General features: G+C 68.9%; 53 protein-coding genes (1 of these 53 cut by a window edge). 27 read left to right on the forward strand and 26 right to left on the reverse strand.

Features of this window, described 5'->3' with window-relative positions; all coding sequences use genetic code 11:
• Positions 1 to 696, forward strand: the 3' portion of a protein-coding gene (locus ACFPMG_RS02795; RefSeq protein ID WP_376993709.1) for a hypothetical protein. Its footprint begins 594 nt before the window's first position; 696 of the gene's 1,290 nt are visible here — the last part of the coding sequence; the start codon falls outside the window, past its left edge; it ends in the stop codon at positions 694 to 696.
• Between the two features lie 51 nt (positions 697 to 747).
• Here the strand turns inward: ACFPMG_RS02795 and ACFPMG_RS02800 are convergent, their stop codons facing one another.
• Positions 748 to 2,301 carry a Ppx/GppA phosphatase family protein gene (locus ACFPMG_RS02800; protein WP_376993710.1) on the reverse strand — a complete coding sequence of 518 codons (1,554 nt, stop codon included), beginning with the start codon at positions 2,299 to 2,301 and terminating at the stop codon, positions 748 to 750.
• Positions 2,302 to 2,320: 19 nt separating this feature from the next.
• Positions 2,321 to 4,468, reverse strand: coding sequence for an RNA degradosome polyphosphate kinase (locus ACFPMG_RS02805; RefSeq protein ID WP_376993711.1), 2,148 nt, complete (start codon positions 4,466 to 4,468; stop codon positions 2,321 to 2,323).
• Between the two features lie 216 nt (positions 4,469 to 4,684).
• Between ACFPMG_RS02805 and ACFPMG_RS02810 the strand changes: the two genes are divergently transcribed.
• Positions 4,685 to 5,203 carry a SixA phosphatase family protein gene (locus ACFPMG_RS02810; RefSeq protein WP_376993712.1) on the forward strand — a complete coding sequence of 173 codons (519 nt, stop codon included), beginning with the start codon at positions 4,685 to 4,687 and terminating at the stop codon, positions 5,201 to 5,203.
• A gap of 71 nt (positions 5,204 to 5,274) precedes the next feature.
• Positions 5,275 to 6,873: a CYTH and CHAD domain-containing protein gene (locus ACFPMG_RS02815; RefSeq protein WP_376993713.1), complete on the forward strand. Its 1,599-nt coding sequence runs from the start codon at positions 5,275 to 5,277 to the stop codon at positions 6,871 to 6,873.
• 131 nt (positions 6,874 to 7,004) lie between these two features.
• On the opposite strand, the gene ACFPMG_RS02820 is transcribed toward ACFPMG_RS02815, so the two are convergent.
• The 5 genes from ACFPMG_RS02820 to ACFPMG_RS02840 form a co-directional block, all read right to left on the reverse strand.
• A complete protein-coding gene (locus ACFPMG_RS02820; RefSeq protein WP_376993714.1) occupies positions 7,005 to 7,784 on the reverse strand; it encodes an SDR family oxidoreductase in 780 nt (259 codons plus the stop codon).
• Entirely contained in the window at positions 7,723 to 8,487 is a 765-nt protein-coding gene (locus ACFPMG_RS02825; protein WP_376993715.1) for an HdaA/DnaA family protein, read from the reverse strand. Before ACFPMG_RS02825 ends, ACFPMG_RS02820 begins: the two co-directional genes overlap by 62 nt.
• A 10-nt stretch (positions 8,488 to 8,497) precedes the next feature.
• A complete protein-coding gene (locus ACFPMG_RS02830) occupies positions 8,498 to 9,562 on the reverse strand; it encodes an AI-2E family transporter (protein WP_376993716.1) in 1,065 nt (354 codons plus the stop codon).
• Positions 9,559 to 10,119 (reverse strand): CDP-alcohol phosphatidyltransferase family protein, encoded by a 561-nt coding sequence (locus tag ACFPMG_RS02835; RefSeq protein WP_376993717.1) that lies wholly within the window; start codon positions 10,117 to 10,119, stop codon positions 9,559 to 9,561. Before ACFPMG_RS02835 ends, ACFPMG_RS02830 begins: the two co-directional genes overlap by 4 nt.
• Before the next feature lie 103 nt (positions 10,120 to 10,222).
• A complete protein-coding gene (locus tag ACFPMG_RS02840) occupies positions 10,223 to 11,677 on the reverse strand; it encodes a DUF2066 domain-containing protein (RefSeq protein ID WP_376993718.1) in 1,455 nt (484 codons plus the stop codon).
• Between the two features lie 156 nt (positions 11,678 to 11,833).
• Between ACFPMG_RS02840 and purM the strand changes: the two genes are divergently transcribed.
• The 3 genes from purM (at position 11,834) to ACFPMG_RS02855 (ending at position 13,757) form a co-directional block, all read left to right on the forward strand.
• Positions 11,834 to 12,868 carry a phosphoribosylformylglycinamidine cyclo-ligase gene (purM, locus tag ACFPMG_RS02845; RefSeq protein ID WP_376993719.1) on the forward strand — a complete coding sequence of 345 codons (1,035 nt, stop codon included), beginning with the start codon at positions 11,834 to 11,836 and terminating at the stop codon, positions 12,866 to 12,868.
• Positions 12,856 to 13,524, forward strand: coding sequence for a phosphoribosylglycinamide formyltransferase (gene purN / locus ACFPMG_RS02850; protein WP_376993720.1), 669 nt, complete (start codon positions 12,856 to 12,858; stop codon positions 13,522 to 13,524). Before purM ends, purN begins: the two co-directional genes overlap by 13 nt.
• Before the next feature lie 83 nt (positions 13,525 to 13,607).
• Entirely contained in the window at positions 13,608 to 13,757 is a 150-nt protein-coding gene (locus ACFPMG_RS02855) for an aa3-type cytochrome c oxidase subunit IV (RefSeq protein ID WP_353860510.1), read from the forward strand.
• 42 nt (positions 13,758 to 13,799) lie between these two features.
• Here the strand turns inward: ACFPMG_RS02855 and ACFPMG_RS02860 are convergent, their stop codons facing one another.
• Entirely contained in the window at positions 13,800 to 14,279 is a 480-nt protein-coding gene (locus tag ACFPMG_RS02860) for a hypothetical protein (protein ID WP_376993721.1), read from the reverse strand.
• Positions 14,280 to 14,451: 172 nt separating this feature from the next.
• Positions 14,452 to 14,874 carry a nucleoside-diphosphate kinase gene (gene ndk, locus ACFPMG_RS02865; RefSeq protein WP_376993722.1) on the reverse strand — a complete coding sequence of 141 codons (423 nt, stop codon included), beginning with the start codon at positions 14,872 to 14,874 and terminating at the stop codon, positions 14,452 to 14,454.
• 202 nt (positions 14,875 to 15,076) lie between these two features.
• Here ndk and ACFPMG_RS02870 point away from each other — a divergent pair, with 202 nt between their 5' ends.
• From ACFPMG_RS02870 to ACFPMG_RS02880, 3 genes are all read left to right on the forward strand, one after another.
• Positions 15,077 to 16,972, forward strand: coding sequence for an ABC-F family ATP-binding cassette domain-containing protein (locus ACFPMG_RS02870; RefSeq protein WP_174437500.1), 1,896 nt, complete (start codon positions 15,077 to 15,079; stop codon positions 16,970 to 16,972).
• Positions 16,969 to 17,670, forward strand: a complete 702-nt coding sequence (locus ACFPMG_RS02875; protein ID WP_376993723.1) for an exopolysaccharide biosynthesis protein — start codon at positions 16,969 to 16,971, stop codon at positions 17,668 to 17,670. Before ACFPMG_RS02870 ends, ACFPMG_RS02875 begins: the two co-directional genes overlap by 4 nt.
• A gap of 143 nt (positions 17,671 to 17,813) precedes the next feature.
• Positions 17,814 to 18,428, forward strand: coding sequence for a class I SAM-dependent methyltransferase (locus ACFPMG_RS02880; protein WP_014197477.1), 615 nt, complete (start codon positions 17,814 to 17,816; stop codon positions 18,426 to 18,428).
• Between the two features lie 9 nt (positions 18,429 to 18,437).
• On the opposite strand, the gene ACFPMG_RS02885 is transcribed toward ACFPMG_RS02880, so the two are convergent.
• Positions 18,438 to 19,199 carry an SDR family NAD(P)-dependent oxidoreductase gene (locus ACFPMG_RS02885; protein ID WP_376993724.1) on the reverse strand — a complete coding sequence of 254 codons (762 nt, stop codon included), beginning with the start codon at positions 19,197 to 19,199 and terminating at the stop codon, positions 18,438 to 18,440.
• Between the two features lie 124 nt (positions 19,200 to 19,323).
• Here ACFPMG_RS02885 and ACFPMG_RS02890 point away from each other — a divergent pair, with 124 nt between their 5' ends.
• Together ACFPMG_RS02890 and gmk are read left to right on the forward strand one after the other, a co-directional pair.
• Positions 19,324 to 20,190 carry a YicC/YloC family endoribonuclease gene (locus ACFPMG_RS02890; protein WP_376993726.1) on the forward strand — a complete coding sequence of 289 codons (867 nt, stop codon included), beginning with the start codon at positions 19,324 to 19,326 and terminating at the stop codon, positions 20,188 to 20,190.
• Complete coding sequence (gene gmk / locus ACFPMG_RS02895; RefSeq protein ID WP_376993727.1) at positions 20,190 to 20,837, forward strand: guanylate kinase; 648 nt, start codon at positions 20,190 to 20,192, stop codon at positions 20,835 to 20,837. The genes ACFPMG_RS02890 and gmk overlap by 1 nt, the downstream gene beginning before the upstream one ends.
• 132 nt (positions 20,838 to 20,969) lie before the next feature.
• Here the strand turns inward: gmk and rsmA are convergent, their stop codons facing one another.
• The 5 genes from rsmA to ACFPMG_RS02920 form a co-directional block, all read right to left on the reverse strand.
• The gene (rsmA, locus tag ACFPMG_RS02900; RefSeq protein ID WP_376993829.1) at positions 20,970 to 21,818 is read right to left on the reverse strand and encodes a 16S rRNA (adenine(1518)-N(6)/adenine(1519)-N(6))-dimethyltransferase RsmA; all 849 of its coding nucleotides are present in this window, start codon (positions 21,816 to 21,818) and stop codon (positions 20,970 to 20,972) included.
• Positions 21,819 to 21,900: 82 nt separating this feature from the next.
• Positions 21,901 to 22,467: a hypothetical protein gene (locus ACFPMG_RS02905; RefSeq protein ID WP_376993728.1), complete on the reverse strand. Its 567-nt coding sequence runs from the start codon at positions 22,465 to 22,467 to the stop codon at positions 21,901 to 21,903.
• Positions 22,468 to 22,586: 119 nt separating this feature from the next.
• Positions 22,587 to 23,438: an alpha/beta fold hydrolase gene (locus ACFPMG_RS02910; RefSeq protein ID WP_376993729.1), complete on the reverse strand. Its 852-nt coding sequence runs from the start codon at positions 23,436 to 23,438 to the stop codon at positions 22,587 to 22,589.
• Positions 23,439 to 23,466: 28 nt separating this feature from the next.
• Positions 23,467 to 24,261 carry a lytic transglycosylase domain-containing protein gene (locus ACFPMG_RS02915; RefSeq protein ID WP_376993730.1) on the reverse strand — a complete coding sequence of 265 codons (795 nt, stop codon included), beginning with the start codon at positions 24,259 to 24,261 and terminating at the stop codon, positions 23,467 to 23,469.
• A gap of 91 nt (positions 24,262 to 24,352) precedes the next feature.
• A complete protein-coding gene (locus tag ACFPMG_RS02920) occupies positions 24,353 to 24,898 on the reverse strand; it encodes a hypothetical protein (protein WP_376993731.1) in 546 nt (181 codons plus the stop codon).
• 168 nt (positions 24,899 to 25,066) lie between these two features.
• Between ACFPMG_RS02920 and ACFPMG_RS02925 the strand changes: the two genes are divergently transcribed.
• Both ACFPMG_RS02925 and ACFPMG_RS02930 read left to right on the forward strand, forming a co-directional pair.
• Entirely contained in the window at positions 25,067 to 27,373 is a 2,307-nt protein-coding gene (locus ACFPMG_RS02925; RefSeq protein WP_376993732.1) for a hybrid sensor histidine kinase/response regulator, read from the forward strand.
• A 125-nt stretch (positions 27,374 to 27,498) separates the two neighbouring features.
• The gene (locus ACFPMG_RS02930; RefSeq protein WP_376993733.1) at positions 27,499 to 27,621 is read left to right on the forward strand and encodes a hypothetical protein; all 123 of its coding nucleotides are present in this window, start codon (positions 27,499 to 27,501) and stop codon (positions 27,619 to 27,621) included.
• A 3-nt stretch (positions 27,622 to 27,624) separates the two neighbouring features.
• Here the strand turns inward: ACFPMG_RS02930 and pdxA are convergent, their stop codons facing one another.
• The 3 genes from pdxA to lptG all read right to left on the reverse strand — a co-directional run bounded on the left by pdxA (position 27,625) and on the right by lptG (position 31,330).
• Complete coding sequence (gene pdxA, locus ACFPMG_RS02935; protein WP_376993734.1) at positions 27,625 to 28,653, reverse strand: 4-hydroxythreonine-4-phosphate dehydrogenase PdxA; 1,029 nt, start codon at positions 28,651 to 28,653, stop codon at positions 27,625 to 27,627.
• Positions 28,653 to 30,098 (reverse strand): peptidylprolyl isomerase, encoded by a 1,446-nt coding sequence (locus ACFPMG_RS02940; RefSeq protein WP_376993735.1) that lies wholly within the window; start codon positions 30,096 to 30,098, stop codon positions 28,653 to 28,655. Before ACFPMG_RS02940 ends, pdxA begins: the two co-directional genes overlap by 1 nt.
• 137 nt (positions 30,099 to 30,235) lie before the next feature.
• Entirely contained in the window at positions 30,236 to 31,330 is a 1,095-nt protein-coding gene (gene lptG / locus ACFPMG_RS02945; RefSeq protein ID WP_376993736.1) for an LPS export ABC transporter permease LptG, read from the reverse strand.
• A 226-nt stretch (positions 31,331 to 31,556) separates the two neighbouring features.
• Between lptG and ACFPMG_RS02950 the strand changes: the two genes are divergently transcribed.
• From ACFPMG_RS02950 to ACFPMG_RS02960, 3 genes are all read left to right on the forward strand, one after another.
• On the forward strand, positions 31,557 to 33,059 hold the full coding sequence (locus ACFPMG_RS02950; RefSeq protein WP_376993737.1) for a leucyl aminopeptidase: 1,503 nt from the start codon (positions 31,557 to 31,559) through the stop codon (positions 33,057 to 33,059).
• A gap of 145 nt (positions 33,060 to 33,204) precedes the next feature.
• Positions 33,205 to 33,654, forward strand: a complete 450-nt coding sequence (locus tag ACFPMG_RS02955) for a DNA polymerase III subunit chi (RefSeq protein ID WP_376993739.1) — start codon at positions 33,205 to 33,207, stop codon at positions 33,652 to 33,654.
• A gap of 201 nt (positions 33,655 to 33,855) precedes the next feature.
• Complete coding sequence (locus ACFPMG_RS02960) at positions 33,856 to 35,103, forward strand: ATP-binding response regulator (RefSeq protein ID WP_376993740.1); 1,248 nt, start codon at positions 33,856 to 33,858, stop codon at positions 35,101 to 35,103.
• 43 nt (positions 35,104 to 35,146) lie between these two features.
• On the opposite strand, the gene ACFPMG_RS02965 is transcribed toward ACFPMG_RS02960, so the two are convergent.
• The 4 genes from ACFPMG_RS02965 to ACFPMG_RS02980 form a co-directional block, all read right to left on the reverse strand.
• Entirely contained in the window at positions 35,147 to 36,463 is a 1,317-nt protein-coding gene (locus ACFPMG_RS02965; protein ID WP_376993741.1) for an MFS transporter, read from the reverse strand.
• Between the two features lie 219 nt (positions 36,464 to 36,682).
• Positions 36,683 to 37,798, reverse strand: coding sequence for a SpbR family protein (gene spbR, locus ACFPMG_RS02970; protein WP_376993742.1), 1,116 nt, complete (start codon positions 37,796 to 37,798; stop codon positions 36,683 to 36,685).
• Between the two features lie 149 nt (positions 37,799 to 37,947).
• A complete protein-coding gene (locus ACFPMG_RS02975) occupies positions 37,948 to 38,226 on the reverse strand; it encodes a neuropeptide-like protein 29 (RefSeq protein WP_376993743.1) in 279 nt (92 codons plus the stop codon).
• A 126-nt stretch (positions 38,227 to 38,352) separates the two neighbouring features.
• Complete coding sequence (locus ACFPMG_RS02980) at positions 38,353 to 38,592, reverse strand: helix-turn-helix domain-containing protein (protein ID WP_103039584.1); 240 nt, start codon at positions 38,590 to 38,592, stop codon at positions 38,353 to 38,355.
• Positions 38,593 to 38,823: 231 nt separating this feature from the next.
• Between ACFPMG_RS02980 and ACFPMG_RS02985 the strand changes: the two genes are divergently transcribed.
• A complete protein-coding gene (locus tag ACFPMG_RS02985; RefSeq protein WP_376993744.1) occupies positions 38,824 to 39,324 on the forward strand; it encodes a hypothetical protein in 501 nt (166 codons plus the stop codon).
• Positions 39,325 to 39,387: 63 nt separating this feature from the next.
• Here the strand turns inward: ACFPMG_RS02985 and uvrB are convergent, their stop codons facing one another.
• Positions 39,388 to 41,526 carry an excinuclease ABC subunit UvrB gene (gene uvrB, locus ACFPMG_RS02990; RefSeq protein WP_376993745.1) on the reverse strand — a complete coding sequence of 713 codons (2,139 nt, stop codon included), beginning with the start codon at positions 41,524 to 41,526 and terminating at the stop codon, positions 39,388 to 39,390.
• 587 nt (positions 41,527 to 42,113) lie between these two features.
• On the opposite strand from uvrB, the gene ACFPMG_RS02995 reads away from it, so the two are divergent.
• The 9 genes from ACFPMG_RS02995 (at position 42,114) to ACFPMG_RS03035 (ending at position 53,051) form a co-directional block, all read left to right on the forward strand.
• Positions 42,114 to 44,084: a glycoside hydrolase family 15 protein gene (locus tag ACFPMG_RS02995; protein WP_376993746.1), complete on the forward strand. Its 1,971-nt coding sequence runs from the start codon at positions 42,114 to 42,116 to the stop codon at positions 44,082 to 44,084.
• A complete protein-coding gene (locus ACFPMG_RS03000) occupies positions 44,084 to 44,578 on the forward strand; it encodes a hypothetical protein (RefSeq protein WP_376993747.1) in 495 nt (164 codons plus the stop codon). The genes ACFPMG_RS02995 and ACFPMG_RS03000 overlap by 1 nt, the downstream gene beginning before the upstream one ends.
• Positions 44,575 to 46,368 (forward strand): GMC family oxidoreductase, encoded by a 1,794-nt coding sequence (locus ACFPMG_RS03005; protein WP_376993748.1) that lies wholly within the window; start codon positions 44,575 to 44,577, stop codon positions 46,366 to 46,368. The genes ACFPMG_RS03000 and ACFPMG_RS03005 overlap by 4 nt, the downstream gene beginning before the upstream one ends.
• Positions 46,369 to 46,424: 56 nt before the next feature.
• Positions 46,425 to 48,278, forward strand: coding sequence for a GMC family oxidoreductase (locus tag ACFPMG_RS03010; protein ID WP_376993749.1), 1,854 nt, complete (start codon positions 46,425 to 46,427; stop codon positions 48,276 to 48,278).
• Between the two features lie 48 nt (positions 48,279 to 48,326).
• Positions 48,327 to 49,430 (forward strand): ferritin-like domain-containing protein, encoded by a 1,104-nt coding sequence (locus tag ACFPMG_RS03015; RefSeq protein WP_376993750.1) that lies wholly within the window; start codon positions 48,327 to 48,329, stop codon positions 49,428 to 49,430.
• Positions 49,427 to 49,993, forward strand: coding sequence for a hypothetical protein (locus tag ACFPMG_RS03020; RefSeq protein WP_376993751.1), 567 nt, complete (start codon positions 49,427 to 49,429; stop codon positions 49,991 to 49,993). Before ACFPMG_RS03015 ends, ACFPMG_RS03020 begins: the two co-directional genes overlap by 4 nt.
• Before the next feature lie 96 nt (positions 49,994 to 50,089).
• Positions 50,090 to 51,028 (forward strand): myo-inosose-2 dehydratase, encoded by a 939-nt coding sequence (gene iolE, locus ACFPMG_RS03025; RefSeq protein WP_376993752.1) that lies wholly within the window; start codon positions 50,090 to 50,092, stop codon positions 51,026 to 51,028.
• 2 nt (positions 51,029 to 51,030) lie between these two features.
• Complete coding sequence (locus ACFPMG_RS03030) at positions 51,031 to 52,041, forward strand: sugar phosphate isomerase/epimerase family protein (RefSeq protein ID WP_376993753.1); 1,011 nt, start codon at positions 51,031 to 51,033, stop codon at positions 52,039 to 52,041.
• A gap of 53 nt (positions 52,042 to 52,094) precedes the next feature.
• The gene (locus ACFPMG_RS03035; RefSeq protein WP_376993754.1) at positions 52,095 to 53,051 is read left to right on the forward strand and encodes a heme-binding protein; all 957 of its coding nucleotides are present in this window, start codon (positions 52,095 to 52,097) and stop codon (positions 53,049 to 53,051) included.
• Between the two features lie 116 nt (positions 53,052 to 53,167).
• Here ACFPMG_RS03035 and ACFPMG_RS03040 read toward each other — a convergent pair whose 3' ends face one another.
• Entirely contained in the window at positions 53,168 to 54,040 is an 873-nt protein-coding gene (locus tag ACFPMG_RS03040) for a branched-chain amino acid aminotransferase (protein WP_376993755.1), read from the reverse strand.
• Positions 54,041 to 54,180: 140 nt separating this feature from the next.
• Between ACFPMG_RS03040 and ACFPMG_RS03045 the strand changes: the two genes are divergently transcribed.
• On the forward strand, positions 54,181 to 54,693 hold the full coding sequence (locus ACFPMG_RS03045) for a MarR family winged helix-turn-helix transcriptional regulator (RefSeq protein ID WP_035676767.1): 513 nt from the start codon (positions 54,181 to 54,183) through the stop codon (positions 54,691 to 54,693).
• A gap of 36 nt (positions 54,694 to 54,729) precedes the next feature.
• On the opposite strand, the gene ACFPMG_RS03050 is transcribed toward ACFPMG_RS03045, so the two are convergent.
• Both ACFPMG_RS03050 and ACFPMG_RS03055 read right to left on the reverse strand, forming a co-directional pair.
• Entirely contained in the window at positions 54,730 to 54,870 is a 141-nt protein-coding gene (locus ACFPMG_RS03050; RefSeq protein WP_376993756.1) for a hypothetical protein, read from the reverse strand.
• A gap of 268 nt (positions 54,871 to 55,138) precedes the next feature.
• On the reverse strand, positions 55,139 to 55,345 hold the full coding sequence (locus ACFPMG_RS03055; RefSeq protein WP_014197503.1) for a cold-shock protein: 207 nt from the start codon (positions 55,343 to 55,345) through the stop codon (positions 55,139 to 55,141).
• Positions 55,346 to 55,449: the final 104 nt, after the last annotated feature.

Consider the following 55,449-nt stretch of genomic DNA (forward strand, 5'->3'; position numbering starts at 1 on the left):
AACCAGGCCATCGCCAACATCGGCCGCAACGCCGAAGAGGACATGGCCTATTTCGAGCTCTACATCTCGATCAAGCTGCTTCAGGAACGGCTCTGCCCGGATTACGACATCACGGCCAACAAGTGGCTGTTCAACTATTTCACCGCCAACCTCGACCAGTCGGTGCTGCGGGCGCTGAATCACGGGCTCAGCTTCATGCGGGGCCGGCGCATCGGCATCAACATCAACCTGTCCACGGTCATCTCCACCGGCTTCGTGAAGTTCGACGAGCGGCTTCCCCTCGATTTCCGCGGGCAGGTGGTGCTTGAGATCTCCAAGGGCGATCTGATCGAGAACCTGTCGCTGTTCAACGAGGTCGTGGAGTTCGCCCAGGACCGCCGCTACCAGATCGCGGTGGACGGGCTGAATCCCTTCTGGGTGACGAACTTCGATCTGGAATACCTGAACGCCGACTACGCGAAGATCTTCTGGTCCAACGACATGCTGGAGATGGACCCGACCTTCGAGAAGTACTTCATGGAGCGCATCCAGGAGCAGGACCGCTGCAAGTTCATCCTGGCGCGCTGCGACAGCGTGTCGAGCCTCGTCTACGCCCACAAGGTCGGCATCACCATGGTGCAGGGCCGCGCCGTGGACAACATCCTGCGCAAGGGCGTGAGCGTCCGCGAAGCCATCGCCCACGCCAAGGTGGCGTGAGGGCTTTTTCAGTTTGACCCCTCTCCCGCCCCGGGAGAGGGGTCAAAACCTTTACTCCGCCGCCTGGGGCTTAGCCGGCGGCACGATTTCGCCCTTGCGGTTCAGCGCCTTCGCCAGCGCGTCCAGGCGGCGTTGCACGGTCTCGCCGGCCGGCACGCTGAAATCGTCCGGCAGGGACAGCACCAGCCGCTCCCCCGACACCTTCAGCGCCGTGCGCTGCAGCAGCGCGGTGGCCCCGCCGGTCAGCGTGTGGGCCAGCCGCAGCGCCAGCCCCAGAACCAGCGCCTTGCGCGCCTGGGCGTCGCTGAGCAGCGACCGCGGCCCCGCGGTGACCGCGTTGGGCGTGCCCGGACCGTCGATGGAACCGGCGTAACGGGCGTAGACGGCCAGCGCCAGGAAGGCCCGCTCGTCATGGTCGATGCCGGGGAAGGGGTAGCGCAGGATGCGCAGGCAGGCGTGCTCCGCCCGGTAATCGGGATGCTCGGCCCAGCCCACGTCGCTGAGCAGGCAGGCGGCCTGCCGCAGCCTCAGAGCCGCGTCGTCCTCTCCGGCGAAAAGGTTGCCGGTCCAGGACACCAGAAGGGCCGGGTCGCCGATGCGGACAAAGCGCTGCGCCCAATCCTCCACCGCGGCGATCAGCGGGTCCTGCCGCTGCGCCTCGGGATCGAGCAGCGCGTACAGATGCCCTTCCCGCAACCCGAAGGCCGAGAACACCACGCTGGACGGCTGGACCATCCGCAGCAGCCGCTCGAACACCAGCGCCGCGTAGGGCAGCGTGTCGATGCGGCGGCGGGAACCGGACATCTTTTCCAGCGAGGACCGGCTCTGCTTGGCGATCAGCGCCGCGAAGTCCCGCGCCTCGGCGAAGGGCACCGTGTAGTGATGGATGATGTGCAGCGGGTGCTTCACATGCTCCATGTGCAGCTTGGCCAGGGCCCGCCAGCCGCCGCCCACCGGGTAGAAGGGCTTCCCGCGCATCTGGGCCAGCCAGTCCAGCTTCTCCAGATGCTGGTCGATGGCGCGAACCAGCCCGTTCGGCTTGGCGGGGTTCAACTCCATCAGGCGCAACGGCCCCAGCGGCATCGTCAGATGCTCGCCGATCACGCCGCGCTCCAGCCGCACCAGTTCCAGGCTGCCGCCGCCGAGGTCGCCGACCAGCCCATCGGCGGCGGGGGTGCCGGACAGCACGCCCATGGCGGACAGCCGGGCTTCCTCCTCGCCGCTGATGACGCTGACGTCCAGTCCGGTGCGGTCCTTCACCCGCTGGATGAAGGCCGCCCCGTCCGTGGCGTCGCGGACCGCCGCCGTGGCGATGACGTCCAGCCGCCCGACGCGCATGCCGGCGACCAGCAGAGCGAAGCGCTCCAGGGCCTCCAGGCCCTGGATCACGCCGTCCGGGTTCAGGCAGCCGGTCTTCTCCACCCCGCGGCCGAGCCCGCACAGGACCTTCTCGTTGAAGACCGGCAGGGGCGACCGCTTCAGAGCGTCATAGACGACGAGCCGGATCGAGTTGGACCCGATGTCGATGACCGCGATCCGCTCGCCCCTATCGGCGACCTTCTCGACGGCCTTGGTGGCAACCGTGTGTTCCTGCGCCGGCGTCATAAGCAACCGATGTCCTCAATCAGATGACCGTACGCAGCTTCAACCGCGGCGGCGTCTTTTTGCTGCTGAGCGCGCTGCCGCGGCCCGACAGGCTGGGGTTCGTCATGAAATAGTTATGGGCGCTGAACGCGTCCGGACCAGCATCCACCCGATGATAAACGCCATCCGGGCCGAGTTTCCAGGTGTTCGCCTCGTCCTTCAGGTTGGCGACCATGATCTGGTCCAAAACCTGCTCGTGCACCGTCGGGTTCTCGATGGGCACCAGCGTCTCGATGCGGCGGTCCAGATTGCGCGTCATCCAGTCGGCGGAGGAGATGTAGACCTTGGCCTGCGGGCTGGGCAGCGCCTGGCCGTTGGCAAAGCAGATGACGCGCCCGTGCTCCAGGAAGCGCCCGACAATGCTGCGCACCCGGATGTTCTCCGACAGGCCCTTGACGCCGGGGCGCAGGCAGCAGATGCCGCGGATCACCATGTCGATCTGCACGCCCTTCTGCGACGCCTTGTAGAGCCGGTCGATGATCTCCGAATCGACCAGCGAATTCAGCTTCACCCAGATGTGCGCGGGCTTGCCGGCGGCGGCGTTGGCGACCTCCGCGTCGATCAGCTGGCCCAGCTTCTGGCGCAGCGTGATCGGGGCGATGGCGATCTTCTCCAACAGCTTCGGCGTGGCGTAGCCGGTCATGTAGTTGAACATCACCGCCGCGTCGTGGCAGAGCGCCGGGTCGCAGGTGAAGAAGGACAGGTCGGTGTAGACCTTCGCCGTGATCGGATGGTAGTTGCCCGTCCCGAAATGGACGTAGCTGCGCAGCGCCTTGTTCTCGCGCCGCACCACCAGCGACACCTTGGCGTGCGTCTTCAGATCGACGAAGCCATAGACGACCTGGGCGCCCGCGCGCTCCAGATCGCGCGCCCAGCGGATGTTGGCCTCCTCGTCGAAGCGGGCCTTCAGCTCGACCAGCGCGGTCACCGACTTGCCGGCCTCCGCCGCCTCGATCAGCGCGGCGACGATCGGGCTGTCCTTGCTGGTGCGGTAGAGCGTCTGCTTGATGGCGACCACCTGCGGGTCGCGCGCCGCCTGCCGGATGAACTGCACCACCACGTCGAAGCTCTCGTACGGATGGTGGACGACGATGTCCTTGTCGCGGATGGCCGCGAAGCAGTCGCCGCCGAAGTCGCGGATGCGCTCCGGGAAGCGGGCGTTGAAGGGGCGGAAGACCAGATCGGGCCGCTCGTCGACGATCAGCTGGCGGGTGTCCGACAGGCCGATCAGCCCATCGAGGATGAACACGTCGTCGTTCGAGACGCGCAGCTCGTGGCGCAGGAACTCGCGCAGGTCGGCGGCCATGCCGGCGTCGGTGGCCAGCCGGATGACGCTGCCGCGGCGGCGTCGCTTCAGCGCGCTTTCGAAGGTGCGGACCAGATCCTCCGCCTCCTCCTCGATCTCCATCTCGCTGTCGCGCAGGACGCGGAAGACGCCATGGGCCTTCACCTGGAACGGCGGAAAGAGCCGGTCGATGAACAGCATCACCAGCTTTTCCAGCTGGATGAAGCGGATCTCCGACCCCGGCAGGCGGATGAAGCGGTCGAGCTGCGCCGGCAGCGGGACCAGCGCGTCGAGGTGCCGCCCCTTCACCGGCTCGTGCAGTTGCAGCGCCAGCGAGAAGCCCAGGTTGGGCAGGAAGGGGAACGGGTGCGCCGGGTCCACGGCGATGGGCGTCAGGATCGGGAAAATGTCGTCGAGGAACTTGGCCTCCAGCCAGTCCTTCTCCCCCTCGGTCAGGTCCTCGGCGCCGACCACCATGATGCCGGCCTCGCGCAGGTCCTGCTTCAGGCTGCGCCACATGGTCTGCTGCGCGTTCATCAGCTCGACGATGCGCTGGTTCACCGCGGTGAGCTGCTGGGCCGGGGTCAGGTTCTCGGCGCTGGGGGTCTTCACCCCCGCGGCCACCTGCCCCTTCAGGCCGGCGACGCGGACCATGTAGAATTCGTCGAGGTTGCTGGACGAGATCGACAGGAACCTCAGCCGCTCGAGCAGCGGGTGGTTCGGGTTGGACGCCTCATCCAGGACGCGCTGGTTGAAGGCCAGCCACGACAGTTCGCGGTTGATGAAGCGCTCCGGCGCGTCCGCTTCGATGCAGGTCGCTTCCAAGTCCTGAAGTTCGGTCACAGCAGCCTCGGGCTTTTGCGTGATGGGTGGTGCCGCTACAGTCCGGTCGGGCCGGACCGCCCGCCGCGGTCGACGGGCCAAGCAACCTACCCCAACTACGTTACGGTTTTGGGTCAGACAGCATAATACTGCCGTCACGATAATACCGCTGCGAAAACAGTCGCACCCCCGGCGCATCCCGCCGGACCGCGATCCGGACAGGAAGGGACCGCCTCGATGAAAACCCTGTATCTCATGCGCCACGGCAAGTCCGCGTGGGACGATCCCTCCCTGGACGACCACGACCGCCCGCTGGCGCCGCGGGGCAGGAAGGCGGCCCGGCTGGTCGGCCACGAATTGAAGGACCGCGGCGCGCGCATCGGGCTGGTGCTGTGCTCCACCGCCCGGCGCGCGGCGGACACCGCCGACCGCCTGCTGGAGGTGATGGACGCGCCGGACATCCCGATGGAGCGCGAGCGCGGCCTCTACCTGTGCGGCGCCAGGGCCCTTCTGGAACGGCTGCGCGACGCGCCCGACTCCGTGTCGTCGCTGATGCTGGTCGCCCACAACCCGGACCTCCACGACCTCGCCCGCGAGCTGACCGGCAGCGGCGAGGAGCGGCACCGCGCGGCGCTGGCGGAGAAGTTCCCGACCGGTGCCTGCGCCGTCATTCTGTTCGAAGCGGCCCGCTGGGCCGACCTGGACAGCGGGGCGGGACGGCTGGCCGATTTCATCCTGCCGCGGAAACTCTCTTAACGCCCCTTTGCCAATTGGGGTATTTCAACCCCGAACAGAGCAGGCCCGGAACCGAGCAGGAGTCGCCCCCCGTGTCTTCCGCGCCCCAGAATGCCGCACCCGCCGCGGTCTCCGCCGTGCGCGAGGTGGAGATGAAGCTCCATCTCGATCCGCGCGATCTGTCCCGCGTTGCGGACCTGCCCGCGCTGAAGGAGAAGGCGGAGGGCGCGCCAGCCGTCCGCGACCTGCGCACCGTCTATTACGACACGCCGGACCGGCGGCTGTTCCTGGGGGGCGTGGCCCTGCGGGTGCGGCAGGACGGCGACCGCTTCGTCCAGACGCTGAAGACCATCAACGCCGCCACCCCCGGCGATTCGGCCGCGGTGGCCATCCGCAAGAAATGGGACTGGGCCATCCCCACGGCCGCCCCCGACATGACGCCCCTCGACGCCGAGGGCGTGGCCGCCCTGGTGCCGGAGGACGCGCGGGCGGCGCTGGTCCCGCAGTTCACGACGGAGTTCCGGCGCACCACCCTGCTCGTCCGCCCGGATGCCTTGACCTCCATCGAAGTGGCGGTGGACGACGGCCAGATCACCGCCGGCAACGCCTGCGCCCGGATCAGCGAGGTCGAGCTTGAGCTGAAGTCGGGCCGCATCGGCCGCCTGTTCGACCTCGCGCTGGCGCTCCAGCGTTGCGTGCCGGTCCGCATCGGGACGGAGAGCAAGGCGGAGATCGGCGACCGCCTCGTCACCGGACGCCTGCCCTCCCCCGTCCTGCCGGAACCGCTGGGCCTGACCCCGGTCACCACGGTGGCCGAGGCCTATCGCCACATCGTGCGGCACGGCCTGCGCCTGCTGCTCGCCAACGAGGCCTGCGCCCTGGCCGGCGGCGATGTGGAGGGGCTGCACCAGATGCGCGTCGCGCTGCGCCGCCTGCGCACCGCCATCCGCCTGTTCCGCCCCCTGGCCGGGGTGCCGGACGCCTGCCGCGCCGGAAACGACATCCGCTGGTTCTCCCGCCAGCTTGGCCCGGCGCGCGATTGGGACGTGCTGCTGTCCCACGGAATCGCGCCCTTCGCGGCGACGGGGAAGGCCCCCGCCGACGCAATCGCCGCGCTGACCGCCGCGGTGCGGGAGGCCCGGCGGGCGCCCGCGCTGGCCGCGGTGGAGGCGATCCAGTCGCCGCGCTGCACCGGGCTGATCCTGGCGCTCGGCGCCTGGCTGGAGGACGGGGCGTGGCAGTCCGGCGCCGCGCCGGAGGTCCGCGCCCAGCTCGACCGCCCGATGGCCGAGCTGTCCGGCCCCTGGCTGGCCGCCCAGCACGCCAAGGCATTGAAGGCGGGGACGCTGAAGGCGGGCCGCGACCTGGACGGCGCCGACGCCGCGACGCGCGACCGGTTGCGCCGCCGCCTGCGCAAGCTGCGCCACACGGCGGAGTTCTTCCGCGGCCTCTACGCCGAAACCGCGACGGTGCCTTTCATCGCCGCGCTCGACGCCCTGTTGTCAACGCTGGACGCCGAGCACGACGCCGCGGTGGCCGGCGATCTTCTGCGCGGCCTGTCGACGGACCGGCCGGAGCGGCGGCCCGCCGCCGATGCCACCACCCGCTGGCTCGCCAAACAGGCCGACAAGCGCCGCAAGGCGCTGCCGGGGCTGTGGAAGGCGTTCCGCGACCGGCCGGTGTTCTGGTGAGCGCGTGACGTTGCCCCCTCCCGAGCCCTCCCCCGCTTCGCAGGGGAGGGAATCATCCTCCCTCCCCTGCGTTAGCGGGGGAGGGCCGGGGTGGGGGGCAGTGTCCAAAAGCCGACGCCGCGACCGACCGCCTACAGCGTCCCCGCATAGGCGCCGCCGTCCAGCAGGACGTTCTGCCCGGTCATGAAGCCGGCGTGGGCCGAGCAGAGGAAGGCGCAGGCAGCGCCGAACTCCGCCGGGTCGCCGAAGCGGCCGGACGGGTTGCCGGCGCGGCGGATGTCCATTTCCTCGTCCAGGCTGCGGTTGTTGGCCTTGGCCCCGCCTTCCATGGTGGCGCGCAGGCGGTCGGTCTCGAAGGGGCCGGGCAGCAGGTTGTTGATCGTCACGTTGTGGCGCACGGTCTGGCGCGACAGCCCGGCGACGAAGCCGGTCAGCCCGGCCCGCGCCCCGTTGGACAGGCCGAGGACCGGGATCGGCGCCTTCACCGCCGCCGAGGTGACGTTGACGATCCTCCCGAAGCGGCGGCCGATCATGCCGTCCACTGTCGCCTTGATGAGGAAGATCGGGGCCAGCATGTTGGCCTCGACGGCGCGGACCCAGTCGTCGCGCTCCCAGTCGCGGAAATCGCCCGGCGGCGGGCCGCCCGCGTTGTTGACGAGGATGTCCGGCTCCGGACAGGCGGCCAGGGCGGCGGCGCGCCCCTCCTCCGTCGCGATGTCGCCGACGGCGGTGGTCACGGCGGCGCCGGTCTCCTTGCGGATCTCCTCCGCGGCGGCCTCCAGCAGGTCGCGGCCCCGCGCGGTGATGGTGACCGCCACACCCTCGCGCGCCAGCGCCAGGGCGCAGGCCTTACCCAGTCCCTTGCTGGCTGCGCACACGATGGCGCGGCGTCCGGCGATTCCCAGATCCATCCTCGTCTCCTCCCTTCCCGGCCTCCAGACCGGCCAGCACCTCGCGGGCCAGCGGCACGGTCAGGGGACGGTGCGCGGCCAGCGAGGCGCGGTCAAGCGCCGCGACCACCCGCCCAGCCGCCTCCAGCGACCGTTCCATCCGGGTCAGCAGGTAGGTGATGAGGTCCATGCCCGGCCGCAACTGGCGGTCGGCGAACAGCTTGACCAGCACGGCGGCGAGCAGGGCGTCATCCGGCGCCTCCACCCCCACCGCGGGGGCCGCCTTGATGCGGGAGCGCAGGTCGGCCAGCTTCATCCGCCAGCGCGACGGCGGGCGCCGCGACAGCAGGAGCAGATGCCCGCCCGAGTCGCGGGCGAGGTTGTAGAGGTGGAACAGCGCCTCCTCCCGCGCCGACGCGCCGGCCACCCGGTCCGCGTCCTCCACCACCACGGCGTTGGCGCGGGCCAGCAGCGCGTGCGGATCGATCTGGTCCAGAGCCTCGCCCAAGGCGATGGGGGCGTGGCTGCGCGCCCGCCAGACATGGCCCAGATGCGTCTTGCCGCAACCGTCCGGCCCGTACAGCGTCAGGGCCGGCGCCGGCCAGGACGGCCAGCGGTCGAGCCACGCCACCGCTTCGGCGTTGCTGGGCGCCACGAGGAAATCCTCACAGCCCATGGCGGCGCGGTGTCCGAGGTCGAGCGGTATCTGGGCCGCCAGTGTCATGGGGTGGGTGTCATGAAGAGGGGGTACCGCGGTAGTAGGGGCTCTCAAGATAGCGCCCCAACGCGAAGCGTGTCAGCACCCCGATCACCGCCGCCACCGGAACCGCCAGCAGGACGCCGACGAAACCGAACAGCGACCCGCCGGCCAGCAGGGCGAAGATCACCCAGACCGCGTGCAGCCCGACCTTGTCGCCCACCAGCTTCGGCGTCAGGACGTTGCCCTCCACCGCCTGCCCGAACAGGAAGATCGCGATGACGATGGCGACTCGCCACGGGTCGTCGAATTGCAGCAGGGCCAGCCCGGTGCTCGACACGAATCCGAAGAGCGAGCCGACATAGGGGATGAAGGAGAGCAGCCCCGCCATCAGCCCGATCACCAGCCCGAAATCCAGCCCCGCCAACGACAGCGACACCGCGTAGAACACCCCGAGCACGAGGCAGACCAGCGCCTGCCCGCGAACGAATCCGGCCAGCGTCTCGTCGACCTCGCGCGCCTGCTCCCGAATCGTTGCGGCGTGGTGCAGGGGCAGCCAGCCGTTCACCTTGGCGACCAGGATGTCCCAGTCGCGCATCAGGTAGAAGGCGACGATGGGCGTGATGAACATCACCGACAACACGTCGAACAGCGCCAGCCCGCTCGACAGGATGTGCTTCAGCACCCGTCCGACCCAACCGACGACGTCCCCGGCGTAGTTGCCGGCGGCACCGCGCAGCCGCTCGACATCCTCCGGCGACAGGCGGTGCACCAGCCGGTCGAGCATCGGCATCAGCCGGTCCCGCGCCGCGTTGGCGTAGTTGGGCAGCACCTCGATCAGGTGGGACACCTGCGACTGCACCAGCGGCAGCAGCAGCAGGACCATCAGCACCAGCACCAGGACGAAGGACAGCAGAACCAGCGTCGTCGCCAGCCAGCGCGGCAGGCGCCAACGCTCGACCCGGTCAACCACCGGGTCGAGCAGATAGGCGACCGCCAGCCCCACCACGAAGGGCAGCAGCATGCCGGACAGGAGCCACAGCACCAGAACGAACAGGCCAAGCCCGATCAGCCAGAAGCGGATCTGCTTGCCCGTCGTCACGGCACCCCTCCGTGCCGGCTGAACAGAAGACCGCCGCGGTAGATGTAGGCCAGCCCCGACAGCACCGTGGTTCCGGCGCAGACCCAGATCAGCAGGGGCACCAGTTCCCGCCCGAACAGGTGGAAGTCGGGCAGGCCCAGCCCCGCCGGGGCCAGCACCGCCGCCGCCAGGGCAAGCTGCACCGCCGTGTTGATCTTGCTGACATAGAGCGGCTGCATCGCCAGCGACTCCTTCAGCGTGTAGAGCAGCATCACCCCACCGACGATCATCAGGTCGCGGAACACGACCAGGATGACCAGCCACAGCGGCAGCACGCCGATGTGGCCCAGCGAGACGTAGACGCTGACCAGCAGCGCCTTGTCGGCGATCGGGTCGAGATAGGCGCCGAGCACCGTGCGGGCGCGGAACATGCGGGCCACCGCGCCGTCCACGGCGTCGGACACGCCCGCCCCGACGAACAGCCAGAAGGCGACCCCCAGCTCCCCGGCCAGGATGAAGTAGACGGCGACCGGCACCACCAGGATGCGGCCGAAGGTGATGATGTTCGGGATGCTCACCGCGGTGCCTTCTGCCGTTGTCCCTTGCGCCGGAGCCCCGTCAAGGGCCGGTTCCGGCCCGTCTGTAACGCCGTCACGCCCTCTACCGTCACGCCCTCAGCTGTCACTGGCGCGCCGTGCCAGCCGGCAGCGTGCCCAGAATGCGCGGCGGCGCCCCCGGTGCCGCCTGCGGTGCGCCGACCGGAGCCGGCGCCACGCCGGGATAGGCCGACGGCGCGGCGCTGGCCGGCGAGAAGGCGGACGGAGTCACCGGCACGGACGCCGGAGACGCCGCGGCCGGCTGCGCCAGGGACGACGCCCCGGCGCCCTTCGCCAGCACCTGGAGCTGCCATTCCGGCGTGGGTGCGACCGGCGGGAGCGGCTGGCCCGGAACGGGCACCGGAACCGGTGCCGCGACCGCCCCGGTGCGGGCGAGTCCGAGGTCGCGGCGGGCCAGCGCCTGGCGCAGCCGCTCCACGTCGCCGCGGTGGGTCAGCGCGACCAGCGCCTCGTAGCGGCTGATCGACAGCACGTCGGTGCGGGTCACGGCGTTGACCATGCCCAGCCGCTTGCGCGTCTCCACCCAGTCGTTGAGGCTGGCCAGCGGCACGCGCACCAGCGTCGACTGCTCCGGCCCGCTCGCCACGGTGTTGTCGCGGCGGTAGGATTCGTCGATGGCGGCCGACACGAAGGTCGTCGCGCGGGTCAGGAAGTCGCCGGCCCGGTCGGCCATGTCGGCCTTCACGTTGACCGTCTGCTGGTCCCGCGCGCCATCGGGCGTGTAGTGGGTCACCTCGACCGCCAGCGGACGGCCGAGATCCAGACCGCCCGCCGGCAGGTCGGTCTTGGCAACGACCACGCCGCCGGCGTTGTAGCGCTGGGCGATGCGGGCCAGCGCCTCGGGATCGCCGGACAGCGCCTCGTTCACGCCGATGGCGGAAATGTCGGCCAGCTCGCCGTCCGGAACGACCAGCGGCACCAGCGAGGCGCCGGCTTGCCGGCCCTCCCAGGCTTCGCGCCAGTCGGTGCGGTCCTCCCACAGGACGGGGCGCCCGTCCACGACGGTGACCGGCAGGATCACGTAGGGCCGGGCCGGCGGCTCGACATACTGCTGGCCGCCGCCGGCCAGCGTCTCGCGCACGGAATTGGGGCGGAAGCGCACGGTGATGCTGCCGACATAGCGGGTGGCCGACACCTTCTCGTCGTCGATCTCGAAGCCCTGGACCAGCCGGGCGAGTTCGATGTCCGACACCCGCGGCACGCTGCTGGCGGTGGGGACGAGGCGCTTGTACAGCTCCGCCCACGCCTTCACCTGCGCGTCGCGGATCGCCTGATCGCGGGCGGCGTTGGCGTTGGCGGCGCTGACGTCCACCTTCACGCCCGACACGGTGAAGGGGTCCGCCGCCGGAACCGCCGCGGGCACCGCCCCAGGACTTGCCCCCGGAGCGGCCATGGGCGCCGCCACCGCGGGTGGAGCGGCGCCGGTCACCTGCGCGTCCACGGGGCCGGCCGGAACGGCCAGGGCCACGGTGATGGCGGAGAAGCCCGCAAACAGCGGCGCATGGCGGCGGTGGAGCATTGCAAAGCCTTCCGATTCGAGTATGTTCGGCCCGTTCCCTATTGACCCGGCCCAAAATGACCCGGTTCAGGTGGCCCAGGTATATAGCTCAGCCCAAGCGAGGATACCATCAGCACCCAGTCTAATAACACGTCCGACGCCTACAAGCAGGCCGGCGTGGACATTGATGCGGGCAACGCGCTCGTTGACGCGATCAAGCCGCTCGCCCGTTCCACCGCGCGCCCGGGCTCCGACGCCGGGCTGGGCGGGTTCGGCGCCCTGTTCGACCTGCGCGCGGCCGGGTATCACGACCCGCTGCTGGTCGCCACCACGGACGGCGTCGGCACCAAGCTGAAGGTCGCCATCCTGGCGAACCGGCACGACACGGTGGGCATCGACCTCGTGGCGATGTGCGTGAACGACCTCGTCGTCCAGGGCGCGGAGCCGCTGCTGTTCCTCGACTATTACGCCACGGGCAAGCTGGACGTCGCCGCGGGCCGCGCCATTGTCGCCGGCATCGCGGAAGGCTGCCGTCAGGCCGGCTGCGCGCTGGTCGGCGGCGAGACGGCGGAGATGCCGGGCATGTACGCCGAGGGCGACTACGACCTCGCCGGCTTCTCGGTCGGTGCCGTCGAGCGCAAGGACGCGCTGACCGGCGCCACCGTGCAGGACGGCGACGTCGTGCTCGGCCTCGCCTCCTCCGGCGTGCACTCCAACGGCTATTCGCTGGTCCGCAAGCTGGTCGAAAAGTCCGGCCTCGGCTACGACTCGCCCTGCTCCTGGGACGCCGGGAAGACGCTGGGCGAGGCCCTGCTGACCCCGACCCGCATCTATGTGAAGAGCACGCTGGCCGCGGTGCGCGCCGGCACGGTGCGGGCGATGGCCCATATCACCGGCGGCGGCCTGATCGAGAACATCCCGCGCGTCCTGCCGGATGGGCTGGGCGTCACGCTCGACGCGTCGAAGTGGCCGCTGCCCCCGGTCTTCAACTGGCTGATGAAGACGGGCGGGCTGACCCCGCTGGACATGGCGCGCACCTTCAACACCGGCCTCGGCATGGTCGTCGTGGTCCCGGCGGACAAGGCGCAGCAGGCGGCCGCGATCCTGGCCCAGGGCGGCGAGACGGTCTTCACCGTCGGCACCGTGCATGCGGTCAAGGACGGCGACGCCCGCGTCACCGTCACCGGCATGGACACGGCATGGTCGGCCTGACGCCCAACTTCTTGAAGGTTGGCGTCCTGATTTCCGGGCGCGGCAGCAATCTGCAGGCGTTGATCGACGCCTGCGCCGCCCCGGACTTTCCGGCGGAGATCGCCCTGGTGCTCTCCAACAAGGCCGACGCCTACGGGTTGGAGCGCGCCACCGCCGCCGGAGTGCCCGTCGCCGTGGTCAGCCACCGCGACTTTCCCGGCGACAAGCGCGCCTTCGAAGAGGCCATGGACACGCGCCTGCGCGAGGCGGGGGTCGAGCTGGTCTGTCTGGCCGGCTTCATGCGGCTGCTGTCGCCCTGGTTCGTCGAGCGCTGGCATGACCGGATGATCAACATCCACCCGTCGCTCCTGCCTTCCTTCAAGGGGCTGGACACCCACCAGCGGGCGCTGGACGCCGGGGTGCGCTTCCACGGCTGCACCGTCCATTACGTGCGCACGGAGATGGACGAGGGGCCGATCATCGCCCAGGCCGCGGTCCCGGTCCTGCCCGGCGACGACGCCGACCGGCTGTCCGCCCGCGTGCTGGACGCCGAACACCGGCTTTATCCCCAGGCGCTGCGCCTGATCGCCGAGGGCCGCGCCCGCGTCGAGGATGGCAGGGTAACCCCGTCAGGCCCGGCGGCGGACCTGCCGACGCTCATCAACCCGCCGGCGTAACGCTTACCAAGCGGAACCCTTGCCGCAACCGTCCGCGCTCCCCACATTCTCCGCCGGAACCATAAAAGGGGAGGCAAAGGACGATGGCGGTTACGGAGCAAGGCCACAATCCGGTCAGCGAGGATGTCGTCCGCCGCCACGAGGCGGGCTGGCACGCTTTCACCCGATTCCTGACGCTGGCGACCGCGGGCGTGATCGCCGTGCTGGTCTTCATGGCGATTTTCCTGGCCTGACGGCTCTTTCCGGCCGCAGACCTATCGGTCGTGGCGGGGCGCTTACGCCCCGTCCGGCAGACGGCCCAGCAGCAGGTCCCGCATCTCGCCGACCAACGCGTCCACCTGCTGCTCCCACGCCTCGGTGCCGCCCTGGATGGCGTGCATGACGTGGGTCGCGAGGTGGATCAGCGCGGCGCGCACGCAATCCTCCGCCGGGAAATCCAGCCCCACCGTGTCCTGAAGGAACTGGCCGAGCTGGTCGGCGGAGTTCCAGGGATGGACGACGACCGTGTCGAAGCCGCTGGTCCCCAGGAACACCGCGTTCAGGGCCGTCGCCTGCGCGTTGATCGCGTCGATGGCCGCGTCCTGCTCGACGTTGCCGCGCAGCACCTCCTGGAAGGCCGCGAGGCACTGGTCGACGTAGCCGCGCACCAGCAGTTCCACCACGCCCGGATCGCTCAGGTCGTTCTTGCCCTTCACGAGGGGCGGCAGCGGTTCCAGCAGGGCCGCGACGATCGGCTTGACGTCCGGATTTTCCATGGCGGGGGTACTCCTAGCGGTAGAATCCCCGAATACTCGACTTCGCCACGCCTGTCCACGACGCCGTGACCCGGCGCGGGCGACAAGTTGCGGGCGGAAGCTCCTGAATCGAAAAGGGCCGCCCCGGTCGGGACGGCCCTTCGCGCAAGGCTGCGAAGCGGAAGACCCGCGATCAGCCCACCAGCTCGATGCCGGCGAAGAAGAAGGCGATCTCCTGGGCGGCGGTCTCCGGAGCGTCCGAACCGTGCACCGAGTTGGCCTCGATCGACTCGGCGAACTCCTTGCGGATGGTGCCCTCGGCGGCGTTGGCCGGGTTGGTGGCGCCCATGATCTCGCGGTTGCGGGCGATGGCGTTCTCGCCTTCCAGAACCTGGAGCACGACCGGGCCGGAGATCATGAAGGAGACGAGGTCGTTGAAGAACGGACGCTCGCGATGCACGCCGTAGAACTGCTCGGCCTGGGCCTTGGACAGCTGGACGCGCTTCTGCCCGACGATGCGCAGGCCGCCGTCCTCGAACTTGGCGTTGATCTTGCCGGTCAGGTTGCGGCGGGTGGCATCGGGCTTGATGATCGAGAGGGTGCGTTCGACGGCCATGGCGGTGGGCTCCTGCTGGAAATGCGTTATGGGCGCCGCTGGTTTGGCCGGGGCGCCGATTGCGCGGGGTTATATAGGCGCTTGTCGGCCACGGCAACCGGTTCGTGAGGCCGCACCGCGTCGCTTCGCGCGGCTGCCATGAAGGGTTGCCCCGCGGGTCCCGCTTCAAATCGTGGTTTCCCCGTGGTAAACCGGCGCCGATATGCTGCACATCAACGACCTGACGTTCCGCTACGGCGGACGTGTGCTGTTCGACCGCGCCACCGCGGTCGTGTCGAAGGGCCACCGCGTGGCGCTGGTCGGCCGCAACGGCACCGGAAAATCCACCCTCCTCAAGCTCATCGCCGGCCAGCTCCAGACGGACGCCGGAGCCATCGGCGTGCCGACCGGCACCAAGATCGGCATGGTGGCGCAGGAGGCCCCGAGCGGCGCCACCACCCTGATCGACGCCGTCCTGGCCGCCGACACGGAGCGCACCGCGCTGCTGGCCGAGGCCGAGACGGCCACCGACCCCATGCGCATCGGCGAGATCCACGCCCGGCTGGCCGACATCGAGGCGCATTCGGCGCCGTCGCGCGCCGCCCAGGTGCTCTCCGGGCTGGGCTTCGACGCCGACGCGCAGGCCCGCCCCTGCTCCGACTTCTCGGGCGGCTGGCGGATGCGCGTGGCGCTGGCCGGCGTGCTGTTCGCCCGGCCCGACCTGCTGCTGCTCGACGAGCCGACCAACCACCTCGACCTGGAGGCGACCATCTGGCTTGAGGGGTACCTCAAGAACTACCCCCACACGATCCTGCTGGTCAGCCACGACCGCGACCTCTTGAACTCGGTCCCCACGACGACCATCCATGTGGACCAGGGCAAGCTGGTGACCTACGCCGGCAACTACGACCAGTTCCTCAAGCAGCGCCGCGCCAACATGGAGCGGCTGCAGGCCATGGCGACCAAGCAGGAGGCCAAGCGCAAGCACATGATGGCCTTCGTCGAACGCTTCCGCTACAAGGCGACCAAGGCCCGCCAGGCGCAGAGCCGCCTGAAGGCCCTGGAGAAGCTGGAGACCATCACGCTGATGGAGGACGACGCCGAGGTCGTCTTCAACTTCCCCCAGCCGGACGAGATGGCCCCGCCGCTGATCGCGCTGGATGGGGTGACCATCGGCTACGGCGACCGCGCCATCCTGCGCCGCGTCAACCTGCGCATCGACATGGACGACCGCATCGCCCTGCTCGGCGCCAACGGCAACGGCAAGTCCACGCTGGTGAAGCTGCTGGCCGGGCGGCTGGAGGCCATGGCCGGCGAGGTGAAGCGCCCGACCAAGCTGCGCGTCGGCTATTTCGCCCAGCACCAGCAGGACGAGCTGGACCTGTCGCTGACCCCCATCCAGCAGACCCAGCGCATCATGCCGCTGGCGCCGGAGGAGAAGGTGCGCGCCCATCTCGGCCGCTTCGGCTTCCAGCAGAGCAAGGCGGAAACCCGCATCTCCGACCTCTCCGGCGGCGAGAAGGCCCGGCTGCTGCTGGCGCTGATGAGCCGCGAGACGCCGCACATCCTGATGCTCGACGAGCCGACCAACCACCTCGACGTGGACAGCCGCGAGGCGCTGATCGAGGCGATCAACGGGTTCGAGGGCGCTGTCATCCTCATCAGCCACGACCCGCACCTGATCGAGCTGACCGCCGACCGGCTGCTGCTGGTGGCCGACGGGACGGTGCAGCCCTACGACGGCGACCTCGACGACTACCGCCGCTTCCTGCTCGACCGCGCGCGGGCCGAGCGCGCCGCCGCCAAGGGCGGCGAGCCGGCGGACGCCGGGGCCAGCCGCAAGGACCAGCGCCGCGCCGCGGCTGAGGCCCGCGCCACCCTGGCCCCGCTGAAGAAGAAGGCCACCGACGCGGAGTCGCAGGTCAACAAGCTGACCGAGGAAAAGCGCAAGATCGAGGCGAAGCTGGCCGATCCCGCCCTCTACAGCGGTCCCAGCGACAAGTTGCAGAAGCTCCAGATCGACCTCGGCGTCGTGGACAAGAAGCTGTCCGCCGCCGAGGAGGCGTGGCTGGAGCATCTCGAAGCCTATGAATCGGCGGCGGCGGAGGCCGGCGTATGAGCGTGTCGCGCAACGTGGCCTTCACCGGAGCGGCCTCGCTTCCCGCGACCGTCGCCCGCCGTGGCCGGCAGGACCATGGGGAGGAGCGGACCTCCGACGTCCTGGCGGCCTTCCGCGCCAACCTGCCGGACGGGCGGGTGTCGCTGGGCGACCTGATCCAGGCGCTGGGCGACCGCTCGCTGGGCACCATCCTGTTGGCCCTGTCGCTGCCCACCATCGCGCCGGTGCCGCTGGGCGTGTCCTGCCTGTTCGACCTGCCGATCCTGCTCTTCTCCGCCCAGATGGCCTTCGGCAAGCGCGGCGCTGCCCTGCCCGGCTGGATCCTGCGCCGCTCGGTCAGCCGCTCCCTCGCCGCGCGGATGATCGACAAGGCGATGCCGCGGCTGACCGCCATCGAAAGGATGCTGAAGCCGCGCCACAGCCGCTTCGCCAGCATCGACGGGGAGCGCTGGTTCGGCGTGCTGGTGCTGCTTCTGTCGCTGACCTGCGTGGTGCCGCTGCCGCTGACCGGCTGGCTGCCCGGCTTCGCCCTCGTCCTGCTGTCCCTGGGGCTGATCGAGCGCGACGGGGCCGCCGTCGCGGTCAGCCTCGCCCTCACCGTGGCCGCCCTGGTCTTCTTCGCGCTGGTCGCCAGCAGCCTGTCCTACGCCGGCCAGACCCTGCTGGCCGCCACGTCATATCCCGCGTTCATGGCATAGCTCCCGCCGCTTCGGCCGGTTGCGGGGGAACCCGGGATGCGACATAAGTGCGCTCTGGGATTGTTAGGTTCGGGACCCCCCGAGGCTCCAGCTTGTTTAGCCCCGGGGTAAAACGCTCAACAGCCAACGGCGAAAGGCCGATCATGACACCAACGGAAATCACCGTCGCGGAGAAGCAGAAAAGCGGCAAGACGCCGCCGGCCGCGTGGCTTTTCTTCCAGCGTTGGTTGGCAAATCCCCTTTCCATGGGTTCCGTTACACCATCCTCGGGCGCGCTCTGCCGGCTGATCGGCGAACAGGTGCTGTGCGGGCCGGATCAGGTCGTCGTGGAGTTCGGCGGCGGCACCGGCGCGATCACCAAGGCCCTGCTCCAGCGCGGCATTCCGGGCAACCGCATCTTCACCTTCGAGATCGACGACCACCTGTCCCGCTTCCTGCGCGGCCACTACCCGGACGTCAACGTCGTCCACGACGACTGCCGCAAGGCCGCCGACATCCTCGGCCCGGAGCTGGTCGGCAAGGTTGGCACGGTGGTCATCGGCATCCCCATGCTGAACCTGCCGATGCGCGCCCAGAAGGAGGTCGTTGAGGCCTGCTTCCGCATCCTGCCCGAAGGCGGGCGCTTCGTTCTCTACACCTACGGCCTCGTGTCGCCGCTGAACCAGCGCGCGCTGGGCGTCAAGGGCAAGCGGCTGGGCTTCACCCCGCTGAACGTCCCGCCGGCCTCCGTCTGGGGCTATTGGAAAGCCAAGCCCTAATCCCCCCGATCACCCCTTGCGCGGCGCCTGCCGCAGCAGAACGTCCGTCAGCCCCACCGGCAGAGCCGCCAGCAGCCACACGGCGGCGGCCATCGGCCAGGGAAAGGCGATGCGCGCCTTGTTGCGGGCCAGCCCGCTCTTGATGACCTGGGCGGCGCGGTCCGTCTCCATCAGGAAGGGCATGGGGAAGCGGTTCACCGCGGTCATCCGGCTTTTCACGAAACCCGGACAGATCACCGTCACGCCGATCCCCTGCCCCGCCAGATCGCCGCGCAGCGACTCGCCGTAGACCCGCACCGCCGCCTTGCTGGCGCAATAGGCGGGCGCGCCGGGCATGCCGCGGAAGCCGGCCAGCGAGGCCATCAGGGCGATCTGCCCGCGCCGCCGCGCCTGCATGCCGGGCAGCAGCGGGTGGACGCTGTTCAGCACGCCGTCCACATTCACCTGGAAGATGCGCCGCGCCTGTTCGGCGCTCTCCACGCCGCCCCCGGTGCCGGCGGAGATGCCGGCGTTGGCGATGACCAGATCGACCGGAGCGCGGGCGTCCAGCGCGCTCAGCCACTCCGCCATCGCCGCGCGGTCGGCCGCGTCGACAAGCGCCGTTTCCACCGCCGCCCCGGCGGCGCGGCAGCGCTCCGCCACCGCCTCCAGCCTTGCGGAGTCGCGCCCGCTCAGGGCCAGCGCGACTCCGGGGGCGGCGTAGGCGCGGGCGAGCTCCTCCCCGATGCCGCTGGACGCCCCGGTGATGACGATCGAGCGCGGATCGCGCATGCCCCTTTCCCCCTTGTCCCTGACGCTTGTTGCCTTGGCCGCCCGACGCTATAACGTGAGCCTCCCGATCCCACAAAGACTCGTCGAGGCCGCTTTGCCCGCCCAACGCTCCGCCGTATCCAGCATGACCGGTTTCGCACGCGTGGACGGGCATGCCGACGGCTACAGTTGGACCTTCGAGGTGAAGAGCGTCAACGGACGCAACCTCGACATCCGCTGCCGCCAGCCCGCCGGCTTCGACACGCTGGAGGCCGCCGCCCGCGCCGAGATCCCCAAGCGGCTGGCCCGCGGCAGCGTCAACCTGAACCTGACCGTCACCCGCAGCCAGTCGGTGTCGCAGCTCCGCATCAACCGCGAGCTTCTCGCCCAGGTGCTGGAGCTGGCGCGCGAGATCGAGGGCGCCGGCGCCGCGCCGCCGCGGCTCGATTCGCTGCTCGCCGTCCGTGGCATCATCGAACCGGTGGAGGAGGACGAGGGCGACGCGCGGGACCGGGTGGAGGCCGCGCTGAAGGTCGACCTCGGCCGGCTGATCGGCGAGCTGGTCACCGCCCGCCTGTCGGAAGGCGCGCGTCTGGTCACCGTCCTGAACGGCCATCTCGACGAGATCGAGCGGCTGATCACCGCCGCCGCCGCCTGCGCCAGCACCCAGCCGGAGGCATTGCGCGAACGGCTGCGCAGCCAGGTCGCCGCCCTGCTCGACGCCGCCCCGGCCCTGCCGGAGGAGCGGCTCGCCCAGGAGGCCGCCATCCTGATCGCCAAGGCGGATGTGCGCGAGGAGATGGACCGGCTTCGTGCCCACATCCAGGCCGCCCGCGACATGCTGGCGGAGGGGGGCGCCATCGGCCGCCGCTTCGACTTCCTGTGCCAGGAGTTCAACCGCGAAGCCAACACCCTGTGCTCCAAGTCCGCCGACGTGGAGCTGACCCGCATCGGCCTGTCGCTGAAAGCCTCCATCGAGCAGCTTCGCGAGCAGGTCCAGAACATCGAGTGATGCTGAAGACTATGAACGCGAAAATCGCCCGGCGTGGCCTGATGCTCGTGCTGTCCTCCCCCTCCGGGGCGGGCAAGACCACCATTTCGCGGCGCCTGCTGGACCGCGATCCCGGCATCACCCTGTCGGTGTCCGTCACCACCCGGCCGATGCGCCCCGGCGAGCAGCCGGGCGTCCATTACTACTTCGTCGACATGCCGGAGTTCGACCGCATGGCCGGCCAGGGCGAACTGCTGGAGCACGCCCGCGTGTTCGGCAATTGCTACGGCACCCCGCGCCACGCGGTGGAGACGGCGCTGAGCGCCGGGCGCGACGTGCTGTTCGACATCGACTGGCAGGGCATGCAGCAGTTGGCGGCCAACGCCCGCGCCGATCTGGTCAGCGTCTTCGTCCTGCCGCCCTCGGGCACCGAATTGGAGCGCCGCCTGCACTCCCGCGGCCAGGACTCGGCGGAGGTGATCGCCCAGCGCATGGCCAAGGCGTCGGACGAGATCAGCCACTGGGGCGAGTACGATTACGTAATCGTCAACAACGACGTGGACGAGAGCGTGCAGGCGGTCCAGGCTATCCTGCGCGCCGAGCGGCTGCGCCGGACGCGGCAGGTCGGGATGCCGGCGTTTGTGGAGAGCGTGCAGGCGGCGCTGTAAGGCGCCGGCGCATCGCCCCCACCCTTCCCACGGCTTCGCCGCGGGCCCCTTCCCTCCCCCGCTTCGCAGGAGAGGGAGTCAATCCCCTTCCCTGCGAAGCGGGGGAGGGTCAGGGAGGGGGCAATCGCAAGCTCACCTCTCCCGAAACGCCCGCGCCAGCGCCGCGAACCCCGCCACGTCCACCTCCTCGGCCCGCGCGGTCGGCTCGATGCCGGCGGCGGCCAGCAGCGCCTCCGCGTTCCCCAGGCTCTTCAGGCTCTGGCGCAGCATCTTGCGGCGCTGGCCGAAGGCGGCGGCGGTCACCTGCTCCAGCGCCTTCCACTCCGCCGGCTCCGGGTTGGCGCGCGGGGTCAGGTGGACGATGGTGGACTCCACCTTGGGCGGCGGGGTGAAGGCCTTGGCCGGCAGGTTGAACAGCACCCGCGCGTCCGACCGCCACTGCGTGATCACCGACAGGCGGCCGTAGGCCTTGCTGCCCGGCTTGGCGACCAGACGGTCCGCGACCTCCTTCTGGAACATCAGCGTCAGACTGACGAACTCCTCGATCCGCCCCAGCCAGCCGATCAGCAGCGGCGTCGCCACGTTGTAGGGCAGGTTCGCCACGATGGCCCGCGGGGCCGGGGCGATGTGAATGGGATCGACCTCCAACGCGTCGCCCTCGACGATGGACAGCCGCCCGTTCGCCGCCTGGATCACGTCCTGCAACGCCTCGATGAAGCGGTGGTCGCGCTCGATGGCGATGACCTGCTTCGCCTTGGTCGCCAGAAGGGCGCGGGTCAGCCCGCCCGGACCGGGGCCGATCTCCACCACCGTCACGCCGGTCATGTCGCCCGCCGAGCGCGCGATGCGGCCCGTCAGGTTGAGGTCGAGCAGGAAGTTCTGCCCCAGCGCCTTGCGGGCATCCAGCCCGAAACGGGCGATCACCTCGCGCAGCGGCGGCAATGCCTGCGGGTCGAAAGCGGTGGGCATGGGGCCAGACATGGGGGCGGGATCGGGCGTGGCGTCGGTCATGGCCGCACTTATAGGACGGCGCAGGCCCGCCGTCATCTGCCGCGCGTCGTCGTCACCCTTCGCTTTTGAGCGCGATGTTCTCCGGCGTGGCGTCGAGACGGCCCGTGCAGGTGATGCGTCGCCCGTCGTCGAAGGCCTGGGACGGCTTCGGCCCGATGGTCACCTGCAACACCACCGTGTCGGCCAGTTGGTCGCCCAGATCCTGGGGCCGGTCGCCGCCCTGGGAATCGTGGCTGAACACGCTCTCCAGATACCAGGCCGCCCCGCCCGCCCCCTGCGGCCCGCCGCGGACCAGCGCGCCGGCCAACCGGGTGTAGACATCCTTGCACACCTCCTCGGTCCGGTTGCGCGGCAGATCGACGAAGTTGGCATAGGCGACGATCCGCCGGTCCTGGAAGCGGTAGAAGACGCCGCTTCGCGACACCTCCGTCCGCAGATCGCGGGACAGCCCGTCCACCGTGTCGTGCAGGTCGCCGCGCAGCCGGGTCATGCCCCAGTCGAGCAGGGTCACCGGCTCCCGCGCCAGCCAGTCCAGCGCGTCGCGGGCCTGAACCGGACCAGAGACGAAGGGCAGAAACATGAAGGACGGCAACAGGACGAGCGCGGCGAAACCCCTCATGGCGTCGGGCCTCCGAACCATCGTTGCGGTGCAACCGTACCAGTGATGCTAAGCCGGGAGCGCGGCCATAGCCAGCCGGATTCCGGGCCGCATGCCGCACCCAAGCCGGGGTACCCCCGTCAGTCCTCCAGCAGGAAGTCGCGCACCGCGGCGATCTGGTCCCCGGTCATCAGCGCCGGGGCGTGGCCGGTGTGGGCGAACTCCACCAGACGGGCCTTGGGGCCGCGGCGGGTCATCTCCTCCGCCGTCTCCGCCGGAAGGATGTCCGAGGTGGCGCCGCGCAGCACCAGAACCGGGCAGCGGATGCGGTCCCAGACGGCCCACAGGTCGACGTCCTCCATCGGCTGCGCCTTGAAGGCCTCGGCGATGGCCGGGTCGTAGGCGAGGCCGTAGCAGCCGTCCGGGCGCCGGCGGGCGCTGTGCTCGGCCATGTGGCGCCACGCCTCGTCGGAAAGCCGCCCGAAGCCCATCAGGACGAAGCGCAAGTAGGACTCCACCGCCGCCAGATCCTCGAACACCGGGTCCTTGCCGACGTAATCGGCGATGCGCTGCAAGCCCGCCTTCGGGATGAAGGGGCCGATGTCGTTGACCACCAGACGGCGGATCGGGCTGTCGGGCTGGGCGGCCAGCAGCATGCCGATCAGCCCGCCCATGGAGGTGCCGACCCAATCCACCTCCTCCACCCCCAGCCGGGCGATCAGCGCCGCCATGTCGGCGCAGTATTGCGGGTAGCCGTAGAGCGTCGGGTTGGCCAGCCGGCCGCTCTTGCCACGCCCCACCACATCCGGGCAGGCGACGCGGTAGCGGTCGGCCAGATCGAGCGCCAGCGCATCGAAATCGCGGCTGTTGCGGGTCAGGCCATGCACACAGACGGCGGTGCGGGCCGCGTCCTCGCGCCCCCACTGGGTGTAGGCGACGCGGTGGAACCCCGCCGCGCTGAGGCCGAGAAAGCTGCGTTCGGACATCGGCACGGGTGGCCCCTCCCCTGTTGGTTCGTCCTCAGCCCTTGCCGGGCTTCGCCAGCTCCGCCGCCTGCCGGACGACCATGGGCGACGGTTCCGCCGCCGCGGCGTCGAAGGGATGCCGCGGCGCGTCGTACAAGCGGCGGATGGCGCGCACGTAGTTCCGCGTCTCCTCGTAGGGCGGAACGCCCCGGTAGCGGTCCACGGCCCGCTCCCCCGCGTTGTAGCCGGCAAGGGCCAGCGTAACGTCCCCCTGGAAATAGGCCAAGAGCCAGCGCAGGTAGCGCACGCCGCCGCGGATGTTCTGGGCGGGGTCGAAGACGTCGGACACCCCGAACCGCTCCGCCGTGTCGGGGATGAGCTGCATCAGACCGGCGGCCTCCTTCGGCGACACCGCGTCGGAGCGGAAAGCGCTCTCCACCCGGATCACCGCCATGACCAGCGCCGGGTCCAGCCCGTACTGGGGCGCGGTCTTGTGGACCAACGCGATGATTTCCGGCGGAGGGGGCGACGCCTCGCGCAGAGGGGCGGCGCCGGGGCGGCACCAGGGACGGACATGGCCCATGCGGCCCGGCACATAGGCGACCAGCCGCCGCGCCTCCTTGTGGCCGCGCGACGCCGCGGCGCGCAGCCACGCCGTGCCGACCCGCTGGTCGCGCTTCACCCCGACGCCGAACAGGAAGCGCCGCGCCATGCGGTAGGAGGCCTCCGGATCGCCCTTCTCCGCCGCCTCGCAGTCGGCCATGCGCGACTCGCGCGAGGAGACGGAGCCGGACTTGCCCGCGGCGAGGGCGGCAGGGGCCGCCAAGGCGACGAAAAGGGCGAAGGTCAAGGGGAGGAAACGCACGGGTTGGCCTTGAAACGGTCTGCAAAACCGCATTGATATGAGGCTGCCCACAGGACACGGCAAGCGCAGGGCAGGGTTACCCTCTTTTCGACACAGCGCGCAGGCGACCGCGCAGCGACCGCGCCCAGCCGCGGACGACAACCAGCGCCGGGCGAATCGCCTCGCGCACCCGCCCTACCACCCGCTTGGCGGCCTGCCAGGGCGGCAGGGCGGTCAGCCAGGCCAGCCAGCGCACCACCCGAACGTAGCACCAGGCGAAAGCCGGAATGGTCAGCAGCTTGTCCTTGCCGATGTGGAACAGCCGCTCCACCAGAGTGACCTTGACCAGTTCCACGGCCCCCAGAAGCAACGCGCCCTGGACCGCGTGCCCGGTCCCCATCAGGTACAGGCCGACCGGCTTCAGCGGCTCCAGAATCACCAGCGGAATCACGAACAGCGCGAGCGTCGGATAGGGGCCGAGGCGGCGGATCCGCGCCGCCAGCCGTTCGGCGAAGCGCTGCCGCCCGATCCAGGCGGCCAGCGGGCGCAACGCCTCCAGCGCCACCGCGTCGATCAGGAAATAGACCAACGCCGCCACGGTCAGCAGGGGACGCAGCACGAAGCGGCGCAGCAGCGCCCCCAACCGGCGACCCGGGCTCCGGTCCAAAGTCCGAGAGGAGGAATCTCCGTTCGAGGTAGCCATTAGGTCTTTCGTCAGGCGTACAGGGGCGTTTCGCCGGCTTGGGTTCGCCGCAGACTTCCACTATCTAACATTTCCGTCATTGTGCGTCTTTCCCCTCGGCTACTCCCGGTGCGTCCCATCGTGCTCGGCCATTACGATCCGTACCTCGTCGCTTTATCCGTCGTCGTCGCCTCTTTCGGCGGCTATGTGGCCCTCGACCTCGCCTCCCACGCGCGGGAAGCCGGGCGGGGTCGGAACGGCTGGCTGGGGGCCGCGGCGCTGGCGCTCGGGGCGGGGATCTGGTCGATGCACTTCATCGGCATGATGGCGATGCGCATGCCCATGCCGGTGTCCTACGACATCCTGCTGACCGCGTTATCCTTTCTCCTGGCGGTCGGGGTATCGGGGACCGGCCTCTTCGCGGTGGCGCACGGCGGGGGCGGCCGGACGACCCTGGCGGCGGCGGGTCTGCTGACCGGCTTCGGGATCGTCTCCATGCATTACGTCGGCATGGCCGGCATGCGGCTGCCGGTGCCGCTGATCTACGACACGCTTCTGGTCGCCGCGTCGGTGGTCATCGCCGTCGCCGCCTCCACCGCCGCGCTCTGGCTCGCTTTCCGCACAGCCAGCCCCCTGCAGCGCCTGTCCGGCGCGCTGGTGCTCGGCGCCGCGGTGGTCAGCATGCATTACATCGGCATGGCCGCCGCCAGCGCGGAGGTAACCGCCATTGGGCATGCCGCCAATACGGACGCCGTCCCGACCGGCGACGACCTCGGCTTCGTGCTGTCCACCCCATCCCTGGCCGTGGGGACCGGGATAGGGACGCTGCTGATCCTCTCGCTGGGGCTGCTTTCCGTCCTGATCGACCGGCGCCGCTCGGCGGAGCGGGCGGCGGGGCAGGAGGCGCGCTACCGCTCCGTCGTCGACACCGCCGTGGACCCCATCGTCGTGATCGACGAGACCGGAACCATCCAGTCCTTCAACCGGGCGGCCGAGACGACCTTCGGCTACGGCGCGGAAGAGGCCATCGGGGCGAACGTCCGCATCCTGATGGCGGAGCCGCACCGCTCCGCCCATGACGGCTACATGGCCCATTTCCGCGAGACCGGCGAGCGGCGGATCATCGGTATCGGGCGCGAGGTCGAGGGTCGGCGCAAGGACGGCTCCCTCTTCCCGCTGGAGCTGTCGGTGGCCGAATGGCACGACGGGCAGCAGCGCCTGTTCACCGGCATCATGCGCGACATCACCGCCCGCAAGGCGGCGGAGGACGCGCTGCACCGCGCCAAGGCGGAGGCGGAGCGCGCCCGCGAGGAGGCCCTGGCCGCCCGCGACAAGGCCGAACGCGCGGACATGGCGAAGACCAAGTTCCTCGCCGCGGCCAGCCATGACCTGCGCCAGCCCGTGCAGTCGCTGTTCTTCTTCGCCCACGCCCTGTCCGACCGGCTCGACGGCCATCCCGCCTCGCCCCTGCTGGCGAGCATGAGCGAGTCGCTGAACGGCCTGCGCACGCTGCTGGACAGCCTGCTGGACGTGTCGCGGCTGGACGCCGGTGTGGTCACCCCCGCGGTGACGGAATTCGCGCTGGGTCCCCTGTTGCAGCGTTTGGCCGACGAGTACCGGGGCCGCGCGGCGGAGGTGGGAATCGCGTTGCGGCACGTCCCCACCGACGCCTGGACGCGCAGCGACCCGGCGCTGGTCGAGCGCATCCTGCGCAATCTCGTGGAGAACGCCATCCGCTACACGGAGAGCGGGCGCATTCTGATCGGCTGCCGCCGCACCGGCAGCACCCTGCGGGTGGAGGTGCTCGACACCGGCATCGGAATCCCCGAGGACAAGCACGACGAGGTGTTCGTCGAGTTTGCCCAACTCGCCAACCCCGAGCGCGACCGGCGCAAGGGGCTCGGGCTGGGGCTTGCCATCGTGCGGCGGCTGGCCGGGCTGCTCGGCCACGAGGTGACCCTGCGCTCCCGGCCGGGACGGGGCAGCGCCTTCGGCCTGACCGTGCCATCGGTCGCGCCGCGCCAGGTGATGAAGACCTGCCGCCCCGCTGCCCAGCCCGCCGCCAACGGTGGAAAGGGGCTGGTCGTGGTGGTGGAGGACGACGCCATCATTCTGCTCTCCATGCGGACCATGCTGGAGGAATGGGGGTACGAGGTGGTGGCCGCCGTCTCCGCGGACGAGGCGGTGGGCACGCTGACCAGCCTCGGCCAGCGCCCCGACATGATCGTCGCCGACTACCGCCTGCGCGAGGGGCGGACGGGGCTTCAGGCCATCCGCGACATCTACGGCGTCTGCGGGGTGCGGGTGCCCGCGCTGGTGCTGACCGGCGACACCGACCCCGCCCGCATCGCCGAGGTCCAGCAGAGCGGCCACCGCCTCCTCCACAAGCCGGTGGCGCCGGAGGTGCTGCGCAACGCCCTGACCTCCGCGGCCTAGGCACCGCCGGCTCCCGACCAAGTCCCGAGTGTGGTTGAAAGCGCGCTCCGTCCCGCTTATGGTCTTGGAAAAAGGCGCGTTTGCGCCGAAACCACAACCAGAATCAGGTTCCAGGAGCGCCCTCCATGAAAGCCATGCTGCTCGGCTTCGCCGCCGCCATCGTCATCGCCGCCGGCGCGTCGGTGGCGTTGACCGCCATCGACCACAGCTCGGCCAGCCGCTTCTCCAGCAGCTCGGTCCGCCTCTGAAGCCTACGCGCGGCGGCGGACGGCCATGGCCTCCGCCGTCGTCAGGGCGGCGATCAGGCTCGACGCGCCGGCCTTGCCCGTGCCGGCGATGTCCAGCGCCGTCCCATGGTCCGGCGAGGTGCGGACGAAGGGCAGCCCCAGCGTGATGTTGACCCCCGTGTCGAAGTCGATGGTCTTCAGCGGGATCAGCGCCTGATCGTGGTACATGCACAGCGCCGCGTCGTAGCCGCGCCGCGCCGCCGCGTGGAACAGCGTGTCGGCGGGCCGCGGCCCCACCGCGTCGATGCCCTCCGCCCGCAGGTCGGCGACCGCCGGGGCGATGACGTCGATCTCCTCCCGCCCCATGGCGCCGCCCTCCCCCGCGTGGGGGTTCAGGGCGGCGACGGCCAGCCGGGGCCGCGCGATGCCGAAGTCGCGGGCCAGCGCCGCCGCGGTGACCCGCCCGGCGTGCAGGATCGCCTCCCGAGTCACCAGCGGCACGGCGTCGCGGACGGAGACATGGATGGTCACCGGCACGACGCGCAGATCCTGCGCGACCAGCATCATCACCGGCTCATCGGTGAGCCCGGCCAGATGGGCCAGATATTCGGTGTGTCCGGGATGGCGGAAGCCGGCGGCGTAGAGCGCCGATTTCTGGATCGGGTTGGTGACGACCGCCGACGCCTCCCCCCGGCGGACCAGCTCGACCGCGCGGTCGATGCTGGCGATCACCGCCGCCCCGTTGGCCGGGTCGGGCCGGCCCGGCGTGACCGGCGCCGCCAGCGGTTGGGGCAGCACCGGCAAGGCCGCGTCGAACAGCGCAGCACCCTCGGCCATGCTGCCCACCGCCCTGACCGGCACCGGCAGGCCGAGCCGTGCGGCGAGCGCCTCCAGGCGGGCGGGATCGTCCAGAAGGACGAAGGGCGGCACCGCGCCGTCCGCGCGGGCCGCCCCCCTGGCCATCGACCAGGCCTTAAGTGCGATCTCCCCGCCGATCCCCGCCGGCTCGCCCATGGTCAGGGCAAGCGGCGGCCGGACGCCGGATGTGGTCATCAGTTGCGGATCTCCACGAAGGCGGTGCGGCGCAGATCGCGCAGGTAGCGGCGGGCCAGCAGGTCGGCGCGCTCGTTGATCAGGTCGCGCTCGATCTCCTCGCGCGGCGGCATCTTGATGTCCTTCGGATCGATCGGCGGCGGGGCCGGCGCGGCGACCGGCTGCGGCTCGGCCTCCGGCGGCGGCTCGATCATCGGCACGTCGCGCTTGCAAACGATCAGGATGACGGCGCCGCCCGGGCTCATCAGCACCGGGCTGGGCTGGCCAAGCGGGATGCCGACGGCGAGCTGCTGGAGGCCCGGCGCGAGGTCCTTGACCCGCAGCGTGCCCATGTCGCCCGACTCCGGAATGCCCATGGCGCGTGCCTTCTCGTCGAAGTCGGCGCAGCTCTTGATCGACTTGCGCAGCTTCTCCGCCTGGGCCTGGACCGCCTTCAGCTCCTCCTTCGAGGGGGCCGGGATGACGATCTGCTTCATGTTGACCTTGGCCTTGGCCAGATCGGGCTTCGGCTGGGGCCGCGGGCGCGGCGGCGGGGCCGGCGGCGGAGCGCTGGAGGCGGTGCTGCCGAAGGGCCGCTGGTCGCGCACCAGCAGGACGTGATAGCCGGTCGCCGTGCGCACCGGCGAGGAGAGCTGGCCGGCGCGCATGGTGGACAGGGTCTTGTCCAGCTCCGCGTTCAGCTCGCCCGTGCGGACCCAGCCCATGTCGCCGCCCGAGGCGGCGCCGGCGGACTGCGAGAACTGGCGGGCCAAGGCGGCGAAGTTGCCGCCGCGGCGCACTTCCTCGACCAGCCGGTCGGCGTTGCGCCGCACCTCCTCGTCCTGGTCGGGGCTGTCGACAGCCAGGAATATCTCGGCCACCAGATACTCCGGCTTGCCGATGTTGGCCTTGATGCGCTGCATCACGGCGTCGATCTCCTCGTCGCCGATCACCACCTCCTGGCGGATGCGGCGCTGCATCACGCGCTGCCAGGACAGCAGCGCCCGCACCTGCTCGCGCAGGGTGGAAACCGGGACATTCTGGGTCTTCAGCATGGCCTCGAGCTGCGGTCGACCCATGCGGTTCTGTTCGGCGATGCGCCCGATGGCCTCGTCGATCTCCTTCGACGGAACCGAGACGCCGAGCCGCTTGGCCTCCTGGAGCTGGAGCCGCTCATCGACCAGCTGGCGGAGCACCTGCGGGGTCAGGCGCTGGCGCGTCTCCGCGCTGTCCTGCACGCCGGCGTTCAGCAGAGCGAGGCGGATCCGCGCGTGCACGTCGGACAGCGAGATGACCTCGTCGTTCACGACGGCGGCGATGCGTTCCGCGGGGCCTTGCGTTCCCGCCGCCGGGCTGTTCGGAGCGTTGGGAGCCCGCGTCTGGGCCGCGGCGGGCGCTCCGGCGGCAAGAAGGGCGCAGGCGGTCGCCACGGCGAAGGCAGACCGGACGGCTCGCAAACTCTGCATGGTGCTCCAGACTCCAGAGGTGGTTGCCGTTTAATACGGCCCCCCTGGGCGCGTGTAAACGGAATCGTGGGTCGCATCCTGGAACGGAATTGTGTCCAAAGACCGGGCAACCGGCGTCAGCCGCCCCAATTCCGGCGTCAACCATCCTCCAGATGCAGCAGCGCCGCGGTGCCCAGAAGCACGCTGATGCAGGCCGGACTCCAGGCCGCCATGGCCAGCGGAATGGTTTCGGAGATGCCGAAGGTGCGGATCACGTCGGTCATCACGAACAGCACGAATCCGGTCAGGACGCCGCCGGACACCATGGTCATCGTGCCGCCCCGCCGCGGCAGCCGCAACGAGAAGGCCGCGGCAAACAGCACCATCGCCACGTAGAGCAGGGGCTGGGACAGCAGCGACTGGTAATGCAGCCGGTGCCGCACCGCCGGAAATCCGGTGGCTTCCAGCGTGCGGATGAACTGCGGCAGTTCCCAGAAGGAGATCGTCTCCGGCGAGGCGAAGCTCTCCTCGATGGTGGTCCGGTTCAGCTCCGTCGGGATGACATAGGTCGGAACCGTCTCCGGTTCCTTCTTGCCAAGGTTGATCGTGGCGTTCTGCAACTCCCACTTACGGTCGCGCAGCACGGCCTGCAGCGCGTCCACCCGTCCAATATAGGTCATGCTGCTGTCGAAGCGCAGCACGATCACCTGCGACATCTCGAAGGTCAATGGATTCACCCAATCAGCATGGATGAAGTACTGCTCCCCCGCTTCCTGCTGGCGCAGCCAAAGTCCACTGCGCGAGACGTCGAAACTGCTGGACTTCAGCTTCAGGTAGCGGTCCTGAAGCTGGTTGTACTTGGCGATGAAGACGGCACCGACCGGGTTGATCATCGTCACCTTCACCGCGCCGATCATCAGCGCGGCGATCAGCACCGGGGTCAGGAACTGCCACGCCGACACGCCGACCGCGCGGGCCACCACCAGCTCCGCGCTGCGCGTCAACCGCCAGAAGGTGAACATGCCGCTGAACAGGATCACGAAGGGGAAGATCTGCTGGCCGATTTCCGGCAGCTTCAGCAGGGCCATGCGCAGGACCAGCCAGAAGGTGATGTCCGGCTTGCTTCCGGCGCGGCGCAGCAGCTCGACGACGTCGAGCAGCAGGATGATCGACAGCAGGATGCCGAGCAGCAGCAGAAACCAGGTGACGAACTGGCGCCCGATGTAGCGCGACAGCGTGGCGGATGAATACATGGGCTCCGGCCTCCCCGGCCGATCGACGGGCGGTACGCGGCGCGCCGGGGGCTTCCACCACGGCGTGCCGGGGCTATGTACTGCGGACGGGCGCGGGAAACAACCGGTCCGCGCCTTGACAGGGCGCACGGGAAGGTCTTTATCCCAGGGTGGTTGCGGATCGATCCCACCCGCCCCGGCGCCCGCGCGCCGGCCGTCCCAGCCGAGAGGAGCCCGAGAGGAGCCGATGAAGTTCGCCTTTGCGAAGCCCGCGCTGCCCAAGTCCGGCACCGTCGCCGTCACCGTCGCCACCGATCGCGCGCTCGGCGCCGCGGGGCGGGATCTCGACCAGAAGACGGGCGGCACGCTGTCCCGCGCCATGAAGGCCAGCCGCTTCACCGGCAAGACGGAGGAGACGCTGGCCATCCTCGCCCCCGCCGGGGTCGAGTTCGACCGCGTCCTCCTGGTCGGCATCGGCAAGGGGGAGGATCTGTCCGAAGCCACCCTCCAGGCCGTCGGCGGCGCCATCGTCGCCGCCCTGGACAAGTCCGGCGAGACGGAGGTTTCCGTCCTGCTCGACCTGCCGGACGGCGGCACCGTGGCCCCCGACGCGGCGGCGGCGGAACTGGCCTTCGGCGCGCAGCTCCGCTCCTACCGCTTCGACAAGTACCGGACGACCGAGAAGAAGGAGGCCAAGCCCTCCCTCAAGAAGATCATCGTCCTGACCACGGAGCCGGACACCGCCAAGCGCGCCTTTGGCCGCCTGGAGCCGCTGGCCGAGTCCGTCGCCTACACCCGCGACCTTGTGTCGGAGCCGGCCAACGTCCTGAACCCGGAAAGCCTCGCCGACCGTTGCCGGGACCTGACCGACGTCGGCCTGCAGGTCGAAGTGCTGGACCTCAAGAAGCTGAGGAAGCTCGGCATGGGCGCGCTGATCGGCGTCGCCCAGGGCAGCGCCTTCGAGCCGCGCGTCGTCGTGATGCGCTGGGACGGCGCCCCCGACGCCGAGGACCGCCGCCCGCTCGCCTTCATCGGCAAGGGCGTGACCTTCGACACCGGCGGCATCTCCATCAAGCCCGCCGCCGGGATGGAGGACATGAAGTGGGACATGGGCGGGGCCGCGGTGGTCATCGGCACCATGCGCGCCTTGGCCGCCCGCAAGGCGAAGGTGAACGCCGTCGGCATCGTCGGGCTGGTCGAGAACATGCCCTCCGGCACCGCGCAGCGGCCCGGCGACGTGGTGACCTCGCTGTCCGGCCAGACCATCGAGGTGATCAACACCGACGCGGAAGGCCGCCTTGTCCTTGCCGACTGCCTGACCTACGCGCAGGAGACCTTCAAGCCGCGCCTGTTGGTGGACCTCGCCACCCTGACCGGTGCGGTCATCATCGCGCTGGGCCATGAGCACGCCGGCCTGTTCGCCAACGACGACTGGCTGGCCGAGAACCTGCTGGCCGCCGGCAAGTCGGTGGGCGAGCCGCTGTGGCGCCTGCCGATGGGCGACGCCTACGACAAGGACATCAACTCCGACATCGCCGACATGAAGAACGTCGGGTCGGGCCGCGGGGCCGGCAGCATCGTCGGCGCGCAGTTCCTCAAGCGCTTCGTCGAGGACCTGCCCTGGGCGCACATCGACATCGCCGGCGTCGCCTGGTCGAAGAAGGACACGGCCACCGTGCCAAAGGGCGGCACCGCCTTCGGCGTCCGCCTGCTCGACCGCTTCGTGGCGAACTATCACGAGAGCAAGTAAGCTCCAGCCCTCTCCCCTCCGGGGAGAGGGTGCCCGCGCAGCGGGTGGGTGAGGAGGGTGCGCTTTTGCCGAACGCATCGACACGCACATCCCCCTCACCCCAACCCTCTCCCCTCTGGGGAGAGGAGAATTTCCACGAGGGGCCATGACCGAGGTCCGTTTCTATCACCTCCAGCGGCGCACGCTCGAACAGGCGTTGCCGAAGATTCTGGAAAAGGTCCTGGAGCGCGGCTGGCGCGCCGTCGTCCTGGCCGGCTCGCCGGAGCGGGTGGACGCGCTCAATCAACATTTGTGGACCTACGATGCCTCCTCCTTTCTGCCCCATGGCGCGGCGCGTGACGGCTTCGCCGCGGAACAGCCGGTCTGGCTGACCGCCGACGAGGAGAACCCCAACGGGGCCACCGTCCTGGTGCTGGTGGACGGGGTGACCAGCGACACGATGGGGTCCTTCGATCTCGTCTGCGACCTGTTCGACGGCAACGACGGGGACGCGGTGCTCGCCGCGCGCGACCGCTGGAAAGTCTGTAAGGCCGCCGGGCATTCCCTCACCTACTGGCAACAAAGCGACCGAGGCGGCTGGGAAAAGCGCGCCTGAAACCGACTGTTTTTGTATGCTTTGAAGCATTCTTCGAATGATACCGCTAACGCGGTACAATAATGCTTTCATTTGTCTCAACCGTTCTTGACGGGCCTCCTGTGCACAAGGTTAATCTAAAACCCGTAAAATCCCGCGGGGCGACGCACAGGTGGAGGGCAATATGCAATGGTGCGTCCGACGGGCCGGGACGGCTCCGCCATGACCCGCAGCGCTCTTGACCCGACCTTGGCGCGGGACGTCAAGGACGCCGCCATCCTGATCGTCGACGACAACGCCTCGAACGTCGATCTGGTGCGCGACATCCTGATCCACGAGGGCTACACCGCCGTGCGGGGGGAAACCGACCCACGCCGGGTTCCCGCCCTCTGCGAGGCGCAGCGCTTCGACCTTCTGCTGATCGACATCCGCATGCCGCACATGAGCGGTTTCGATCTGATGGAGCGCGTCAACGCCCTGTACGGCGACGATTACGTGCCCATCCTGGTGCTGACCGCCCACACCGACCAGGAGACGCGGCGGCGCTCGCTGGAGCTGGGGGCCAACGACTTCCTCACCAAGCCCTTCATCGCCTGGGAGCTGCTGCACCGGGTGCGCAGCGTGCTGGAAATCCGCAAGCTCTACCAGCGCGCCGGCGAGCAGAACCGCGGGCTGGAGCGCCGCGTGTCGGAGCGCACGGCGGAACTCAGCACCGCCCTCGAGGCCGCCCGGCAGGCCGACCGGGCCAAGCTCGACTTCCTCTCGGTGACCAGCCACGAGCTGCGGACCCCCCTGAACGCCATCATCGGCTTCGCCGAGGTGCTGTCCAGCGAGGCGCACGGGCCGCTCGGCCATCGCGACTATCTGGACTATGTCCGGCTGATCGAGGAGAGCGGCAAGGCGCTGCTCGGCATGGTCAACAACATCCTGGACTTCACGCGGGGGTCCGGCGGCATTGACCTCGCCGAGTCGACCATCGACCTGCCCGGCCTGCTGATCCACTGCATCGATCTGCTCGGCGCCAAGGCGCAGGCCAAGTCGCAGACCATCACGCTTCAGCCGGGACCGCCCGTCACGCTGCGCGCCGACCAGCGCCGCCTGGTGGAGATGATCGTCCATCTGCTGGACAACGCGGTGAAGTTCGGCCACCGGGGCGGGCGGGTCTCGCTGCGGATCGCCCTGCAAGGCGGGATGGTCGCCATCGCCGTCGCCGACGACGGCCCCGGCATCCCGCCGGACATCGTCGACCACGTCTTCAGCCCGTTTATCCAGGGCGAACGTTCGCTCGTGCGCCAGCACGAGGGCATCGGCCTCGGCCTGCCCATCGTCCGCCGCTTCGCCGAACTGCACGGCGGTCGCGTGGAGTTGGACAGCGCGCCGGGGCACGGCACGACGGTCACCATCCTCCTGCCCGCCGCCCGCCTGACGGCCCCGCCCATCGCCGGCTTGAAGGAATCGCGGGCGCAGTAGGGATGCCGCGCCTCACGGGATGCGGTACCCGGCTTCGGCCGGCCTATTCGGCGAGGCCGGGCTCCTGCAAGGGCCCCAACTCGGCGTCGGCGGAGCTGGACGGCGCGGTTTCCGGAAGCCCCAGGAACAAAGCGGCCAGCGCGATCAGGGCCATCGCCCCAGCCGTGAAGAAGGCGGCTGAATAGCCGAAGCGGTCCACGATCACGCCGGTGACGAAGCCGCTGGTCGCGGCCCCCACCCCCTGCATCGTGGCGACCGCCCCGAAGGCGAGGTTGTAGCGCCCGGTGCCGCGCATCAGATCGGCGATCACCAGCGGCGTCAGGGCCGTGAAGATTCCGGCGCCGGCCCCATCCAGAAGCTGGACGCCGATCAGCCAGGCGCTGTTGTCCGACAGGGTGTAGAGGACGGCCCGCAACGGCAGGATGGCGAAGCCGATCAGAAGGATCGGCTTGCGGCCCAGACGGTCGGCCGTCCGTCCCACCAGGATGGCGATGGGAAGCATGACGAGCTGGGCGGCGATGATGCAGGACGACATCATGACCGTCGCCCATTCCGGATGCGCCGCGGCCAGCTTCTGCCCGACCAGCGGCAGCAGGGGAGCGTTGGCGAAATGGAACAGCAAGGCGCAACTGCCGAAGATCAGCAGCGGGCGGCACTGGACCAGGATGCCCATGCCCGACACCTTCTCCCCGTCGCCCGCTCCGCCATCCGACCCGCCGCCTGCCGGCGCCTCCACCCCGCGGGCGCGGCGCTGGTCGATGGCGGAGGCCGGGATCGACAGGACGGCGATTGATGACAGGACCGCGAACACCGGCACCAGCAGAAAGACCGCCTGCTGGGAGAACAGCCAGCCGACCAGCCCGGCGAGCGCCGCCACGCCGACGTTGCCCGCATGGTCGAAGGCGGCGTTGCGCCCCATCCGCCGGGCGAGCAGGCGCTGCGGGACGAGGCCGAGAGTCAGGGCCGCCACCGCCGGGCCGAACACGTCCCCGACCACCGCGATCAGCGTGTTCGCGATCAGGACCGGCCAGAAGTTGGGGAACAGGTAGATGCACAGCGCCCCCGCGCCCAGCACGACCAGCGCCAGGACAATGGCCTCGCGCTTGCGGTGGGTGGAGTCGATGGCCGCGCCGATCGGCGTCTGCACGGCAAGCCCGATCCAGCCGGCGAGGCTGGTCACCAGACCGACCTCGGACTGGCTCCAATGCTGCTGGGTCACCAGAAAGACGTTGAGGTAGGGACCGAGCGCCCCACGCACGTCCGCCAGCAGGAAATTCACGGCGTCCAGCGACGCCGGCCGGAAGCCGCGACCGGTTTCGCCCGGGGGCGCCGACACCCGTCCAGTGCTGTCAGCAGGCAACGCGCTCTCCCTTCCAAGGATCTGGCAGAAAGACTGTGGCCAGAGGCAAAGGCTAGGAACAGCGGGCACTGCAAAACAGCACCACGACGCGGGGTCATTCAAAATGATCGTGACGGGATGATCAAATCATCCCAAGGCGCCGACAAACAAAAAGTTGGCAGAAAAGCCCACAACAACAACCGGAAACTGTGCTACGAGCAACTTTCAAAGCTCTCGGCGCTAATTCGTTTCCACACGCATGAGATCGCCCAGCTTGTCGAGCAGGTAATCCAGATCCTCCGCGGCAAGATCCTCGTACTGGGTCAGGATGCGCTCGATCACCCGGCGGCGGTGGCGTTCGATGTCGTGCGCCTCGCCGTCGTAGGGTGTCTCCTTCAGCACGTCCAGGGCGATCCGGCAGGCGGGCAGCAAGGGCGGCGGCTGCTTGGCCTTGTCGTAGATGGACTTCAGACCCAGCCGTCCCGCGTCGTGGATCAGCAGGCGGGCGTTGGTCAGCGGCACATTGGCCAGATGGGACAGCGCCGTCTCGAAGAAGGCGCTGTCCCCCATGCACAGCGCCCGCACCAGCAGCGACGGGGTCAGGCGGCCGCTGCGTGACAGTTGCGCGACCAGCCGCTCCAGCGCGCCCTCGTCGCTTTCCCCGGAGAACAGGGCGACGGTGGCGCGTTCGCGGCTTTGCAGGATCAGGTCGGCGGCGACCTTGGCCGGCAGGTCGTGGTTGGCCACCAGATGCTGCTGGAGCTTTTCCGAGACCACGGCGACCAGCCGTTCGGCGATGGTGATCGGCAGGCGGGCGCGCTGGACCAGCGGTTCCTGCACGGTTTCGCTGTCGGCGAAGCGCTCGATGACCCGGCCGAGCGTCTGCTCGCCGAGATCCGCGCTCTCGTTGGCGACCAGGACCGCCACCGCCCCTTCCGACGCCGTGTCGATCAGCGCGTCGGCGACGCTGGCCGACAGGGCCGGGCGCTGCGCGATGGCGGTGTGCTTGGCGTCGGTGCCGGTCCGCACCAGCTCGACGAGGTCGGCGTCGGTCAGCACCGTGGAGACGCTGAGCACGGGGATCGCCACGGCCTCCACGTCGCGGGCCAGCATCAGCGCGACGTCGCGCGGCAGCGCCGGGTTGGCCTTGAGGTTCTCGGCCAACGACTGGCGCACGCGCACCACGGCGTCGCGCGCCATGAAGCGGATGATGTCCTCGGCGAGCCGGCGCTCGCTGTCCGACAAGGTGGTTGCGGAAAATTGCTTGGCGATCTTGACCGCCAGTTCGGAACGGCTGTTCGGCGACGGGTCCGACAACAGCCGGGACACGTCGTCCTTGGTGAGTTGGTCGCTCATGGGTCCCGGACCCTTTCCTGCCCTGCGTCGCTCCCCGCGCCTCGGATTCGTGCATCAGAGGGAACGAATGTATTCAGGTCATGATCGGACCAAAGCATTGAGCCTTTGTTAACGACGATTTCCCGGGCAAGCGCGGTCTCGGCCGCTCCTCACCAGCCGCCCCTTCCCCAGCCGCCGTGCCGGTGATGGTGACGGGGGCCGCCATGGTGACCACCGCGATGCCCCCCATAATAGCCACCGTAGTAGGGGCGGCCATACACGACGGGAGGCGGTGCATAATAGCGATACTGCGGGCGCTCGTAATAGCCGTAGCCATAGGACCGGTGTCCGTAGCCGTAAACGGGACCGGGCGTCCCGGCGGCGACGTAGCAGCCGGACAGCAGAAGGGCGGCAAAGGTCAGAAGGGACAGCGAGCGGAGCGTCGACATGGGCGTTCCTGTCAGGGATCGCGGCCCGGAAAGTGGGCCGTACTGGCAGGATGAACACCTGATTTGGGGAAATTATTCCGAAGGATGTCTAAGAGTGAAAAGGCACCCCTCCAATTAAAGGAAGCATCATATCGAGCCGATTTTTCGTTGGCGAACGCCCGGTTGAACTCCGCCCTCAAAGGTAAATTCCACCCCAGCCGCTTCCAACGCCTGACGCAACGCTGCAAGGGTTGCACGGCGTGGCGACGACGCCTCCTTCTCGAATCCGCGAATGGTGATCGCACTTACCTGGGCGGCTTTTGCGAGTTCCTCTTGGGTCCAATCGAGTAGGCCGCGAGCGGCTCGGCATTGGGCTGGTGTGATCATGGCCGCATTCTGCCAAGGCTTCGAAAAACCGTATATTCATCCTTTTTCGCTTGCCCGTTGCAAGCTTCGTAATATGATGTAAGCATCGTTTTTCAATACTTTTTCCGGAGGTTTGCTGTGCCCAAACTCTCCCGTCGCCGCCTTCTGGCTGGCGCAACGTCTGCGCCAATGACCATTCCAACATTCGACAATGCAATCCGAAACCAAATCAACCAGGACTCGGACGACCCCATGCTGGCGCTCTGGCAGGAATGGTGCACTGCCCTGAAAGACGCTCGGGCGAAGGAGACGGAACGGCGGCGGATCGAACGGGAGATGGTCACCCGGTTCGGTTATCCGCGGGTGCTGGTCGCGCGCGGGGCCAGCGGGCGGAGAGATGTCTACGCCACGACCGAGCGGGACGTGACGCGGGCACTCATCGGAGCGGCGGATGCGAAGGAGCGGTACGGCCGGCTGGTGGCGGATCTCGACCAACAGCAGAAGCGCTGGGACATTGAGGCCCAGTGGCTCGGGCTGGATGTCATGGAACGGGAGGAGGACGCGGCATGGAAACGGGTGGATGCCCTGACCGCACGGGCCGAACATGTGCCGGCCCGTTCCCTGCGTGGGATCGTGGTGAAGCTCACCGTCGCGGTGGCGCTCCGCGAAACCTACGGCGCGGAAGAGACGGAGTTTCCCTGGCCCATCCTCGGCGCGGCGCTGAAGGATTTGCAGACCATGACGGGGGCCTAGGGAAAGAGGAAAGCCTCGCCCCACCCTCCCCCGCGACGGAGGGAGAGGGTGGTGATGTGGCGATCAGCGCCGTCCCCGGCGACCCTGCTTCTTCGGAGCGCCTTCGGGAATGCCGCGGCCCTGACGGGCGGAGCTGATGCCGATGCTGCCCGGCTGCTCCAGCCCGAGGTCCATCGCCTCCAGGCGGCGGAGTTCGTCGCGCAGGCGGGCGGCCTCCTCGAACTCCAGGTCGGCGGCGGCGGCCTTCATGCGCTTCTCCATGTCGGCCATCACGGACTTCAGGTTGTGGCCGACCAGTTCCGACGCGTTCAGGCCGGTCTTCACGGTGACGTGGTCGCCGCGCTCGTACACGCTCTCCAGAATGTCGCCGATGGCCTTCTTCACGGATTCCGGCGTGATTCCGTGCTCCAGATTGTACGCCCGCTGCTTCTCGCGGCGGCGCGCCGTCTCGTCGATGGCGTACTGCATGCTGCCGGTGATCTTGTCGGCGTAGAGAATCGCCCGCCCCTCGACGTTGCGCGCGGCGCGGCCGATGGTCTGGATCAGCGAGGTCTTGGAGCGCAGATAGCCCTCCTTGTCGGCGTCCAGAATGGCGACCAGCGAGCATTCGGGGATGTCCAGCCCCTCGCGCAGCAGGTTGATGCCGACCAGCACGTCGTAGGCGCCGAGCCGCAGGTCGCGGATGATCTCGATGCGCTCCAGCGTCTCCACGTCGGAGTGGATGTAGCGCACGCGCAGCCCCGCCTCGTGCATATACTCGGTCAGCGCCTCGGCCATCTTCTTGGTGAGGGTGGTGACCAGCACGCGGTTGCCCTTCGCCACCACCTCCTTGCACTCGTGGATCAGGTCGTCCACCTGCGTCTCGGTAGGACGGATGATCACCTCCGGGTCGATCAGGCCGGTCGGGCGGACCACCTGCTCGGCGAAGACGCCGCCGGTGCGCTCCATCTCCCAGGGGCCGGGGGTGGCCGAGACGAAGACCGTCTGCGGGCGCATGCCCTCCCACTCCTCGAACTTCAGCGGGCGGTTGTCCATGGCGCTGGGCAGGCGGAAGCCGTATTCGGACAGCGTCTCCTTGCGCATCCGGTCGCCGCGGTACATGCCGCCGATCTGCGGCACCATGACGTGGCTTTCGTCCACGATCAGCAGCGCGTCGCCCGGCAGATACTCGAACAGCGTCGGCGGCGGCTCGCCCGCCGCGCGGCCGGTCAGGTAGCGGGAATAGTTCTCGATGCCGGCGCAGGCGCCGGTGGCCGCCATCATCTCGATGTCGAAGGTCGTCCGCTGCTCCAGCCGCTGCGCCTCCAGCAGCTTGCCCTGGGCGTTGAACTCCTCCAGCCGCAGCTTCAGCTCGCGCTTGATCTGCTCGATGGCCTGATTGAGCGTCGGCTTGGGCGTCACATAGTGGCTGTTGGGATAGATGCGCACGGCCTCCAGCGAGGCGATCTTCTCGCCGGTCAGCGGATCGATCTCGTGGATGCCCTCGATCTCGTCGCCGAACAGCGAGATGCGCCAGGCGCGGTCCTCCATGTGGGCGGGGAACAGCTCCACCGTGTCGCCGCGCACCCGGAACAGGCCGCGCCCGAAGGCCGCGTCGTTGCGCTTGTACTGAAGCTCGGTCAGCTTGCGCAGCAGATCGGGCTGCGCGACCACCTCGCCCTTGCGCAGGTCGACGGTCATCTCCGAATAGGTTTCGACCGAGCCGATGCCGTAGATGCAGGATACCGACGCCACGATGATGACGTCGTCCCGCTCCAGCAGCGCCCGCGTCGCCGAGTGGCGCATCCGGTCGATCTGTTCGTTGATCGAGGATTCCTTCTCGATGAAGGTATCGGTGCGCGGAACGTAGGCTTCCGGCTGGTAGTAGTCATAGTAGGAGACGAAGTATTCCACCGCGTTGTTCGGGAAGAAGGACTTCATCTCGCCATAGAGCTGCGCCGCCAGCGTCTTGTTCGGGGCGAGCACCAGGGTGGGGCGCTGGACGTGCTGGATGACGTGCGCCATGGTGAAGGTCTTGCCGGACCCGGTGACGCCGAGCAGCACCTGGTCCTTCTCGCCGGCGCGCAGCCCCTCGGTCAGCTCCCCGATGGCGCGCGGCTGGTCGCCGGAGGGTTTGAACTCCGACACCAGTTCGAACTTCTTGCCAGCCTCCAGCTTGGGCAGGGACTTCTGCGGGAGGGCGGTCAGGACGGGATGGGACATGCGGGTGCGCTCGCGCCAGGGGTACGGAACGGGAACTGAGTATATGGCCCACCCCGCCCCCGCTGTCGAGCGTGGGCTTGTCCCTTTGTTCATAGGCCGCGATCACAACGCACCCACCCAGCCGAAGAACACAGCGCCATGTCCAGGGCACGCTGCCGCGGCGGGGGCGCCGCCGCCCTCGCCGCTGCCCTAGCCGCTGCCCTCGCCCCCAGGGCAGCACCGACATTCCGGTCATAAGCACACACAGCAAACGTCTTTCGGGATTACTTGGGTATGACTTGACAAAGTTATCCACACATAAGCGTGGAATCAAAAAATAATGCGTCACGATGTTATTTTTCCCTTTCATTCCGTAAATTGCTTTCGCCACTATTGAAGAAAGAAACAAGAAAACGTAATCACGGCACCAATCGCCGCCCCTGGCGGTTTGTGCGTGGACCTTTTTGCCCACAGGCAAAATAAAACTGCCTTTCATTCTGTTATCTTTCAACCGAAGGCAAGATCAGGCCTCCGGAATGGCTCGGCCGTTTATTTCCATAAATATCATTTCTGATTTACTTCCTCTGAAACAAGAATGGATTGCGGCCATGAATGTTCTTGTGGGGCAATGGCGGTTGTCGGCTTGGCGCCGGATCGCGGGAGACGGGACCGTCACCTATCCGTTCGGCGAGGACGCAACCGGCCTGCTGATCTACACGGCCGACGGCCACATGGCGGTGCAGATGACGGCCGCCGGCCGGCCCAAACTGGACACCACCGATCCACGCGGCGGCAGCACCGAGGAGCGCGCCGCGGCTTATTCCACCTGCCTGGCCTATGTCGGCCGCTATGAGGTGAACGGCAGCGAGGTCACCCACCGCCTCGACGGCTGCACCTTCCCCAACTGGTCCGACACGGTGCAGGTGCGGCCCTTCACCTGCGACGGTGAAGGTCTGGTGCTGCGCACGCCACCCAGCCAGATCGACGGCATCACCGTGGTGAACGAGATGTCGTGGATCTGGGACGGGCATTTCCGCGACGCCGCGCATCATCCCACGGCCGGGCATGCCGCACCCCGCTCCACGCCCTCTTCCCTGCCACCCGACCCGACATCGAGCGGAGACCGTCCGATGACCCAATCCCAGATTCAGCCCGCCCGCGCCCGGGCGGCGGCCCACACCGCCGTCCTGGACAAGCATCCGCCACGGGCGGCGCATCAGCAGACCGACCTGGCGTCGCTGGCCCGCTACATGTTCCTGCTGATGCTGCGCAACGTGACCAGCGACGGCTATGTGATCGAAGACCCGACCCGCCCCGGCCAGTTCTCGCTCCCGGGCTGCGTGGTCGCCGCTCCGTCCTTTCCCGCCAACACGCCGGGCGTCGATCAGGACTACGTCTACAACTGGGTGCGCGATGCCGCCATCACCGCGCTGGAACTGGTCGAGGGCGACCTGCCGGCATCACCCGACGGCAGCATCGAGGCGCTGAACGACTACGTCGTCTTCGTCCAGACGTGCCAGAGCAACGCCGCCCCGACGCTGGCACACGCCTGCTTCACCATCGACGGCCAGTCGCGCCCGTGGACGGAGCAGTCCGACGGGCCGGCGATCCAGACCATCGCCCTTCTGCGCGCCTACTCCCAGCTCAGCGGTTCGTCCCAGGTCATCGCCAAGGAGGTTATCGCCCGCAATCTGGAGTTCCTGCTGGGCAATTACCAGAACCCGACGACGAACCTCTGGGAGGAGCACCAGGGTCTGTCCTTCTTCGCCCGCGCGGTCCAACTCCACTGTTTCCGGGAGGTCGCCGCCAACACGCTCGGCATCCCGGTTCCGCAGGGAGTCGCCGATGCGGCCAACTGGCTGGAGCGGGCGTTGCAGAACCACTGGAACGGCCAGTGTTACGTGACGCTGCTCGCCTCCGATTCCACTCCCGGCGTGTCGGCGGTGCCGGGCAACCTGAATTACGACCCGAACATCGACATCGTCTGCGCGAGCGTCTACGGCGCCGTGCCGGTCACCGATACGAAGCTGCTGGCCACCGCGGCGGCGCTGCGCGGCCAGTGGGCGGACGACGGTTCCGCGTGGCAGTACCCGATCAACGTCGACGACCGGGCGCGCGGCATCGGTCCGCTGCTGGGCCGTTATCCCGGCGACATCTATGACGGGGACGTGTCCGATCCGGTGCAGGGCGGGCATCCCTGGGCCCTGTGCACCGCCAACCTCGCCGAGCTGTATTACCGGCTTGCCGCCGAGATCGAGCGCGCGCAGGCGGTCCCGCTGGACGACCTTTCGCGGCCCTTCTTCGCCCAGGTGGGCATCACCGGCCCCCAGCCGCCCGCCCAGGTGGCCGAGGCCCTGCGCGCCGCCGGCGACGCCATGCTGCGCGCGGTCGTCTTCCACAGCGACCATTACGAGCTGAGCGAACAGTTCGACAGCCGGACCGGCTACGAGAAGAGCGTGCGCAACCTGACCTGGAGCTACGCCGCGTTCCTGTCCGCCATCCGCGCCCGCACCCCGCAACAGCCCGTGAAGGCGGCCGTCCGGAAGACCGCGAAGGCACGCCAGTCGGAGGGCGTCTGATGACCGGCACCGCGGAATCCGGCCGGCTGGACGGTTTCGTCGGCCTGTCGGCGCTCCTGACCGGGTTCGACGCCGTACAACTGCTCGGAACCGGCCTGGCCGCGGAGTATCTGGCGGTTCTGGACGCGGTGCTGCCGGAGGACGTCGTCGGCGACCTGATGTCCGCCTACCGCCAGTTGCCGCGGGGGCCGGAGCGCGAGCGGACGGCGCAGGCCGAGATCCTCGGCGCCCCCCGCCTGGGGCCGGTGGCCCGCAACCTGATCGTGCTTTGGTACTGCGGCACCTGGACCCAGCTTCCCGCGGCGTGGCGCGCCGCCTTCGGAGCGTCGCCGCTGGACACCAGCCGCGTGGTTTCGTCGGCCGCCTATCAGGCGGGTCTTCAATGGCTGGCCGCCGGCGCGCACGCGGCGGGAGCGAATCCGCAGGGTTACGGCGCGTGGGCCCTCGGCCCGAAGGGCGCAAGGGCCTCCGGCCCGGAGAGAGGTGGGGCATGAACAAGGACGCGGCCTTCGACGCGGTCATCGTCGGCGCCGGCGTCGCCGGCGCCCTGATCGCCAAGCGCCTGACCGACGCCGGCCTGACCGTGCTGGTTCTGGAAGCCGGGCCGGGCACGTCGCGCGGTCTGGACGATTACACACGGCATCTGGAGCGGTTCTACGCGGCCAGCGCCAAGAGTCCGGAATCGCCCTGGCCGCCCGCGGTCGGCGCGCCACAGCCGGACACCACGGCGCTGCGCAACAACGACGGCTACTTCGTCCAGCGCGGTCCCAACCCGTACGGCAGCAGCTACACCCGGCTGTGGGGCGGCTCCACGCTGCATTGGCTCGGCGTGTCGCTGCGCATGCTGCCGGAGGATTTCCGGATGCGCTCGCTGCACGGGGTGGGGCGCGACTGGCCGCTGGACTACACGGCGCTCGCCCCCTACTACGAGCGGGCGGAGCGCGAGATCGGCGTGTCCGCAGACGTCGCCGACCAGAGCTATCTGGGCCTGACCTTCCCGGACGGCTACGACTACCCGATGCAGCGCGTTCCGCCGAGCTATGCCGACCGCGTGCTCGGCGCCGCGGTCGACGGCATGCCGGTCACACTGGGGGACGAGGAATTCGCGATCCGGGTGCGCAGCTACCCGGCGGCGCGCAACTCCATCCCACGCGGCGACTACCGGCCCATGGGCGCGGTGGACATCCGGACCGGCGACGGGCCGTCCATTCCACCCCTCCAGGGCGAACGCTGCCAGGGCAACACCTCCTGCACGCCGATCTGTCCGGTTCAGGCGAAGTATCACGCCGGCAAGACGCTGGCGCAGGCCGACCTCCGTCTCCTGACGGTGCGGGTGCAGGCGGTGGCGTCGAAGATCCTCGTCGATCCGGCGAGCGGCGCCGTGCAGGGCATCGAGTACAAGCGTTACGACGACCCCGATGGGGCGGCCCACACCACGCAGGTCGCCACCGGCCGCACCTACATCCTGGCGGCGCACGCCGTGGAGAACGCCAAGCTGATGCTCGCCTCGGGGCTGGAAGGGCCGCGCGGCCAGGTCGGGCGGACGCTGATGGACCACCCGGCGCTCTACGCCTGGGGGCTGGCGCCGCTCGACGTCGGCGCCTACCGCGGGCCGCAGTCGACCTCCGGCATCGAGGAGCTGCGCGGCGGCGCCTTCCGCGCACGCCACGCGGCCTTCCGCTTCGATGTGGGCAACGACGGCTGGCGCGCCAGCACCGGGGCGCCCGACACCGCCGTGTCCGACGCGGTCATGACGCGCAACCTGTTCGGCCCGGCGCTGCGGGCGCAGCTCGGCGCGACGCTGCCGCGTCACGTCCGCCTGTCGCTGGCGGTGGAGCAGCTTCCCGATCCGGACAACCGCGTCAGCATCGACCCGGGCTATCTCGATCCGCTGGGCAACCCCAGGCCGGTGATCGACTACCGGATCGACGACTACACGCTGGCCGGCATGGCCGCCGCGTCGGAGGTGGCGCGCGCCGTCTTCCGCCGCGCCGGGGTCGCCGACTGCACCGACCCGTCCAAGGGAAGCTGGTTCCCGTCGGTCTTCTACCAGGGCCGCGAGTTCCACTACCACGGCATGGGGCACTTCGCCGGCACGCACGCCATGGGCGCCGATCCCGCCGGATCGGTGATCGACGCCGACCAGCGCGCGTGGGAGCACCGCAACCTTTTCCTGGTGGGCTCCGGCAGCTTCCCGACCATGGGCACGTCCAACCCGACGCTGACCCTGGCGGCGCTGGCGCTGCGGACCGCCGACCGACTGGTCGAGAGTCTGGCGACATAGGCCCGATCAACCAGAATCAATCAATCAAATCAACTTGTTCAGAGTGGAGGAAGCGCGTGCTGTTTCCAATTGACTCTGCGCGGCGGACGGACATCGAGGCGGTGTCCGCGGATGACCGGTACGACGCTGTGATCGTCGGTACGGGCATCTCCGGCGCCATCATCGCAAACGAACTGAGCCGGGCCGGCAAGCGCGTGCTGGTGCTGGAGGCGGGGACGGGCACCGACCGGACGCTGTCGGGCTACGAGAAGTACCTCTCCAACTTCTACGGCGCGTCGTCCAAGGACAACCAGTCCCCGTACCCGGCCAACCCCAACGCCGCGATGCCGCGCAGCCCGCTGTTGCGCAAGCTCCAGCCGGGCGAGACGGACAGCTCCACCTACATGGTGCAATCCGGCCCCTACGTCACCGACACGACCTTCACCCGGGTCTTCGGCGGCACGACCATGCACTGGGAGGCGAAGACCCCCCGCATGCTGCCGGAGGACTTCAAGATGCGCAGCCTGTTCGGGCAGGGGCTCGACTGGCCGCTCGGCTACGACGAGCTGGAGGCCGACTACCGCACGGCGGAGCGCGAGATCGGCGTGTCCGCCAACGTCGAGGACCAGGCCTATCTGGGCCTGCACTTCCCGAAGGACTACGTCTTTCCCATGAAGGGGCTTCCGCTGTCCTATCTGGACAAGCAGGTCGCCCGGGGCATCGACGACACCCGGGTCGAGCTGTGCGGCGAGTCCTACCCGATCAGGATCCGCCCCTATCCGCAGGGCCGCAACAGCATCCCCAACCCCTCCTATGACGGCGGCACGGGCTACGTCCCCGTCGGCGCCGTCAACACGCATCAGGTGGATGAGGGGGAGCGCTGCCAGGGCAACACCAACTGCGTGCCGCTCTGCCCGGTGCAGGCGAAGTATCACTCCGGCAAGACGCTGGCCAAGGCGCTGCAGACCGGGCGCGTCGATCTGCTGGTGCAGGCGGTCGTCTCCAAGGTCGTGACCGATCCCGGCAACGGGAACGTCACCGCGCTGGAGGTCAAGGTCTACAGGGAGCCGCAGTCGGCGGAGCACAAGACGATCACCGTCAAGGGCACGATCTTCGTGATCGCCGCGAACGCCATCGAGACGCCGCGGCTGATGCTCGCGTCGGGCCTGCGCGACAGCGCCGGGCTGATGGGGCGCAACCTGATGGACCACGCCTACCTGCTGAACTGGGGGCTGATGCCGGAAGTGTGCGGCACCATGCGCGGCACAAGCTGCACCGGCGGCATCATCGATCTGCGGGCCGGTGGTTTCCGCCGTCACCAGGCCGCCTTCAGCGTGGACATCCACAACGACGGCTGGGGCTGGGCGACCGGCGCCCCTTTCAGCGACCTGACCGAACTGGTGGATCAGCAAAACCGCTTCGGGGCCGAGCTGCGCCGCGGACTGATCGACCGCATCTCGCGCCAGCTTCTGCTCGCCTTCATGATCGAGGTGCCGCCGACCGAGAGCAACCGCGTCACCGTCGATCCGCAATACACCGACCAACTCGGCAACATGCGGCCGGTGGTGTCCTTCACGGTGCCGGAATATTCGATGCGCGGCGCCGCCTACGCGCGGGAATTCTCGAAGACCGTGTTCGCCCGCCTGGGCGTGGCCGACCACACCCGCTACGACCCCGGCGACTACGGCTACGTGACCTACGAGGGCCAGGGCTACGCGATCCGCGGCGGCAACCACATCGCCGGCACGCACATCATGGGCACCGACAAGAGCAACTCGGTCGTCGACACCGACCAGCGCTCCTGGGACCACGCGAACCTGTATCTGGTCGGCGCCGGCAGCATGCCGACGATCGGCACCGCCAACGTGACCCTCACCCTCGCCGCGCTCTGCTACCGGAGCGCGCGCGCGATGCTCAAGCAGCTGCACTGACGCAAGGCGCGCCTCTCCGGAGGCCGCGCAAGACGATCGGAGGAAACCGTGCCTTCCAGCAAGATCACGACACTCTCTGAACTGAAGGACTACCTGTATCTGGCGATGCAGTTGGAGCATGCGACGCTCCCGGCCTATCTCACGGCGCTGTATTCGATCAAGCCGGGGACCAACACCGACGCCGTCCACATCCTTCGGGTCGTGGCGGTGGAGGAGATGCTGCACCTGTCCATCGCGGCGAACCTGCTGAACGCCGTCGGTGGAACGCCGGACCTGGCGCACCCCGGCTTCGTGCCCTCCTACCCGACCTACCTGCCGGACGGCGAGACGGACTTCACGGTCGGCATCATGCGCTTCGGCAAGGAGGCCGTGGAAACCTTCAAGAAGATCGAGCGGCCCAGCAAGGGCGACGGCCGGCTCGTCCGCCGGTCCTACGCGCCCGGCACCTCGGTCCTCGGCCGGCACCCGAAAAGCGACGAGATGCACTTCTACAGCATCGGCGACTTCTACAAGGCCATCGAGGACGGCTTCGAATTCCTGGAAGCGGAGGCGCAGGGGCTGGGCAAGACCATCTTCACCGGCGATCCCAAGCGACAGATCACGTCGGAATACTACTACTCCGGCGGTGGCCAGCTGTTCGCGGTGAGCGACCTGGAAAGCGCGAAGCGCGCCATCACGCTGGTCATGACGCAGGGCGAGGGCACCCCGACCAGCATCTACGACAACGACGGCGAACTGTCGCACTTCTACCGTTTCGACCAGTTGACCCACGGGCGCTACTACCAGAAGGGCGACGAGCCGCACCACCCCACGGGACCGACCTTCTCGGTCGACTGGGAGGCGTCCTACCCCGTCAAGGCGAACGTCAAGCTCGCCGACATCCCCGCCGGGACCGAGTTGTACGACGCGGCGCAGTCGTTCAACCAGGCCTACGCGAAGTTCCTGAAGGCCATCACGCGGGCCTTCAACGGCAAGCCCGAACTTCTGCTGACAGCCGTGCCGCTGATGTTCGATTTCCGCAACCTGATCACGGAGCTGGTCCGCAACCCGCTGCCCGACAGCGCCGGCCACAACGCCGCGCCGACCTTCGAGATCGACGCCGTGACCGCGGCCGAGGCGCTCACCGCCGCCCGGCAGGAGGTGGTGGCATGAGCACGGCCAAGACCGGGGACGCAAACCGTCTCGACCAGTTCCTCGCCTTTTCCGCCGAGATGACCGCCTTCGGCGTGGTGGAACTGCAGGGGACCGGCCAGACCGAGGCCTATCTGCGGACGGTCGACGGCGTGGTCGGCACGGCGCTGGTGGATGAGCTGCTGGCTTTCCACGCCGAGGCGCCGCGCGCGGTCGGCAACGAGGGGCGCGCAGCGCGCAACGCCCACCTGCGCCGGACGATCTTCGGCGACGGCAGGCTGGGGCCGGTGGCCCGCAACATCGTCAAGCTCTGGTACTCCGGCGTCTGGTACGAGCTGCCGGGGGCCTGGACCGAATCCTACGGGCCGGCGCCGAAGGACGTCACCTTCGTGGTGTCGCCGTCCTCCTACGTCGAAGGGCTGCTGTGGACGGCCATCGGCGCCCACCCCGCGGGCGCCAAGGCTCCGGGCTACGGCTCCTGGGCCGTGCCGCCGCGCATCCCGCGCTTCGCGGACGACCCTGCGTCTCCACCGGCCGCCGAGCCTGTGGAGCGGACGGCGGACGCCGAGCGCATTCCGGCCTGACGCGCCGCCCACCTCGACCCACGGCCATGATGCCCGGCATCGCGCCGGGCATCACGTCACCCTTTGCCTGAAATTCCGATACGAAGGACCGTCACGATGAGCTTCAAGACCCCCAAGCTGTCGCCGGACAAGGTGTGGCTCGGCATCACGCCGACGCTCTGGTGGAACGACGACTTCCTGAACATCGACATCGGCATCCCCTTCGAGCAGTGCGTCAGCGAGATGGCGCTGGCCGGCTATGTCGGGTGCAGCATCGGCCACAAATACCCGACCGATCCGCAGACGCTGAAGGCGGCGCTGGACCTGCGCGGCCTGCGCGTGTCGGAGCCGTGGGTCAGCACCTACTTCACCATCGAGTCGATGAAGGCGCAGACCATCCAGAAGGTCCGCCAGCAGCTGGCCTTCATCAAGCAGGTGGAAGGCCACGAGAGCGACCCGCGCCGCGCCGATCTGGTGGTGGCGGAGTTCGGCGGCGCCGTCAATCCGCTGCCGGTGGCGCTGTACCCCAACGCCCCGACCTTCAACGACCGCCAATGGGACGAGCTGGCCGCCGGCCTCAACGAGATCGGCCGGATCGCCCGGGAGGAAGGCCGCCGCCTGTGCTATCACCCGCACATGGGCACCGGCGTGATGAAGCAGGCGGCGGTCGAGCGGCTGATGGCAACGACCGATCCGGACTTGGTCTTCATGCTGCTGGACACCGCCCACCTCTACTGCGGCGGCGCCGACCCGCTGGAGATCACGCGCAAGTACGCGACCCGCATCAAGCACATCCATCTGAAGGACTTCCGCGAGAGCGTGCTGAAGGAGATGCACGCCAAGGGCATGTCCTTCCAGGAAGGCATCGAGGCCGGCATCTTCACCGTGCCGGGCGACGGCTCCTACAACCATTTTCCGGAGATCCTGTCGATCCTGGCCGAGGCCGGGTTCGAAGGCTGGCTGGTCATCGAGGCGGAACAGGACCCGGCCAAGGCCAACCCGCTCCAATACGCCAAGATGGCGCGCGCCTATCTCCGTGAGCAGTTGGGATGGTGACCATGAACAAGACCGCCAAGAGGGACATCAACCTCAGCTTCTTCATGTTCACGGCGAACCTCCAGCCGGACAACGAGGCCTACACCCGGCTGATCATCCGACACATCGAGGCGATGACCGAGCTGGGCTACGACGGGTTCGACCTGCCGATCCATCCGGTGCAGACCACCGACCACGCGGCGGAGGTGGAAAGCTACACGCGCATGCGGCGGGCCTTCGACAGGGCCGGCCTGGAGGGCGTCCGCTTCACCACCAACGTCGGCACCACGCGGACCTTCGACCCCACCTCGCCCTACCGGCAGCAGCGCGAGGAGGCGCTCGCCTACCTGAAGTCGCGCGTGGACATCACCGCGGTCCTGGGCGGCAATTCCATCATGGCCGGGCCGTTCGTCTTCCCCTATGGCGTGTTCCCGACCACGGACGACGGCGACCCGATCTGGAGCGACGCGCTTCAGGAGTGGCTGAAGCCCCGCTACGAGGCGGCCCGGCCCGTGCTGCAGGAGTTGGGCGAATACGCGGAGCGGAAGGGCGTCAAGCTGGGCATCGAGCCGGTCGACCATTGGGAGACGCCGGCCCCGAACATGGTGTCGGACGTGCTGGACTTCCTCCAGGGCGTCCAGACCGCACAGACCGGCCTGACCATCGACAGCGCCCATGTGGTGCTGGGCAGCAACGGCCCGCTGGTGTTCGAGGACAATCTGCGCACCGCGGTGGCGCAGAACCGGCTGCACTATGTGCACATTTCCGCTCCCGACCGCGGGGCGGTGCACGACAGCTGGATTCCCTGGGGCACGTTCCTCTGCCCGATCCTGCCGGTCTACCACGGCCCGCTGCTGGTCGAGGTGTTCAACGCCGTTCCGCCCTTCACCAACCTTCTGCGCCTGACGCGGCGGAAGTTCTGGATTCCCGGCGAGGACGCGCCGGAACCGGGCCTGCCGAGTGCCTATGACATCGCCCGCGAAGGGCTGGCGACGCTGAAGCGCGAGATCGAGCGCCTGAGCCACACCCACTGACCGGCCTTCCCATGACCACGGGTGCCCGGCAAGGTGCCCAGCGAGGACTTCCAATGATCAACGACAGCCAGTCGATCCTTCTCGACAAGCCTCAAGACCCGGCGGAACGGGGCGCCGGCGCGACGCTGCGCGGTGTGGCGCCGCAACTCGCCACGGCCGACCGCCTGGGCGCACTCAAGGATCTTCCCGGTTTCTGGGAGGGCACGGGCTTCAGCCTGATCGCCCGCCCGGATTTCTCCGGCAACAGCCCGAACGGCTTCTTTCTTGAGCTGAACGAGCTGCGGGAAACCATCGAATTCACGACCATCGGATCGCCGGTCTTCAACCGCGGCAGCCTGCAGGACGACATCGCCATCTTCGGCGTCACCTACCTGCACCGGGTGACCGACGGCGTCACCGGCGGTGCGCTGCACATCGAACCGGGCATGTGGCTGAACATCCCGGCGACCACCGAACCGAAGGCGGACGCCAGCATCGCGCGCCTGGCCACCATTCCGCACGGCAACGCCTTCACCACCGTCGGCTTCGTCCAGCACGCGGAGTTCGACAAGCTGCCGGATATCCCGCCGGCCAACACCGTGCCGTTCGACATCGGCGGCGAACCGCCGGCGCCCGGTACGAAGAATCCCTATCCCGAGTACGACCTCGGCACACCCAGCGCCTTCCGCAGCAGCCCGCTGCCCGCCTCCATCACGCAGGCCATCATCGACGATCCGAACCAGATGCTGCGCGACACGCTGGTCCGCCAGGTGGACGAGCAGGGCATGACGCTGAAGACGATCACGCGCCTGATCACCTCCACGGCGTCGGCCGGCGGCATCGGGAACATCCCGTTCATCACCAGCAACGCCGACACGCTGAGCCTGGAATCGGTGTTCGCCATCGAACTGGTCGAGGATGCGTCGGGCGCCGAATTCCTGCAGCTTCAGTATTCGCAGACCGCGTTGCTGAATTTCAAGGGGAAGAGCTTCCCGCATGTGACGGTCGGGACGCTGATCAAGGCGTTCTGATGCGGGACGGAGTTGGGGGCGCAGCCGCCAGCCGGCCGCTGGCCTGCGCAGGCATCGACCTGCGAGGCCGGCGGCACGCTCTGGTGGACCGCTCCGGAAACGTCCGACCCTTCGTCTTACCCACGCACCAGCGCGTCGTAGTCCTTCACCAGCGTCTCGCAGACGCGGCCCGGCGTGAAGCGGTGATCGCCGATCTGGCCGACCGGGGTCACCTCGGCGGCGGTGCCGGTCAGGAAGACCTCCTGGGTGTTCGCCAGCTCTTCCGGCTGGATGTGGCGCTCGATCACCTCGATGCCGCGGGCCTTGGCGAGGTCGATCACCGTGCGGCGGGTGATGCCGTCCAGGAAGCAGTCGGGCTTCGGCGTGTGGATCTTGCCGTCCATCACCAGGAACAGATTCGCCCCGGTCGCCTCGGCCAGATAGCCGCGGTAGTCGAGCATCAGCGCGTCCTGATAGCCCTCGGCCTCGGCCTCGTGCTTGGACAGCGTGCAGATCATGTACAGACCCGCCGCCTTCGACGCCGTCGGCGCCATGTCCGGGGCCGGACGGCGCCAGCGCGACCAGGTCAGCTTGATGCCGGCCATCTTCGCCTCGGGGCTGAAATAGCTCGGCCACTGCCAGACGGCGATGGCGACGTGGATGCGGCTGGCCTGCGCCGCCACGCCCATCATCTCGCTGCCGCGCCACGCCACCGGGCGGACGTAGGCGTCGGTGAAGCCCATCGCCTTCACCGTCTCGTTGGTCGCCGCGTCGATCTCCGCCACCGAATAGGGAAGTTCGAAGCCCAGGATGCGGGCGGAGGCGGCCAGACGCTCGCTGTGCTCGGTCAGCTTGAACACCGTGCCGTTGTAGACGCGCTCGCCTTCGAACACGCAGCTCGCATAGTGCAGGCCGTGCGACAGAACGTGCAGATTCGCGTCGCGCCACGGCACCAGCGCGCCGTCGTACCAGATCACGCCGTCGCGGTCGTCGAAGGGAAGGATGGACATGGCGGCTCCCACCTTGGTCTTTGGCCCGTTGCTCGGGACTTGGAATGGAATTGTTGAAAGCCGCGCTTGTCTCGCGACCTTTGTTCGTTTATGTCTGGCTTATTGACCCATTTGTAACGAATCGCACCGATCACGTCAACATGGCTGACATAAAAGCGGGCGTGAACCAGCTTTTCCTGCGCGAGGAGGAACTTCGCACGGGCATGGAGCTGCTGTTCTACGCCTACCGGGAATTCACCGCGGAGCCGGACGAGATCCTGGCGCAGATCGGCTTCGGCCGGGCGCACCACCGCGTCATCTATTTCGTCGGGCGCTACCCGAAGATCACCGTGTCGGAACTTCTGGCGATCCTGAAGATCACCAAGCAGAGCCTGTCGCGCGTGCTGGGGGAACTGGTCCGGCAGGAGTTCATCCAGCAGCAGACGGGCGTGCGGGACCGGCGGCAGCGTCTGCTGGAACTGACCGAAAAGGGCGTTGAACTGGAGCGCCAATTGTCCGAGACGCAGCGGCAGCGGATCGCCCGCGCCTACCGCATGGCCGGGGCGGAGGCCGTCGAGGGCTTCCGCAAGGTGATGCTGGGCATGATGGACGAGGAGGACCGGGTCAAGTTCGCTCCCCCCGTGCCGGCCCGGCTCGCCGCCGTGAAGCGGTAGGAGCCGGGCCGGAAAGCTGGTCGGACCAGCCTTCGGTCAGCTGTCCTTGGCCGGGGTCGTCTCCGGGGCGGCGGCGGGAGCCGCATCCGCGGGCGGCGTGCCGGCGGCGGCGTCCGTCCCCTCCTTGCCCGCGGCGTTCGCGGCGCCGCGGCGGCGGAAGGAGGTGCGCTTGTACACCACGCTGTCCGAAGACCCTGGCGGGCACTGAACGATTTTGCCCCCCTTCGCAAGAAACTCGCGGGTCATGGAGTCGAGATCATTCCGATCCGCGCTGCGGTTATCGGATGCCATGCATGCCTCCTGTGATCGTCATCGTGCCCCATGGCACCATCCGGGCGCTCCCGGCGGTCCATGGAGCATGCGTTTCTTTTGTGAAGCGGCTGTTACAGGATTGGGGGCAACCGGCCCCTGAACGGGCGGCCCCGACAAAATTCGGGGCTGAAAATCAAGCCTCCTTCAGGTTGGCCGCGGCGCTCTTGCCCTTCTTGGGATCGCGCTGGAGTTCGTAGGACAGCTTCTGGCCTTCATGAATGTTGATGCCCGACCGCTCAACGGCGGAGATGTGGACGAACACGTCGGCTGTCCCATCGTCCGGCTGGATGAAGCCGTAGCCCTTGGTGGTGTTGAACCATTTCACGGTTCCAGTAGCCATCTGGTAGTTCCTTGAACGAGGTTTCCCACGGCGCTCGTGCCGCGGGTTCACATCAAATCACCGAGGGGAAGGACCAGACGCAGCGATCTGCAAGCGGACCGTAA

It is taken from the genome of Azospirillum himalayense, assembly GCF_042657465.1.
Lineage (GTDB): Bacteria > Pseudomonadota > Alphaproteobacteria > Azospirillales > Azospirillaceae > Azospirillum > Azospirillum himalayense.

What these genes read in the sequence shown, in the direction of transcription:
- ACFPMG_RS02800 (WP_376993710.1), bottom strand. Translation starts at nt 2,301, where the DNA reads ATGACGCCGGCGCAGGAACACACGGTTGCCACCAAGGCCGTCGAGAAG.
- ACFPMG_RS02810 (WP_376993712.1), top strand. Translation starts at nt 4,685, where the DNA reads ATGAAAACCCTGTATCTCATGCGCCACGGCAAGTCCGCGTGGGACGAT.
- ACFPMG_RS02820 (WP_376993714.1), bottom strand. Translation starts at nt 7,784, where the DNA reads ATGGATCTGGGAATCGCCGGACGCCGCGCCATCGTGTGCGCAGCCAGC.
- ACFPMG_RS02825 (WP_376993715.1), bottom strand. Translation starts at nt 8,487, where the DNA reads ATGACACTGGCGGCCCAGATACCGCTCGACCTCGGACACCGCGCCGCC.
- ACFPMG_RS02840 (WP_376993718.1), bottom strand. Translation starts at nt 11,677, where the DNA reads ATGCTCCACCGCCGCCATGCGCCGCTGTTTGCGGGCTTCTCCGCCATC.
- purN (WP_376993720.1), top strand. Translation starts at nt 12,856, where the DNA reads ATGGTCGGCCTGACGCCCAACTTCTTGAAGGTTGGCGTCCTGATTTCC.
- ACFPMG_RS02855 (WP_353860510.1), top strand. Translation starts at nt 13,608, where the DNA reads ATGGCGGTTACGGAGCAAGGCCACAATCCGGTCAGCGAGGATGTCGTC.
- ACFPMG_RS02860 (WP_376993721.1), bottom strand. Translation starts at nt 14,279, where the DNA reads ATGGAAAATCCGGACGTCAAGCCGATCGTCGCGGCCCTGCTGGAACCG.
- ndk (WP_376993722.1), bottom strand. Translation starts at nt 14,874, where the DNA reads ATGGCCGTCGAACGCACCCTCTCGATCATCAAGCCCGATGCCACCCGC.
- ACFPMG_RS02870 (WP_174437500.1), top strand. Translation starts at nt 15,077, where the DNA reads ATGCTGCACATCAACGACCTGACGTTCCGCTACGGCGGACGTGTGCTG.
- ACFPMG_RS02875 (WP_376993723.1), top strand. Translation starts at nt 16,969, where the DNA reads ATGAGCGTGTCGCGCAACGTGGCCTTCACCGGAGCGGCCTCGCTTCCC.
- ACFPMG_RS02880 (WP_014197477.1), top strand. Translation starts at nt 17,814, where the DNA reads ATGACACCAACGGAAATCACCGTCGCGGAGAAGCAGAAAAGCGGCAAG.
- ACFPMG_RS02885 (WP_376993724.1), bottom strand. Translation starts at nt 19,199, where the DNA reads ATGCGCGATCCGCGCTCGATCGTCATCACCGGGGCGTCCAGCGGCATC.
- ACFPMG_RS02890 (WP_376993726.1), top strand. Translation starts at nt 19,324, where the DNA reads ATGACCGGTTTCGCACGCGTGGACGGGCATGCCGACGGCTACAGTTGG.
- gmk (WP_376993727.1), top strand. Translation starts at nt 20,190, where the DNA reads ATGCTGAAGACTATGAACGCGAAAATCGCCCGGCGTGGCCTGATGCTC.
- rsmA (WP_376993829.1), bottom strand. Translation starts at nt 21,818, where the DNA reads ATGTCTGGCCCCATGCCCACCGCTTTCGACCCGCAGGCATTGCCGCCG.
- ACFPMG_RS02905 (WP_376993728.1), bottom strand. Translation starts at nt 22,467, where the DNA reads ATGAGGGGTTTCGCCGCGCTCGTCCTGTTGCCGTCCTTCATGTTTCTG.
- ACFPMG_RS02930 (WP_376993733.1), top strand. Translation starts at nt 27,499, where the DNA reads ATGAAAGCCATGCTGCTCGGCTTCGCCGCCGCCATCGTCATCGCCGCC.
- pdxA (WP_376993734.1), bottom strand. Translation starts at nt 28,653, where the DNA reads ATGACCACATCCGGCGTCCGGCCGCCGCTTGCCCTGACCATGGGCGAG.
- ACFPMG_RS02940 (WP_376993735.1), bottom strand. Translation starts at nt 30,098, where the DNA reads ATGCAGAGTTTGCGAGCCGTCCGGTCTGCCTTCGCCGTGGCGACCGCC.
- lptG (WP_376993736.1), bottom strand. Translation starts at nt 31,330, where the DNA reads ATGTATTCATCCGCCACGCTGTCGCGCTACATCGGGCGCCAGTTCGTC.
- ACFPMG_RS02950 (WP_376993737.1), top strand. Translation starts at nt 31,557, where the DNA reads ATGAAGTTCGCCTTTGCGAAGCCCGCGCTGCCCAAGTCCGGCACCGTC.
- ACFPMG_RS02955 (WP_376993739.1), top strand. Translation starts at nt 33,205, where the DNA reads ATGACCGAGGTCCGTTTCTATCACCTCCAGCGGCGCACGCTCGAACAG.
- ACFPMG_RS02960 (WP_376993740.1), top strand. Translation starts at nt 33,856, where the DNA reads ATGACCCGCAGCGCTCTTGACCCGACCTTGGCGCGGGACGTCAAGGAC.
- spbR (WP_376993742.1), bottom strand. Translation starts at nt 37,798, where the DNA reads ATGAGCGACCAACTCACCAAGGACGACGTGTCCCGGCTGTTGTCGGAC.
- ACFPMG_RS02975 (WP_376993743.1), bottom strand. Translation starts at nt 38,226, where the DNA reads ATGTCGACGCTCCGCTCGCTGTCCCTTCTGACCTTTGCCGCCCTTCTG.
- ACFPMG_RS02980 (WP_103039584.1), bottom strand. Translation starts at nt 38,592, where the DNA reads ATGATCACACCAGCCCAATGCCGAGCCGCTCGCGGCCTACTCGATTGG.
- ACFPMG_RS02985 (WP_376993744.1), top strand. Translation starts at nt 38,824, where the DNA reads ATGCTGGCGCTCTGGCAGGAATGGTGCACTGCCCTGAAAGACGCTCGG.
- uvrB (WP_376993745.1), bottom strand. Translation starts at nt 41,526, where the DNA reads ATGTCCCATCCCGTCCTGACCGCCCTCCCGCAGAAGTCCCTGCCCAAG.
- ACFPMG_RS02995 (WP_376993746.1), top strand. Translation starts at nt 42,114, where the DNA reads ATGAATGTTCTTGTGGGGCAATGGCGGTTGTCGGCTTGGCGCCGGATC.
- ACFPMG_RS03000 (WP_376993747.1), top strand. Translation starts at nt 44,084, where the DNA reads ATGACCGGCACCGCGGAATCCGGCCGGCTGGACGGTTTCGTCGGCCTG.
- ACFPMG_RS03005 (WP_376993748.1), top strand. Translation starts at nt 44,575, where the DNA reads ATGAACAAGGACGCGGCCTTCGACGCGGTCATCGTCGGCGCCGGCGTC.
- ACFPMG_RS03020 (WP_376993751.1), top strand. Translation starts at nt 49,427, where the DNA reads ATGAGCACGGCCAAGACCGGGGACGCAAACCGTCTCGACCAGTTCCTC.
- iolE (WP_376993752.1), top strand. Translation starts at nt 50,090, where the DNA reads ATGAGCTTCAAGACCCCCAAGCTGTCGCCGGACAAGGTGTGGCTCGGC.
- ACFPMG_RS03030 (WP_376993753.1), top strand. Translation starts at nt 51,031, where the DNA reads ATGAACAAGACCGCCAAGAGGGACATCAACCTCAGCTTCTTCATGTTC.
- ACFPMG_RS03035 (WP_376993754.1), top strand. Translation starts at nt 52,095, where the DNA reads ATGATCAACGACAGCCAGTCGATCCTTCTCGACAAGCCTCAAGACCCG.
- ACFPMG_RS03040 (WP_376993755.1), bottom strand. Translation starts at nt 54,040, where the DNA reads ATGTCCATCCTTCCCTTCGACGACCGCGACGGCGTGATCTGGTACGAC.
- ACFPMG_RS03045 (WP_035676767.1), top strand. Translation starts at nt 54,181, where the DNA reads ATGGCTGACATAAAAGCGGGCGTGAACCAGCTTTTCCTGCGCGAGGAG.
- ACFPMG_RS03055 (WP_014197503.1), bottom strand. Translation starts at nt 55,345, where the DNA reads ATGGCTACTGGAACCGTGAAATGGTTCAACACCACCAAGGGCTACGGC.